We start from the raw sequence: 57,671 nt of genomic DNA on the forward strand, positions 1-57,671 counted from the left end.
CCGTAAGGACTGGTGGAGCGCTTAGAAGTGAGAATGCCGGTATGAGTAGCGAAAGATGAGTGAGAATCTCATCCACCGAATGCCTAAGGTTTCCTGAGGAAGGCTCGTCCGCTCAGGGTTAGTCGGGACCTAAGCCGAGGCTGAAAAGCGTAGGCGATGGACAACAGGTTGATATTCCTGTACCACCTTTAAATCGTTTGAGCAATGGGGGGACGCAGGAGGATAGGGTAAGCGTGCTGTTGGATTAGCACGTCCAAGCAGTTAGGCCGGTAATGAGGCAAATCCCATTACCATGTCAGCTGAGCTGTGACGGCGAGGGAAATATAGTACCGAAGTTCCTGATTCCACACTGCCAAGAAAAGCCTCTAGCGAGATTTATGGTGCCCGTACCGCAAACCGACACAGGTAGGCGAGGAGAGAATCCTAAGGTGAGCGAGAGAACTCTCGTTAAGGAACTCGGCAAAATGACCCCGTAACTTCGGGAGAAGGGGTGCTCTTTTGGGTGTTAAAGCCCGAGAGAGCCGCAGTGAATAGGCCCAGGCGACTGTTTAGCAAAAACACAGGTCTCTGCGAAGCCGCAAGGCGAAGTATAGGGGCTGACACCTGCCCGGTGCTGGAAGGTTAAGAGGAGGGGTTAGCACGTTAAGTGCGAAGCTCTGAATTGAAGCCCCAGTAAACGGCGGCCGTAACTATAACGGTCCTAAGGTAGCGAAATTCCTTGTCGGGTAAGTTCCGACCCGCACGAAAGGTGTAACGATCTGGGCACTGTCTCAACGAGAGACTCGGTGAAATTATAGTACCTGTGAAGATGCAGGTTACCCGCGACAGGACGGAAAGACCCCGTGGAGCTTTACTGCAGCCTGATATTGAATTTTGGTACAGCTTGTACAGGATAGGTAGGAGCCTTGGAAGCCGGAGCGCTAGCTTCGGTGGAGGCATTGGTGGGATACTACCCTGGCTGTATTGACATTCTAACCCGCACCCCTTATCGGGGTGGGAGACAGTGTCAGGTGGGCAGTTTGACTGGGGCGGTCGCCTCCTAAAAAGTAACGGAGGCGCCCAAAGGTTCCCTCAGAATGGTTGGAAATCATTCGTAGAGTGTAAAGGCACAAGGGAGCTTGACTGCGAGACCTACAAGTCGAGCAGGGACGAAAGTCGGGCTTAGTGATCCGGTGGTTCCGCATGGAAGGGCCATCGCTCAACGGATAAAAGCTACCCCGGGGATAACAGGCTTATCTCCCCCAAGAGTCCACATCGACGGGGAGGTTTGGCACCTCGATGTCGGCTCATCGCATCCTGGGGCTGTAGTCGGTCCCAAGGGTTGGGCTGTTCGCCCATTAAAGCGGTACGCGAGCTGGGTTCAGAACGTCGTGAGACAGTTCGGTCCCTATCCGTCGTGGGCGTAGGAAATTTGAGAGGAGCTGTCCTTAGTACGAGAGGACCGGGATGGACGCACCGCTGGTGTACCAGTTGTCTTGCCAAAGGCATCGCTGGGTAGCTATGTGCGGAAGGGATAAGTGCTGAAAGCATCTAAGCATGAAGCCCCCCTCAAGATGAGATTTCCCATAGCGTAAGCTAGTAAGATCCCTGAAAGATGATCAGGTTGATAGGTCAGAGGTGGAAGCGTGGCGACATGTGGAGCTGACTGATACTAATAGATCGAGGACTTAACTAAAAACTCTTAGCGTAAGCTAAGAAAGATTACTTGGCAAATTGGTTTACTTCTAAATGATTTAGTTTTGAGAGAATAATTCTCTAAATAAATAAGTCTGGTGACGATAGCGAGAAGGTCACACCCGTTCCCATACCGAACACGGAAGTTAAGCTTCTAAAGCGCCGATGGTAGTTGGGGGTTCTCCCCCTGTGAGAGTAGGACGTCGCCAGGCACTAATGAAACAAGCATCTACTTTGGTGGATGCTTGTTTTTTTATTGGTGTATTAATAATTGGATAGAATTCCTATCAAGAGAGATTAGGCTTGGCGTCTATCTTGCAGAATCCGTGCTTTTCCCATTTGATAAACAAAAAATTGGTATTTTGGATCCATTGTTTTTGTGTTGACAATGTCTCTCTCACATTCCATACATATAAAAGATTGAAAGAGATGAATTCCTTCTAATTTAGCTTTTTCACATATGAGACATATTTCTCCATTAATTGACTGGGTATGATGATATTTCCCCATTTTCCCCCACCTCCATAGAAACTATTTTTACCATTTTAGCAATCATTTATACATTGAGTCTCAAAGTCTATCAATCACTTATTTTTTTCGTCTTAACAAATTTAAAACCAGGCAATGATGAGATAGCAAAAAAAGTGATAAAATAAATAGAGAGAAAAAAGAAAAGAGGAATACTATTGCAAGAAAAAACACCTTTATATTCTAAACTCTTACAGTTTCAGTCGGAAAATAATATATCTTTTCACGTGCCAGGTCATAAGAATGGAGAATTGCTTTCTTATGATGACGATGTATGGAGAAGACAATTATGGAAATTTGATGTTACGGAGCTTAATGGTCTAGATGATTTACATGCTCCTATGGGCGTAATTGGTGATGCAGAAAAACTATTAACAGATCTTTATGGAGTGAAAAAAAGTTATTTTCTTGTAAATGGAAGTACTGTCGGAAATTTAGCTATGATACTCTCCGCTTTAAAAGAAGGAGATAAAGTCTTTGTTCAAAGGAATAGTCATAAATCAGTAATGAATGGAATAAAGCTGGCTAAAGCAAAACCGATTTTGCTAAGTCCTGATTATGAGGAAGAATGGAAAGTAGAAACAGTCCTTTCAGAAAGAACCGTAAAGCAAGCAATTGCTCAATTTCCTGAAGTGAAAACACTTATCCTAACGTCTCCTAATTATTATGGTATGATTGGAAATTTAGAAGCAATCATTCAATTAGCCCATGCTAACGGTATTTGTGTTTTAGTAGATGAAGCGCATGGTGCTCATTTTATAGGAAATAATAAATTTCCACCATCAGCTGTTCAACTAGGGGCTGATATAGTTGTTCAGTCCGCACATAAAACCCTCCCAGCCTTAACCATGGGAGCATACTTACACTATAATACTGATTTCATAGAGGAGCATGAAGTAAAATATTATCTGGAGATATTGCAGTCCAGCAGCCCCTCTTATTTAATTATGGCTTCCTTAGATAAGGCTAGACACTATTTAGCAACATATAGTAAGGAGGATTGGGATTACCTCCAAAATACAGTTACTCGGTTTCATAATGAGCTAACAACGATTTCGCAGCTAAAAGTGTTAACTTATCCTTATAAAGGGGACCCCTTAAAAATTACTATTCAATCAACAATAGATAAAAATGGTTTCATCCTTCAAAAACAATTGGAAAAAGAAGGGGTTTATACAGAATTAGCTGATTCTAATAATGTACTATTTGTTTTTCCAATGTTAAAAAAAGAGATGATCTTCCCTTTAAATGAGGTTATTACTAAAATTAAAAGGGCATTGTCTGAAAACACATCTGAAATTTCCTATGAATGGGAAGCACCAGCATCTATAAAAAAAGGTGAGGATATAGTAGAATTAAAACTTAGTGAAACAGAGCAAGCTTTACGAAATAAAAGGGAAGTATCATTAAATGATGCCAACCATGCTATTTGTGCAGAAACAATTATTCCGTATCCACCAGGAATTCCAATTCTAATGCCCGGTGAGGAAATAACGATGTACCATATCAATCAAATAAAGAACTTATTAAAGGATGGAGCGAGATTCCAAGGAAGTCCATCTATTTATGAAAATAAAGTTAAAATTTTCGAGAAATGACAGCTTTAGGAGGACAATACGGTGACAAAAGGGCTCTTTATTACATTAGAAGGACCAGAGGGAGCAGGGAAAACAACGATTATTGATATGTTGTTAAACTATTACCAGGAACAAGGGAAGCAGATTATTAAGACTAGGGAGCCAGGTGGTATTCCTATTTCAGAAAAAATTAGAAGTATCATATTAGATCCCGAGCATACTGAAATGGATGCTAGAACAGAAGCTTTACTTTATGCAGCTGCAAGAAGACAGCATTTAGTAGAGAAAGTGATACCAGCTCTTAAAAGTGGAGCGATTATTCTATGTGATCGTTTTATTGATAGCTCATTGGCATATCAAGGCTTTGCTAGAGGAATTGATATGGACGAAATTTGGAAGATTAATCAATTTGCTATTGGAGATGTAATGCCTGAGCTAACGATTTATTTTGATCTTGATCCACGAGTTGGTTTAGCGAGAATCAATAATACTGGTGATAGGGAGATCAATCGTCTTGATTTAGAAAAGATAGAATTTCATGAATTGGTTCAAGAAGGTTATTATAACGTCATAGAGAAATTTCCAGAGAGAATTGTTAAAGTGGATGCATCCAAGCCTTTAGAGCAGGTTTTTCAAGATACGATAGAGATTATTAATCATTTTCTGAAGGAATGATGGTTACCTTTATATAATAGCATTAATGCAACTAGATTGGTTCTAAAAAAATGAGAAGTTGACAAAGTCCCTTAGGAATTATTTATCCTTTCAGCTGTTTGTTTTTGTATTTATTGCTATAATAGGAACAAGTTATAAAATCATTCGGAAACTATAATAAGGGGCGGGATAAAAATGAAATTAATTCTAACAGTCATTCAAGATAAAGATAGTAATAAATTGCTTAATGCACTTGTTGAAAATAATTTTAGAGCGACAAAGCTTGCAAGTACGGGCGGATTTTTGAAATCTGGGAATACCACCTTTATGATAGGAACGGAAGATATACGAGTGGAAAAGGCATTGCAAATTATTAAAGATAATTGTCAATCAAGAGATCAGTTAGTAGCTCCTGTTTCTCCAATGGGAGGAAACGCAGATTCCTATGTTCCTTATCCAGTGGAGGTGGAAGTGGGAGGAGCAACTGTTTTTGTATTACCTGTTGAGCAATTTAAGCAATTTTAAATCATATATCGGTTAGCTTCATGTAACCGATGTACTTTCATGCCTAAAGGACCAAGGCAGCTATGCCTTTTCAGTAAGAAGTAGAACGTTCTTCGGGAGGAAGAATATGAAGATTAATAAAGACAATCGAATTAATCCGGAAGGGACTAGAATAGAAGCAAAAGGTAGCCTAGGTGGTTCGAAATTTCAAGGATATGTCCAACAACAAAATGAGAAATTAAAGGTTGAGCAGCTTCAAACATTAATGAAAAACATTGATGATATTGGTAATAGGTTGGGGCGATCTCAAAATCTAAAGGATTTGACTAAATATAAATCCCTTGTAAAACAGTTTGTAAAGGAAGCTGTTGAATTTGGGATGGAAGTGAAAAAAGATAGTTCTTGGGATCAGTTTGGTCAGGGTAGAGATTTAAGTGTTGTACATGTCATAGATGATAAATTAGTTGAACTAACAGAAGAAGTAATGACAAAAGAGAAAAATAGTTTAAATATTTTGGATAAAATTGGTGAAATTAAAGGTTTGTTGATTAATATATATACGTAATGGAGTGATTGTCTTGACAAGAACATGGGAACAGCTTGAACAGACACAACCCATTGTTTTAAAGATGCTGAAAAATAGCTTAAAAAAAGAACGACTAGCACATGCCTATCTTTTTGAGGGAATGAAGGGAACTGGTAAAAGGGAAATAAGTCTTGTTCTCACAAAGAGTATTTTATGTGAAAATAGTATAGAAGGATATGTTCCATGTGAAACATGTTCTAATTGCAAGAGGATAAATAATGGAAATCATCCAGACGTTCACTTACTTGAGCCAGATGGATTATCAATAAAAAAACATCAGATACAAAGTCTGCAAGAAGAATTTTCAAAAACTGGGGTGGAGTCAAAGCAAAAGGTTTACATTCTTGTTCATGCAGATAAAATGACCACAAATGCAGCTAATAGTTTGCTGAAATTTTTGGAAGAACCTAATGCGGAAACTACTGCAATTCTACTAACCGAACAAATTCAACAAATATTGCCGACTATTTTATCTCGATGCCAGACGCTTTCCTTTAAACCATTATCCCCAAACGAAATGGCAAAAGAACTAGTAAAAAATGGAATTAAAACGAATGAAGCCCCTTTGCTTGCGCAAATTACCAATAGTTTTGAAGAAGCATTGACTCTTAGTACGGATGAATGGTTTGTACAAGCGCAAAAAATAGTGGTAAAATTATATGAGGCTCTTAAAGGAGCTCCTTTAGAAGCATTAGTAGCTCTTCAAAGAGAATGGTTTTCACATTTTAAAGAAAAAGATCAGTTTGATAGAGGACTCGATTTATTATTGCTACTATATAAAGATTTATTATATATACAGCTTGGCAAGCACAATCAGATTGTATACGTTAGCGAGAAAGAACGTCTAGAGGCCAATGCCTTAAGAACTTCTAACAGACGCTTAACGGAACAAATGACAGCTATTTTTGAAGCAAAGCGAAAGCTGCAAGGGAATATGAATCCACAGTTATTGATGGAGCAGCTGGTGCTAAAGCTGCAGGAGGGATCTTCAGTTGTATGATGTTGTAGGAATCCGCTTTAAAAAAGCTGGAAAAATATATTATTTTGATCCAAATGAATTAATTATTCAAAAAGGAGACTTTGTCATCGTTGAAACTGTTCGGGGTGTAGAGTTCGGAAGAGTAGTAATAGGACCGAAAAAAGTAGATGAAAATGACGTTGTTTTACCTTTAAAAAAAGTATTAAGAATTGCGGATCAGAAAGATCAAATGATTGTAGAGGAAAACAAAATTGCAGCAAAAGAAGCATATGATGTTTGCAGTGAGAAAGTGACGCTACATGAATTAGAAATGAAATTGGTTGATGTAGAATATACATTTGACCGTAATAAAATTATTTTTTATTTTACCGCAGATGGTCGAGTAGATTTTAGGGAATTAGTAAAAGATTTGGCATCCATTTTTAGAACAAGAATTGAGCTTCGTCAGATTGGGGTCAGAGATGAGGCGAAAATGCTAGGTGGCATTGGACCTTGTGGAAGAATGCTTTGCTGTTCAACTTTCTTAGGTGATTTTGAACCAGTATCTATTAAGATGGCAAAAGATCAAAACCTTTCCTTAAATCCAACAAAAATTTCTGGATTATGTGGACGATTAATGTGTTGTTTAAAATATGAAAATGATGATTATGAAGCTGCAAAAGAACTTTTGCCAGACTTAGGTGATTGGATTAATACACCGGATGGAAAGGGAAAAGTTGTTGGTTTAAATATTTTAGAACGTGTACTCAAAGTGGAAATTTCTGAACAAGAACGAGTGCTTGAATATACATTAGATGAAATACTGCAAGAAGATGCTGTTTCAGTTCAATCCACAGATTAATGAGGTGGAAGAGTGGATAAAAAAGAAGTTTTTGAATCAGTAATAAATATGGAAAGTCAAATTGGTAACTTATATAAGCAATTAGGTGATCTTAAACAGCATGTAGCTGAACTTATTGAAGAAAATAATAGGTTGAAGCTAGAAAATGAGAACCTAAGAAGGCATTTAGAGGATATACCAAGAGAGAAAGATTCAAGACAGGATAATCATAAAAAAAGAAACGCAAAACAAAGTAAGATGATGGAGGAGAAAAACATTGATATAGGGGAAGGGTATGATAACCTTGCAAGGCTGTATCAAGAAGGTTTTCATATTTGTAATCTTCATTTTGGGAGTCCCCGAAAAGATGGTGATTGTCTATTTTGCTTGTCGTTTCTTAATAAAAAATAAGGATGTCTCAAAGAAAATAATCCCTGTGAAAATAAGCAATACAACCAATCGTATTGTACGGGATGACTCTTTCTTCTTGAGACATCTCTTTTTCTATGCAAGAAATAATTAAATGGAGGTTAAGGGTAGTGGTTCCATTAATTGGAGATGAAAGATTAGATTATTTATTGGATGAACGTTTAAGGATTATTCAAAGTCCATCCGTATTTTCATTCTCATTAGATGCAGTATTATTAGCTGATTTTGTAGCTATTCCCTTAAATAAGGGGAAAATAGTTGATTTATGTAGTGGAAATGGAGTTATTCCACTCTTTTTATCGCTTCGTACACAGGGAGAAATCATAGGAGTCGAGATACAGGAACGATTATATGATATGGCACATCGAAGTATACAGTATAATCAATTAGAAGAGAAAATTAAAATGATTCATGGTGATATTAAGGATGCCCCTGGCTTCCTTGGATTTGAGAAGTATGATGCAGTTACGTGTAATCCACCCTACTTTAAGAAGACTAATTCTATAGAAGAGATTAATATAAATGAACATCTTGCTATTGCGAGGCATGAGCTCCTCTGTACGTTAGAGGACTCCATTAGTGTAGCTAGCCAGTTAGTTAAACAAGGTGGAAAAGTAGCTTTTGTCCATAGACCAGGAAGATTATTAGATATCATTACTTTAATGAGAGCAAATCGATTGGAGCCAAAGCGTATCCGATTTGTTTATCCAAAAGTAGGGAAGGAAGCAAATATTCTGCTAGTCGAAGCAATCAAAGATGGAAAACCAGACTTAAAAGTTTTACCTCCGTTATTTGTTTATAAAGATGGCAACAATTATACAGAGGAAATGAGTAAAATTCTGTATGGAAAGTAAGAAGCATTATTTCTATGTATTAATTTGTAAAGATGGAAGCTATTATGCAGGCTATACAAATGATCTTCAAAAGCGTTTAAATACGCATAATGCCGGTAAAGGGGCAAAATATACTAGAGGGCGTTTGCCAGTAGCGATTATTTATCATGAGGAGTTCCAAACAAAACAGGAAGCTATGCAAAGAGAGTATGCCTTTAAACAATTAGGGAGAAAGAAAAAAGAGCAGTTTTTAATGAAGGAGGTTGGTGAAGTAAATGAAACAACAAAAAAGCTATAAAGACAAAAGAGGATCTCTGTATTTAGTCCCTACTCCTATCGGAAATTTAGAAGATATGAGCTTTCGCGCAATCAGGATTCTGAAAGAGGCAGATGTTATTGCTGCAGAAGATACACGTAATACAAAAAAGCTTTGTAACTATTTTGAAATCACTACACCCGTGGTTAGTTATCATGAGCATAATAAAGAGACGAGTGGCCAGAAGCTATTACAAGCTTTAAAAGAAGAAAAAGTTATTGCCTTAGTAAGTGATGCAGGAATGCCAACTATTGCGGATCCAGGATATGAACTAGTTATAGATGCTATTGATCAAGAGATTCCAGTTATTCCCCTTCCAGGAGCCAATGCGGCATTAACAGCGCTTATTGCTTCAGGTCTTCCGACACATCCTTTTTATTTTTATGGATTTCTTAATCGACAAAAAAAGGAGAAGAAAAAAGAATTGCTTTTCCTTAAGAATATTCCAGGTACAATTCTTTTATATGAATCTCCACACCGTTTAAAAGAAACATTAGCTTTGATAATGGATATACTTGGAAATAGAAAGATTACTTTATGCAGAGAATTGACCAAGCTATATGAAGAATTTATTCGTGGTACAGTAGAGGAAGCACTTGCATGGTCTCAATCAGAAGAAATTCGAGGAGAATTTTGCTTAGTTATTGAACAGGGTGAATTCCAAAAAGAAGAAGAAAATAATTGGTGGGACGAATTGACCGTTGTACAACAAGTGGATCATTATGTTCAAAAAGAAGGAATTACAGTAAAAGAAGCGATTAAAAAGACAGCATTGGATAGAGGAATGCAAAAAAGAGACGTCTATCAAGAATATCATATTGAATAAGAAAAGGGCTGCCGTCTTAAAGATGAACATTAAAATAGCATGGTGTTCACCTTTAAGGCGGTAGCCCTTTGTTTATAAAAAAGAATGAATAAGTTCTAGTTCTTCAAGAAGCTTCCAATCCAATAAAGTGATGGATAAAGACTAATTAAATAAGCACTTACACATTTCTTGTTTTATTCTTATTTTGAAACTTCAAAGTTACTTTTAATTTCTTGGATTAGTTGCTCTGCGCCTTCACGGCTAAGGATTAATTTACCGCCAGCTAAAGAAAGGTTGTCATCTGAAACTTCTCCTGTAACTTGGCAAGTCATGTTTGGCTTATATTTTTTTAAGATGATTTTTTCATCATCTACATAAATTTCTAGAGCATCTTTTTCAGCAATACCTAATGTACGTCTTAATTCGATTGGAATAACCACACGACCTAATTCATCAACTTTACGAACAATACCTGTAGATTTCATTTGTTTTCTCCTCCCAGAAAGTGAATATTTATATTTTTTTCGCTAATTTTCGACAAATTTCTTTGTATGTCATTATAATACCAGCCATTCCCATAAACGTCAATTATTTATTTTCAAATTATTGTATTTTAAAAAAACTTGTTACATTAGGCTTTTGTGAGAGGTGGTCAGATACTTAACTATGTGTTGGGATAAATTGGTAGAGTCTGTTCGTTCTATTATCGTTCTTTTTTCGACAAAAACCAACATTTTCACTTTTTCCCACCACTCTAAAAAATGTCTGTTGCATTAACTAGTAATTTTAGGTATATTTTGATGGGATAAAAGGAAAAAATGGCAATGATTATGCAGTTTATACGAATGTTCTTATACTTTTTTGTTTCGATAAAAAAGAAGAATGGTTACAATAGTAATATCGGTTATTTTTATTTTACTAAAGGTTCATATGTATACATATATATAGGAGGGAACTAAGTGAAGGATCAAGAAAAAGCTTTTTATATTACTACGCCAATCTATTATCCAAGTGGTAATTTACATATTGGACATGCTTACACAACAGTTGCTGGAGATGCGATGGCTCGTTATAAGAGAATGCGAGGTTATGAAGTTCGTTACTTAACCGGAACGGATGAACATGGACAAAAAATTCAGCGAAAAGCAGAAGAAGCAGGAATTACCCCTATTCAATATGTAGATGAAATAGTTGCAGGAATTAAAGAATTATGGGATAAGCTTGATATTTCCTATGATGATTTTATTCGTACAACAGAAAAAAGACATACAAATATTGTGGAAAAAATGTTTAAGAAGTTAGTGGATCAAGGAGATATTTATTTAGATGAGTATCAAGGCTGGTATTCTGTTTCTGATGAAACGTATTATACAGAACTTCAATTAGTTGATCCTATCCATGATGAAAATGGAAAAGTAATTGGAGGAAAAAGCCCTGACAGTGGTCATGCAGTTGAATTAGTAAAAGAAGAATCTTATTTCTTCAGAATGGGAAAATATGCTGATCGTTTATTAGCGTTTTATGAGGAAAACCCAGAGTTCATTCAACCAGAATCTCGCAAGAATGAGATGATTAATAACTTTATTAAACCAGGGTTAGAAGACTTGGCTGTTTCAAGAACTACATTTGATTGGGGAATTAAAGTTCCAGGAGATCCGAAGCATGTTGTTTATGTATGGATCGATGCACTTTCCAATTATATCACCGCACTAGGATATGGTTCTGATGATGAGACATTATATAAGAAGTTTTGGCCAGCGAATGTTCATTTGGTAGGGAAAGAAATTGTACGTTTCCATACGATTTATTGGCCAATTATGCTAATGGCATTAGATCTTCCATTGCCGAAGAAGGTTTTTGCACATGGTTGGATCCTAATGAAGGATGGCAAAATGTCCAAATCAAAAGGGAATGTGGTTAATCCTGTCACATTAATTAATCGTTATGGATTAGATGCCCTTCGCTATTATTTACTAAGAGAAGTTCCGTTTGGTTCTGATGGCGTATTTACTCCTGAAGCATTTGTAGAAAGAGTGAATTTTGACTTAGCCAATGATTTAGGAAATTTATTAAATCGTACAGTGGCGATGATCAATAAGTACTTTAATGGAGAAATACCTACTTATAAAAATTCGGAAGGAACGTTTGAAAATTCTCTTGTTGCAGCACATAGAGAAACAGTGGAGAAATATGTTGAGCATATGGAGAATATGGAGTTCTCTGTTGTATTAACAACATTATGGCAATTAATTAGCAGAAATAATAAATATATTGATGAGACACAACCATGGGTGTTGGCAAAAGAAGAAAAAACGGAAGAATTAGCAATTGTTATGAATCATTTAGCGGAATCATTAAGAAGAATCGCTATTTTACTAAAGCCATTCTTAACAAGAACGCCTGACAAGATTTTTAAACAACTAAACATACAGGATACTTCTTTACACACTTGGGATAGCCTGGAGCGTTTCGGGGTAATTCCTGCGGGTACTATAGTTGAGAAGGGAGATCCTATTTTCCCTAGATTAGATATTCAAGAAGAAGTGGAATTTATCAAGGGAGAAATGAAGGGACCTCAAAAGGAAGAAGAGAAGAAACCAGAAGCCCAAGAAATTCCAGAAGTAGATGAAATCACGATAGACGACTTTATGAAAGTGGACTTGCGTGTTGCACAGGTTCTTGAAGCAGAACCAGTGAAAAAAGCAGACAAGCTATTAAAGCTACAATTAGATTTAGGCTATGAGAAACGACAAGTAGTTTCCGGGATTGCTAAATATTATTCTCCGGAAGACCTAGTTGGCCGAAAAGTTATTTGTGTAACAAATTTAAAACCGGTTAAATTAAGAGGAGAACTTTCACAAGGAATGATTTTAGCTGGAAGTCATGACGGTGAACTGTCTCTTGCAACGATTGCAGAAGCTTTACCGCTGGGCTCAAAAGTAAAATAAAGTCAATGAAAAACATGGAGATGTTCCTAAAGAGGAATCGCCTATCTTATTAAAAGGCGAGGAAAACAATAGGCTAAACATCTCTGTGTTTTTTGTTCTATCAGCAAGGACTAAAGAGGGATTGCACTAACAATAAACAGTTGTGAGTATATCTAACAAAAGATGGAGGGATGATTTTCATGTTATTTGATACACATACACATATCAATGCAGATGAGTTTCAAGATGATTTAGAAGAAGTAATAGAACGGGCACTTGATGCCGGTATGGAAAAAATGGTAGTTGTTGGATTTGATAGACCTACCATCACAAGAGCGATGGAGCTTGTTGAGCAATATGAGTTTGTTTATGCAAGTATAGGATGGCATCCAGTAGATGCTATTGATATGGTAGAGGAAGACTTAGTTTGGATTGAAGAGTTAGCAAAGCATCCAAAAGTAATTGCAATAGGAGAAATGGGATTAGATTATCATTGGGATAAATCGCCAAAGGAAATTCAAAAAGAGGTATTTAGAAAACAAATTCAACTAGCAAAAAAAGTAAAACTTCCGATAATTATTCATAATCGTGAAGCTACCGCTGATATTGTAGAAATTTTAAAAGAAGAAGATGCTAAAGAAGTTGGGGGCATTATGCACTGTTATGGTGGAAGTGTAGAAACAGCACTAGATTGCATAAATATGAATTTCTATATCTCACTAGGAGGAACGGTTACTTTCAAAAATGCTCGGAAACCGAAGGAGGTTGCAGAAGCAATTTCACTAGATCATTTATTAATTGAAACAGACTGTCCATATTTAGCACCGACACCGTTTAGAGGAAAAAGAAATGAACCGAGTTATGTAAAATTAGTAGCAGAGGAGATTGCTGCAATCAAAGGAATTTCTTACGAAGAGGTTGCTAGGAAAACAACAGAAAATGCAAAAAAATTATTCGGCATAAACTGATAAAGGTTTTTGTCGAATAACGAATGGACTTGTCCGAAATTCACCTTATTTTTAATCGTTCTACATCGCTTTCTTTTCTCATAGACTAATTATGTCGAGATTTCTTTCTTTCCTTTCGCCTGTTTTTTTTGCATAATAAGATATACCTTCAAAGATTCTTAAGGGTTGACAGCAGACATGATACTCTATATAATCACTCCGAGAGAAAAGGAGGCGTTTTTCATCGTAATCCAAAACATGAAAAACCTGTTTTCGAAATCTTTGAGCAGGAAAAAGGTGTCCATCTTTTTAGCTAGTTTCATCGTTTTTGCAAGTAGCTTAGGATTTATAATTTATGAAACTACTAAAAATACTGTGGCGCTGACGCTAAATGGTAAAGAACAAATCATCGAGACGCACTCATCTACTATACAACAAATATTTGATGACTTGGACATTGCCGTTGGCTCAGAAGATTATGTGTTTCCCTCGTTAAACACAAAGGTTACAGATAACCTTGAAGTTGTCTGGAAGAAAGCTAAGCAGGTTGAATTACAAAAAGACGACGAGAAGAAAACGGTTTGGACAACAGTAGATACTGTTAAGGAGTTTTTAGAAGAACAAAAAATTTCTTTGAACGAGCACGATCAGATCAACCAGAAAGAAACTAACGCTATAGAACATAATATGGAAGTTGTCGTACATACAGCATTTCCAGTAACACTAGTAGACGCAGGAAAGAAAAAACAAGTATGGTCCACTTCGACTACGGTCGCTGACTTTTTAACACAACATGAGATATCACTTGCAAAATTAGACCGAGTTGAACCAAATCTAAAAGAAAAAGTGAAAGAAGAAACTGTTGTTAATATAAAAAGAATAGAAAAGGTCACCGATGTAGTGGAACAACCAATTAACTTTGCCGTTATCACCCAAAAGGACGATGATCTTCCGGCAGGAACTGAAAAAATACTGAAAGAGGGCGCAGAAGGATTAGTCTCTAAAAAGTATGAGGTTACCAAGGAAAATGGCAAAGAAATTTCCCGGAAATTACTCAGTGAAACAACAGTGAAAGAAAAGCAGGACAAGATTGTATCTGTTGGAACAAAAGACGAAGTAATACAACTAGCATCCCGAGGAGAAGAAAGCGGGAAAGAAGTGTACGTCAATTCAACAGCATATACTGCTAGCTGTAATGGATGTTCTGGCCGAACGGCTACTGGAATTGATCTGAAAGCTAATCCAAATGCAAAAGTAATTGCTGTCGACCCAAGTTTTATCCCTTTAGGAACAAAGGTTTATGTAGATGGCTATGGCTATGCTGTTGCAGGTGATACAGGCGGAAGCGTGAAAGGTCAGAAAATCGATGTTTTCTTTTCTACAAAAGCAGAAGCTTACCGCTGGGGTAACAGGCAAGTTAAGATAAAAATAATTAATTAGCAATCAATAAATATCGACACTTTATCATCCAAATTGGAAGGATAAAAAGATAGCTAATCTGGCAGAGGAATCAATTCCTCTGTCTTTTTCTTTGCTTCTGTTCACATTTTCTCACATGATAACTAGTCTGCACAAATCGCCGTTTGTTAAAACATAAATATTAGCTATAATGATAGTGATTATAAATTTTTCTCTCTCTGTATATATAGACGATTCATGTTACAATTATGTTTCATTTTTTTTCAAATTTTATAATTATTTTTTTGGAGGTTCCATGAAGATTAAAGAAATAATAGTAGTGGAAGGACGAGATGACACAACTGCTCTTAAACGAGCGGTTGACGCAGATACAATTGAAACAAACGGTTCAGCAATTAATCAAGAAACATTGGATAAAATAAAGCTAGCACAAAAAACTAGGGGTGTTATTGTTTTAACTGACCCAGACTATCCTGGTCAAAAGATTCGTCATACAATTGAAAAGCATATTCCTGATTGTAAACATGCTTTTATACCAAAGGAGCTTGCTATCCATAAGCATGGTAAAGGTGTTGGTGTGGAACATGCATCAATAGAAGCAATTAGAGAAGCATTAAAAGATGCTCATCTTATGCAGGAATCGATAACGGAAGAAATTACAAAAGAAGATTTAATAGATGCAGGATTAATTGGTGGTGCCGGTTCTAAAGAGCGTAGAGAGCAGTTAGGAAAGCTGCTTAAAATTGGGTATACAAATGGGAAACAGCTTTATAAGAGATTACTGATGTTTCATATTACAAAGGAAGAGTTCGCACAAGCCATTAAGGAAATGCGCCAGGAGGGTAAGGATGTATAAAGATATCGCAACACCAGCAAGAACAAGAGCAATTCTAGATAAGTATGGTTTTTCTTTTAAGAAAAGCTTAGGGCAAAATTTTTTAATTGATACAAACATTTTAAGAAATATTGTGGATCATGCCGAGCTCACAGAAGAATCTGGTGCAATAGAGGTTGGTCCTGGAATCGGAGCATTAACAGAACAGCTTGCGAAGCGAAGCAAGAAGGTTGTTGCATATGAAATCGATCAACGACTGCTGCCGATTTTAAAGGAAACGCTTGAGCCATATCCACATGCGAAGGTTATTCATCAGGATATCTTAAAAGCAAACGTAAAGGAAATGTTAGAAACAGAATTTAATGATATTCGGGATATTATGCTCGTTGCTAATTTGCCTTATTATGTGACAACGCCAATCATTATGAAGATTTTAGAAGAAAAACTTCCTTTAAGAGGAATTGTTGTCATGCTTCAAAAAGAGGTAGCAGAACGAATATCTGCTAAACCAGGAACGAAGGAATATGGATCTCTTTCCATTGCTATTCAGTACTATACGAAACCAGAAGTAGTCATGATTGTGCCGAAAACAGTCTTTGTTCCTCAACCAAATGTAGATTCAGCTGTAATTCGTTTAACCATTCGGGAAACACCGTCCGTTTCAGTGAAAAATGAAGACTTTTTCTTTCAAATAACAAGAGCAAGCTTTGCTCAAAGACGAAAAACGATTTTAAACAATCTCTCAAGCCAGCTAGAGGGCGGAAAAGAAAAGAAGGCTGAAATAATAGCGGCGCTTGAACAAGCGGGAATTGAGCCTTCTAGACGCGGAGAATCATTGTCTATCGAAGAGTTTGCAAAGTTAAGTGATGTTCTTTATGAAATGTTTAGCAAATAATGACTAGAAATAGGTGTACAGATTATTTTCTTTTCCCTAAAAGAATGACCGGGAAGAGAAACCTTCTGTGCATCTTTTTTGTTCTTCACGAAAATAGCCTTATTTTGTTTCCGTTCTTCTCTTTCGAATCGCTCACAACTTTCTAGACATATGCATAATTTATCAGAGATAGATATTGAATACTAAATAACCACTCAGAAACGTGTTTGGGTTAATTGGAGTGACGACAGTGGCTATAAACATCATGGATATCGTCGGTAGAGAGTCTTATCATTGTGATCTGTTATTTCGAATAATTGATATGAAAGAGGTAAATGGTCAAAAAATCGCTATTCTTTATGGGGAGGATTTTCGTCTCATTGCAGATGCTCCATATGAGGATTTAGCGTTAATCAATCAACCGATGCAACGGAAAATTTCACAAAAGGTCCAGTTGATGGAGGAGCAATCTCTCCAATTATTTCGACAAGATGTGAATCTCTTAAGAAGAAAACAGGAGTATCAAGTAACAGAGGCATATAGCAAACCCTCTAACTATTTTCAACTACCAGGCAAAGTGCTGCATATTGATGGAGATCCAAATTATTTGAAAAAATGTTTAACTTTATATGAAAAAATTGGAATCCCTGTAAATGGGGTGCATTGCAATGAAAAAGAGATGCCTAGTAAAATAAGCAGTCTTTTGGATTATTATCGTCCAGATATACTTGTTATAACAGGGCATGATGCCTATTCTAAGGCTTTAGGGGAGAAAAACGATATTAATGCATACCGACATTCAAAATACTTTGTACAGACCGTCAGAGAAGCGAGAAAGAAGCTTCCGAATTTGGATCAGTTAGTTATTTTTGCTGGTGCTTGTCAATCACACTTTGAATCCCTTATTTATGCAGGTGCTAATTTCGCAAGCTCTCCTTCGAGAGTAAATATTCATGCGCTTGATCCTGTCTATATTGTTGCGAAGATTAGTTTTACACCCTTTATGGAAAGAGTAAATGTTTGGGATGTTTTAAGGAATACCTTAACTGGCGAAAAAGGGCTAGGTGGAATAGAAACCAAAGGGGTTCTTCGAACAGGTATGCCATATCATACAAATCAATCAGAAGAGGTGTAAACAAAAGCCGCATACAGGGGATAATAATAGCAATAAGCAGCCATAGGAGGGTAATATGGCTGCTTATTGCTATACATCTTGTGTGCTTCTTTGTTGATTTCAATTAAAAATATAATTTAACACTTTTTTGCCAGTTGTTTAAAAAGTTGAATTTTTCTACATATTTATTCTTATGAGGTGCATACTAATCTTTGTTGAAAAATTGGAGAAAAATAAGAATAAAAAATATTGACAACTTCCAAAAAAGACTGTTATAATTTATGTTTTTATTTGACTCTGTTGTGTCAGTGTGATATACTTTACACAGTGAGGTGGACCGAATGGCAAAAACATTATCAGATATAAAAAAAGCTCTTGATTCAAATTTAGGAAAAAGGCTTATGCTGAAGGCAAATGGCGGTCGTCGTAAGACAATTGAGCGTTCTGGCGTGTTAGCAGAGACTTATCCATCTGTGTTTGTAGTGGAGTTAGATCAGGATGAAAATGCATTTGAACGTGTATCATACAGCTATGCAGATGTTTTAACAGAAACGGTTCAAATTACCTTCTTTGAGGATACATCAGGACAAATTGCTTTAAGCTAACTATATATTGCTTGAAAGCATTAAGCGGCAGTAAACAATTTGTTTGCTGCTTTTTTCATGCAATCAAAATAGAAAGCAAGAGATTTTTTTAATAAGGTCGGCAGCGAATGTATAAATAAGTATCGCTTTTGGCAACAAATAGATAACATGAAAAAATAATGATAGTTACATACTAAACCTACCGTGGGTGATGAAAGGAGAGATTCACTTTGGGTAGACGAAAAGGAATTATGTCTGAAGGGTTAAAAGAAGAATTGGCAAAAGAACTAGGTTTCTATGATGTGGTCCAACAAGAGGGCTGGGGCGGTATTCGTGCAAGGGACGCAGGGAATATGGTCAAAAGAGCAATAGAAATTGCAGAGCAAAGTCTTCTTACTCAAAATAAAGAGTAACTTCAACATCACTTAACGTCCATCTTATTTGTATTATAATCACAATGGATTTACTCACGGTAACAATAGGATCTATCATTAGCTAATATCTATATTCCAAATATAGATAGAAAGATAATGATAGATCCTTTTTGTTCTAAAATGAATAAGTTAATATCGCCTTTAAAATCGTGATAATAATCAGGTAAACATAATCTCTATTACATGTAATAGAATGATTTGTGGTAAAATCACTATATCCAAATAGAAGATTAGATGAGCATAATGCTTAGATAGGTACGGAATAAGGAAAAGATAAAGTTCGTCTAGCCTACTATTATTACCTCCTTTAAGGAAAAGCTGTTTTCTTTAGTAGGAGGAAAAAAGTAAATGATGAAATTTGTTAAGTGGGTGGAAATATTGAAGCTTTTGGTTAAAGCGCCAGCTAAAATCAATTTGTCATTGGATGTGCTTCATAAGAGACCAGATGGGTATCATGAAGTAGAAATGATTATGACAACAATTGATTTAGCAGATAGAATCGAGCTAGCACTGCTAGATAGCGATGTAATAAAAATAATTTCTCTTAATAGATTTGTTCCTGATGACCAACGCAATCTTGCTTATCAAGCAGCAAATATATTAAAAGAAAAGTTCCATGTAAAAAAAGGTGTAGAAATAAAAATAGAAAAAAACATCCCTGTTGCAGCTGGTTTAGCTGGAGGAAGCAGTGATGCAGCAGCTGTATTACGCGGTCTAAACAAGTTGTGGGATCTAGGGCTAACATTAGATGAGTTAGCCGTAATTGGGGCTGAAATAGGGTCTGATGTGTCTTTCTGTGTATACGGAGGAACAGCACTTGCAACTGGAAGAGGGGAAATCATTAAAGAATTGCCTGCACCTCCAGTTTGTTGGGTTATTTTAGCGAAACCATTTATTGGTGTATCAACTGCTGATATTTATAAAAGACTAGATGTAGAGGCAATTGAGCATCCAAATACGGAAAAAATGATCGAGTCAATTTCATCAAAGGATTATGATTTGATGTGTGAGAACGTAGGGAATGTATTAGAAAATGTCACTTTATCCTTATATCCTGAGGTTGCCCAAATAAAAGAGCAAATTTGTAAGTTTGGCGCAGATGCAGTACTTATGAGTGGAAGTGGTCCTACTGTTTTCGGATTAATTCAGCATGATTCAAGAATGAATCGTGTTTACAATGGATTAAGAGGATTTTGTGACCAAGTATTTGCAGTGAGAATGATTGGACAGCGACATACACTTGATTAAATCCGTATGATAATGTAAAATTGTCCTTAAATATTCGGATTTTGGAGGTTCTGTTATGAAGTTTCGTCGTAGTGAACGTTTAATAGACATGACGAATTACTTGCTGGAGCATCCTAGGCAGTTAGTGTCTCTTTCTTATTTTGCAGAAAAATACAGTTCAGCCAAGTCTTCGATAAGTGAAGATTTGGCTATTATTAAGGAAACATTTGAGCAAAGAGGAATAGGGACTTTACATACATTGCCAGGAGCAGCCGGGGGAGTAAAGTATCAAGTAAGAGTCAGTGAAGAGGAAGCAAAACCATTTGTAGATGAGCTTTGCGATTTAATTAAAAGTCCAGAAAGATTATTGCCAGGGGGATACCTATATATGAACGATATACTAGGTAACACGGCTATCGTTCAAAAAGTAGGCAGGCTTTTTGCATCAGCCTTTTCTGATACTGATATAGATGTAGTCATGACAGTAGCGACAAAGGGAATTCCTTTGGCGTATGCAGTAGGGAATTATTTAAATGTTCCTGTTGTTATGGTTAGAAGAGACAGTAAAGTAACAGAAGGTTCTACTGTAAGTATCAACTATGTTTCTGGATCTACTAAAAGGATTCAAACAATGCTATTGTCAAAAAGAAGCTTGGAAGACGGTTCAAAGGTTTTGATTGTGGATGACTTTATGAAAGCAGGGGGTACCATCAATGGTATGATTAGCTTATTAGAGGAATTCAATGCAAGCGTTGCAGGAATAGCAGTATTAGTTGAAGCAGAAGAAGCGGAAGAAAGATTAGTGGATGATTATTTATCACTAGTCAAATTATCGGGCGTTGATGTGAAAGAAAAGAAAATTTCTGTGAAAAATGGTAATTATTTTGACAAAAAATAGATCTTAGGGGGAAACGACTAATGAAAGTTGTTCAAACAAGTAACGCACCAGCAGCTATCGGGCCATATTCTCAAGGTATTATTGTTAATAATCTGTTTTTCAGTTCTGGTCAAATTCCTTTAACTGCTGAAGGTACCTTAATCGAAGGAGACGTTCAGGCACAGACACATCAAGTATTTAAAAATTTAGCTGCTGTTTTAAAAGAAGCGGGTGCATCGTTTGAAACGGTTGTTAAAGCGACTGTATTTATTAAAAATATGGAAGACTTCCAAGCCATCAATGAAGTATATGGGGAATATTTCTCTACTCATAAACCCGCTCGTTCTTGTGTAGAAGTAGCAAGATTACCGAAAGATGTATTGGTTGAAATGGAAGTAATCGCTCTTTGTAAATAAGCTGCTTCATGGAGAGAAATAGTCGAAGTTTAAGTGAAAAAGTGAGGATTTTATCACTTTTCGGCAATTTTTCTTTATTTTATCCGAAATATTCTAAAAAATTTCATCTTTTAAGAAGGAGTTATGAAAATTCTGTTGAATTTATTAACTAGATTTTATCTTCTAGTAAAGGTGGTGAACAGGATGGAAGTAACTGATGTAAGGCTACGCCGAGTTAATACGGATGGACGAATGAGAGCGATTGCCTCTATTACACTAGATAATGAATTTGTTGTTCACGATATTAGGGTAATTGATGGAAATAATGGATTATTTGTAGCGATGCCAAGTAAACGAACACCGGATGGTGAATTTAGAGATATCGCTCATCCAATTAACTCTGGTACAAGAGGAAAAATCCAGGAAGCAGTTTTGGCAGAATACCACCGCCTGGGTGAATTAGAAATTGAATTTGAAGAAGCTGGAGCTTCCTAAAAATAATCTGCAGCTAGAGCCTACTTCCTAAGAGTAAGGCTCTTTTTTTACGGATTAAAAAGAGGGAAATCTCTATTTGTTTGAAAAAATAGTTGTGATACTAAGAAGAGTAATAAGCACTGTACAGACCATAAAGTTATAAAATATGCATAAAAGGTCATAAAAAATGTATGACACTTCTATATACCCTTTTATTTTCCAATGAAAACCTCTTTTACTTTTAGTATCATAAAATAGTTAAGAATTAATCTATATCTAAGGCTATTTTTGGTGTGTTTAATCTTTTTGGTGTAGAGTAAAATGGAAGAATTCTTTTGCTCACAACTAGGAAGTCCAAAAGATGGAAAGTAATTGGGCTTTATTAAAAGTAAAATAGAAGTAAGAACCTCTCTTTAAAGCAGTTATTATTGTTTTTCTATTTAGAGAAATTTATTTTTTGCACGGAAGATACAAATAATTAGTATAAAAAAGAATCTTTTCTAAAAAAGCATACATAAAATGTGAATCCTTCCTTGAAATCAAGAGGTATTTAAGATATATTTTTTAGTGGATAAAAAGGTTATTGGAGGCCTGTGAATGACAACTCGTTACGCAGTGATTTTAGCCGCAGGACAAGGAACTAGAATGAAGTCGAAGCTTTATAAAGTACTTCATCCTGTTTGTGGAAAACCGATGGTGCAGCATGTTGTAGATCAAGTAGAAAAGCTACAAGTGGATTCAATCGTAACAGTAATTGGCCACGGTTCAGAAAAAGTAAAAGCGCAGCTTGGCAATAGTGTTAATTATGTGTATCAACAAGAACAGCTTGGAACTGCACATGCAGTAATACAAGCAAAAAATATTCTTGGAGACAAAGATGGAGTGACATTAGTTATTTGTGGGGATACACCACTTATGACGAGTGAGACTATAGAGGCACTCTTTTTACAACATGAGAAAATGGGAGCAAAAGCGACCATTTTAACGGCAGAAGCAAGTAAACCAGATGGTTACGGCAGAATTGTTCGTAATGAAATGGGAGTAGTAGAAAAAATAGTCGAACATAAGGATGCAACGGAAGCGGAAAGGAAAATAACAGAAATTAATACAGGTACCTATGTATTTGATAATGCTATGTTATTTCAGGCATTAAATAACGTTTCGAACGAAAATGTGCAAGGTGAATATTATTTGCCAGATGTTATCGAGATTTTAAAGCAGCAGGGAGAAATAGTTAGTGCATTCCAAACAATTGATTTCGATGAAACAATTGGGGTGAATGATCGTGTGGCTTTATCGGAAGCTGAGGCAATTATGAGAAAACGTATCAATGAACAGCATATGCGCAATGGAGTAACGCTTATTGATCCGTTAAATACGTATATTGAAGCAGATGTAACGATTAAAGAGGATACTGTTATATACCCAGGGAGTATGCTTAAAGGTGCGACTATAATAGGTTCAGATTGCATCATAGGACCCAATACTGAAATAAATAATTGTGTTGTTGGAAATAATACAGCTATCAAACAATCTGTTGCACATGATAGTAGCATTGGTTCTGATGTGAATATAGGACCATTTGCTCATATTCGCCCAGCATCTACAATTGATGATGAAGTGAAAATCGGAAATTTTGTTGAAGTTAAGAAAGCAACATTTGGAAAAGGAAGTAAAGCATCCCATTTGAGCTATATCGGAGATGCGAGTGTTGGCAGTGATGTAAATATTGGCTGTGGTACAATCACAGTTAATTATGACGGCAAAAATAAATTTATGACTACCATAGAAGATGGCGCATTTATTGGCTGCAATTCCAATTTAATTGCTCCTGTCACAATTGGTAAAGGTGCTTATGTTGCAGCAGGTTCCACCATTACAGATGATGTTCCTTCTGAGGCACTTTCCATTGCCCGTTCCCGTCAAGTCAATAAAGAGAAATACAAGCGTAAATAATCAGGTTAGAAAAGAGAAGAATAATTAGTTTTTATTCTATTCATTCTTTATATCATTAGTGGAAAAAGACCAGTGGAGGTTCAGCATGCCAGTTAAGAATTTAGATCCAAATTTGAAGGTATTCAGTTTAAACTCTAATCCAGCATTAGCGCAAGAAATTGCCGAGTCAATTGGGGTAGAATTAGGAAAATGTTCTGTGACGCGTTTTAGCGATGGAGAAATTCAAATTAATATTGAAGAGAGTATCCGTGGTTGCGATGTATATGTAATTCAGTCAACTAGTGCACCTGTTAACGAACATATTATGGAATTGTTAATTATGATTGATGCATTAAAGCGTGCATCAGCTAAAACGATTAACCTAGTTATTCCTTATTATGGTTATGCTAGACAAGATAGAAAGGCACGAGCACGTGAACCAATTACAGCAAAATTAGTAGCAAATTTACTAGAAACTGCTGGAGCAACTCGTGTTATTACATTAGACTTGCATGCACCACAAATTCAAGGCTTCTTTGATATTCCGATTGATCATTTAATGGGTGTACCAATCCTAGGCAACTATTTCAGTCAGCGTGAATTTGATGGAGAACTAGTTATTGTTTCGCCAGATCATGGTGGTGTTACGAGAGCAAGAAAGCTTGCAGAACGATTAAAAGCACCAATTGCTATTATTGATAAAAGACGACCAAAACCAAATGTTGCGGAAGTAATGAACATTGTTGGTAACATAGAAGGAAAAATTGCTATTCTTATCGATGATATTATTGATACAGCTGGAACCATTACACTTGGTGCAAATGCGCTTGCTGAAAATGGGGCTAAAGAGGTTTATGCATGCTGTACACACCCTGTGTTATCAGGACCTGCAATGGAAAGAATCAACAATTCTAAAATTAAAGAGCTAGTTGTAACAAACTCTATTGAACTTGGAGAAAAGAAACTTTCTGCGAATGTAATCCAATTATCTGTTGCTGATTTATTAGGTGAAGCTATTTTACGTGTACACCAAGATCAGTCTGTAAGTTTCTTGTTTGATTGATAGACTTAAAAGCTTAACTTTTCTGATTAGTCGCTTGTCTTTAGGCAGGCGACTATTAGTATTGTCGTTTGCTGTTTAATAGGGAAGCAAATTCTCTATGTTTAAATTTCTTCCATTTAGGGCATTTTTTATATAAGAGTGTTCATTTGATTAAATAATGGAAGGTGAAATAATGACGACAACATTACAAGCAAAAAAACGTATGACGGACAAGCATTCAAGCTTAACAAAATTAAGAAGTGAGGGAGAAATCCCAGGAATTGTTTATGGATCAAAAGTAGAAAATACAGCGATTTCCTTAAGTGAGGCAAATTTCTTAAAAACGATTCGTGAGGTTGGAAGAAACGGTGTTATTTCGCTGGATATCGACGGGGAAACCTATAATGTCGTTTTAAATGAATATGATTCCGATCCAATAAAGCGTGCAGTACTGCATGTGGACTTCTTGGCTGTTGATTTATCAAAAGCTATCAGTGCACCAGTGAGAATTTCCCTAGTGGGAGAAGCAGCTGGAGTGAAAGATGGCGGTGTTATGCAGCAGGCATTACATGAAGTAACAGTAACAGCAAAGCCTAATGATATACCGACTAGTATTGATATTGATGTAACAGAACTCCAAGTTGGAGATACGATTACTGTCGGAGATGTTAAGGGTTATGATAAAATAGAAATAAATCATGAACAAGAAGAAGTAGTAGCATCAATTCTTGCTCCAAGACAGGAAGAAGAGATTAGTACAGGAGAACAACAAGAAGAAGGAATGCCTGATAATGTAGAAGGCAGAGAAACAGAGCCGGATACAAAAGAAGAGTAATCCGATTTCTACAAATAAATTCTCCCTGTACGTTTAGAAAGTACATTTCTAAAGAAGGCTAGCAAGAAAAGGTTTGACCGGTAAGCATTTCTATTGGCCAAACCTTTTTCTTGTATAGCTTACATAGTGATAGAATAAATCAGGGGGATTGTCATGAAATTAATCGTGGGCCTTGGGAATCCAGGGAAGCAATATGATAGAACAAGACATAATATAGGTTTTGAAGTAATCGATTTTTTATCCAACCATTACAATATTCCATTAGATAAAGCAAAATTTAAAGGGAATTTTGGAATAGGGAATATTGGGGGCGAAAAAATAATTTTACTAAAGCCGCTTACATATATGAATCTTTCAGGAGAATCGATTCGTCCGATTATGGATTACTATGACCTAGAGCAAGAGGATTTAGTAGTCATTTATGATGATTTAGATTTACCGGTTGGGAAAATAAGACTTCGTCAAAAGGGAAGCTCTGGTGGGCATAATGGAATTAAGTCTACCATTCTTCATGTTGGGACAGAAAAATTTAATCGCATAAGAGTTGGGATTGATCGTCCTAAAAATGGCATGAAAGTTGTTGATTATGTCCTTGGGAAATTTACAAAAGAAGAAATGGACATATTAGAGGGAACCATAAAAAAATGTGCAGACGCATGTGCACAGTGGGCAGAGGAACCTTTTTTGCAAGTAATGAATAAATATAATATCCAGTAAGATATTGATCCATTCCTGTTTATTCGGTTATATTTACCTACGAATAGGTTAATACTAGCATTATTATAATGTGCTAGTAAGGAGGCCTTGGAATGGCTATACATTATCATTGCAGACATTGTGGTGTGCATATGGGTTCACTTGATACGAAAGCAGTAGAAGCAAACCGTTTAGGATTTGATCATTTAACGGATGAAGATCGTTCCGAAATGATTCAATATCATCAAACAGGAGATATTGAGGTAAAATCGATTTGTGAGGATTGTCAAGAATCATTGTCTAAAAATCCTGTTTACTATGAAAATGACTATTTGATTCATTAAAAGACTGTTTAAAAAGATTTCTGTTTTTTATTAGGAAAAAAGCTTTGGACTAATCCAAAGCATTTTTCCGTTGTCTGTATACATGTTTTCTTTTGTATAGCAGGAATATAGGCAAGATATCTCGTATATAACAACATAAAGGAGTATTTTCTCCACATTTTAACAAAGCCGCTTTTATGAGCATAGGCAAGTCCGTTTAATGGGTCTTTTTCAAAGTTTGTTTTCGTAAAGTTTGTTGCTATGACCCGTAGCCTGAATACACTTCGCTTTCCATGGGGAGAGCGCTAAGTCTCCTCGTCGCTACGCTCTTGTGGGGTCTCGGACTTTCTCGCAGCTCCCATAGGAGTCTAAGTGTATTCAGGCTGCTCAGTATCTCTAATTAATTTATTTATCATATTGAGAAAGTAACAAACTTTTAGAAAACAGCCTTTTCAAGAGAAACATATAGATGATGTCTTTTTATTAGAACTAAATAGATTGCAATTATAAATATTCATATAAGATAGGAACAGATTATAGGTAAGGGCTTATCTTAAAAAAAGGGCTAGATAGCTAGGGCTATGCCACTTTACTAAAATGCATAAACAAACTAGCTCTGCACCACTAATTATGGTGCCTTTGCTTTTAAATGGGAGGGAAAATTTTTTGTTAGGGCTAAAAGAGTTATTTAAACAGCAAGAAGATATACAAAATGTCATTTCAGGATTAGAGGCTGGATTGCATGAGCAATTAGTTTCAGGTCTTTCCAATTCAGCACGTACTTTATATATGACTTCTATTTACGAAAAAACGAAGAAGCCGTTATTAATAGTGACACATAATTTATTGCAAGCACAAAAGCTATATGATGATATTACGAATATTGTGGATGAAAAGGAAGTCTTCCTTTATCCAGCGAATGAGTTAATTGCCGCTGAGATTAGTATTGCAAGTCCAGAGCTTAAGGCACAGCGCATTGAGGTATTGAACTATTGGGCGAAGAAAAAATCAGGAATCATGATTGTTCCTGTAGCTGGGCTAAGAAAGCTGCTGCCTCCAAAAAAGCTATGGAAGGAAGCGCAATTAAAGCTTGAGATAGGGCAGGATCTAGATTTAGAGGCATTTTTATTAAAGCTTGTTCATATGGGATATATGCGATCAGAAATGGTTTCTTCACCCGGAGAATTTAGTGTGCGTGGAGGAATTTTAGATATCTATCCATTGACAGAAGAAGATCCTCTTCGTATTGAATTATTTGATACGGAAATTGATTCGATTAGGGCTTTCTCACTCGAGGATCAACGCTCAAAGGAAAAGAAGGAAGCGGTTAGCATTGGGCCGGCTACAGAAATTCTTTATGATGAAAAAGCAGTTGACGAACTACTAAGTAAGCTGGAAAGGGGCCTATCTCAAAGTTTAAAAAAGATAAAAGATGAAGCGACTAAAACATTACTTGCGCAAAACATAGGCAGAGAAATAGAACAGTTAAGAAATGGACAAAAGCCAGAACAATTATATAAATATTTATCCATTCTTTATGGGGAACATGTAAGTTTAATAGATTATTTACCGACAAATGGCTTTTTAATTATTGATGAAATTAGTAGAGTGCAAGAAATGAACGACACGCTAGAGAAGGAAGAGGCTGATTGGTATACGAGCTTATTAGGCGAGGGAGAAATCATTCATGGATTAACCTTATCTCAAAGTATAAGCCATCTTTTACATCAAGCAAAACAGCCAATTGTCTATCTATCTTTGTTCTTGCGGCATGTACCAAATACTAATCCGCAGAATATAATCAATGTTTCTTGTAAACAAATGCAAAATTTCCATGGTCAAATGAATGTTTTAAAAACAGAAATAGAAAGATGGAAAAAGAATCATTACACCGTTTTATTGCTTGGTAATAGTGAGGAACGTTTAGAAAAGCTAGAACAAGTTCTGCAAGATTATGATATGGAAGTAATGATTCAAAAGAATGCCAAGAAGATTGCTGAAGGGAAAATCCAACTAGTTGAAGGGCATCTTCAGTCAGGGTTTGAACTTCCTATTTTAAAGCTAGCTGTTATAACGGAAGAGGAATTATTTAAAACAAAAACAAAAAAAATCTCTAAAAGAAGACAAAAGCTATCAAACGCGGAGCGAATAAAAAGCTATTCCGAATTAAATGTTGGGGACTATGTTGTTCATGTTAACCATGGAATTGGTAAATATCTTGGAATTGAAACACTTCAAATAAATGGTGTTCACAAGGATTATTTACATTTACGATATCAAGGAAATGATAAGCTATACGTTCCTGTTGAACAAATAGATTTAGTGCAAAAATATGTAGGATCAGAGAGTAAAGAACCGAAAATATATAAATTAGGCGGAAATGATTGGAAGCGCGTAAAGAAAAAAGTAGAGTCTTCTGTTCAAGATATAGCCGATGATCTTATCAAGCTATATGCGGAAAGAGAAGCTTCTGTTGGCTATGGATTCTCTCCAGATGGAGAAATCCAGCGGGAATTTGAAGCAGCATTTGCTTATCAGGAAACGGAGGATCAGTTGCGTTCCATTCATGAGATTAAAAAGGATATGGAAAGAGAAAGACCGATGGATCGCCTTCTTTGCGGAGATGTTGGTTATGGGAAAACAGAGGTTGCTATTCGTGCAGCTTTTAAAGCAATAGCTGATGGAAAGCAAGTTGCTTTATTAGTGCCAACGACAATCTTAGCTCAACAGCATTATGAGACGTTGAGAGAGCGTTTTCAAGATTATCCGATTGAAATAGGTTTACTAAGTAGATTCCGGACTAGAAAACAGCAAAACGATACAATAAAAGGGCTAAAAGCTGGAACTATTGATATTGTTGTAGGAACACATCGAATTTTATCTAAAGATATTTCCTATCGGGACTTAGGGTTGTTAATTATTGATGAAGAACAGCGATTTGGGGTAACGCATAAGGAGAAAATTAAACAGTTAAAAACAAATGTTGATGTGTTGACATTAACAGCAACACCAATTCCAAGAACACTCCATATGTCTATGCTAGGTGTTCGAGATTTATCTGTTATCGAAACACCTCCTGAAAATAGATTTCCTATTCAAACCTATGTAATGGAGTATAACGGAGGACTTGTAAGAGAAGCGATTGAAAGAGAGCTTGCGAGAAATGGGCAAATTTATTTTCTATATAATCGTGTAGAAGATATTGAAAGAAAAGCAGAAGAGATATCCATGTTAGTCCCTGATGCAAGGGTAACGTATGCACACGGTAAAATGACGGAAAATGAATTAGAATCAGTAATGCTTGGATTTTTAGAAGGAGAATATGATGTTTTAGTCAGTACAACAATTATTGAAACAGGGGTAGATATTCCGAATGTAAATACATTGATTGTCCAAGATGCAGATCGGATGGGGCTATCGCAGCTCTATCAATTACGGGGAAGAGTAGGGCGTTCTAATCGAGTAGCCTATGCTTACTTTACGTATAAGAAGGATAAAGTCTTAACAGAGGTGGCGGAAAAAAGGCTACAGTCAATTAAAGAGTTTACAGAGTTAGGGTCTGGTTTTAAAATTGCCATGCGGGATTTAACGATTCGTGGGGCTGGAAACCTTCTAGGTGCCCAGCAGCATGGATTTATTGATTCTGTTGGATTTGATTTATACTCTCAAATGCTGAAAGAAGCGATTGAAGAGAGAAGAGGAACAATAGATGAAGAACAAAAACGAACAATCGAAATTGATTTAGATATCGATGCCTATATTCCTGAGTTCTATATAAGCGACGGACAGCAAAAGATTGAAATGTATAAAAGATTTAGAGGCATTGCAACCTTAGATGATATGGAAGAACTAAGAGAAGAATTAACAGACCGTTTTGGAGACTATCCAGAGGAAGTTTCTTATCTTTTCAAGATTACAGAAATGAAGATTTATGGGAAGCAAGCGGGAGTAGAATTAATTAAACAAACAAAGGATGAAGTGCTGATTCTATTATCAGAACAAGGTAGTGATCGCATGGATGGCCAAAAAATATTTGAGAAAAGCTCTAAATACGGCAAAATGATCGGTCTTGGCATGGAAGGAAGAAAACTAAAAATGATCTTCCACGTAAAAGGCGTAGAAAAGGACAAATGGCTAAAGGCATGTCATGGAATGGTAGAAGCATTGAGTACCTTTAAAAAAGAACCAGAGGAAGTTACTAAGTAATTGAAAGAGGCTGGGACATAAGTATTCCAGCTAGCGATAAACACGAACAGTTATACAAAAAATGTATAATTGTTCGTGTTTTTAGTTTTAAAAAGAAGGTTTCAGTAAAGTCTGTTGTTATTACCCGCAGCTCCCATAGGAGTCAAGCAGTTACCTCTCCAAACCAACTTTATTTTCACTTTCAAATATAATATCTCCTATATTAGAGATTGTTCGTCTTTACAGGTTGGCTATTTAGTTTTGTCCTAGCCTCTTTAGTACCAGAAGTTAAAGAAAATTGCGTAAAAGGCATGTTTAATAAGGCGGGACAAGGGTATAAAACAAATATAGATAAAGGACAAAAAAATTTCTTATTAATGACATCTAAGTTAAGTACCTGAATAGATAAATGGTTATACCCTGATTTGGGATGTAAAATTCCCGCTGATTAAGAATATGGTAAAAGTTTTTTATTAGGTGAAATATTCACCAAGGAAAATAAAGCTACCTAGAGAAAATTTTACATGATTAATGTATAGAACTTACCATATGAAAGATACTATGTTTAAATATGGTGAACATTTCATGTATAGTGAGAATGCACTCATCAATTTTAAAAAATCATCTGATGAAAGTGAGGCAACACGGAATGAAAGCAACTGGAATTGTGCGTCGAATCGATGATTTGGGTCGTGTCGTTATCCCAAAAGAAATCAGAAGAACATTACGAATTCGTGAAGGTGATCCATTAGAGATTTTTGTTGATCGAGATGGAGAAGTAATTTTAAAAAAATATTCACCGATTAGTGAGCTAAGTGATTTTGCTAAAGAGTATGCTGAAGCTCTTTATGATAGTTTAGGAAATGCTGTGTTAATTTGTGATAGAGATACTTACATTGCCGTTTCAGGTGGATCGAAGAAGGATTATTTAAATAAAAATATTAGTAATATAGTGGAAAAGGCAATGGAGGATAGAGGAACTATCCTTATGAATCAACAAGACCAAGTATCCTTAATAGATGGTACAACCGAAACTATTTCTGCTTATACAATTGGTCCTATCATTGCTAATGGAGATCCGATTGGAGCAGTTGTCATCTTCTCAAAAGAAGACTCCCTTGGTGATGTAGAGAAAAAGGCTGTAGAGACTGCGGCAGGATTTTTAGCTCGCCAAATGGAATCATAATCATGTTTGTATAACCTTTTTTTACTAATCCATATATTGTTTAAACCGTCGACAAACTCGGGAAAAGGAGTTGTCGACTTTTTTAGTATTATTTCCTACATAAAGTGCATAAACTCCATTTAGTTTGAATAGAAAATGAATATTGTTCTACTCAAACTAGAACAATATTGTTATAATAAGTATATAACAGTTTGAGGTGGATGATTATGTATATACGAATTAATCCTGATTTAGAAATGCCAATTTACGAACAACTTTCGATGCAAATTATGATAGGGGTAATAAGAAAAGATTTACAGGTTGGAGATATGCTGCCATCTGTTCGTTCATTGGCAGCTGATTTGGGTGTAAATATGCATACTGTAAATAAAAGCTATCACGAATTAGAAAAAAAGGGGATTATTCAAATTATTCCTAAATCTGGTGCAGTCATTCGAACCACTAATCGAAAACTATCTGAAGAAGAAAAAAACAGAACATCAGATAGCTTAAAACCCACTATAGTAGAAGCATTAGTGCTAGGGATGAATGAGGAAGACATATTAAGCTTAACGCAATCAATTATTCAAAACTTGAAGGAGGAATAGAAATGGAAGCACTTATATTTATCATCATGATGTTGTTAACAGTCTTGCTTGAGGCAGCTATCCCTTTTCTAATAAGAAAAACAGTGGTATTTGGTATTACCATTCCAAGTACACAAATAAAGCATCCTCAAATTTCTGCTTATAAAAAAAGATATTCTTTTTTGATTGTGGTGCCCTCTCTTCTTTTTATTATTGCTTATTGCATTTGGCAAGCAGCCATTAACCCCCAAGCCAATCAGGTTGCGATTATTGGAACATTTCTACTGTTTGGAATTTTATTTTGGAGCGTTAGCCTTTATTTCTATTTTCATGGGAAAATGCTTGGATTGAAAGGGGAATATAAATGGGAAGAGCAGTTAAAAGAAGTAAGTGTAACAGAGCTTGGGATTAGACAAAAGGATGAAATGTTGCCATGGTATGTGTTTCTTATTCCAATGATTATTACGGTGGGATTCCTTCTTTTTACTGCAACTCAGTATGATGTATTGCCAACAGAGATACCTGTGCACTGGGGAACTGATGGAAAAGCCGATCGATTTACGACGAAGACACCTATCTCTTCTGTATCATTGCTTCTTGTTTTGCTAACGATGCAGTTCATGTTTTTAGGTATTAATATAGCGACAAAGAGATCAGGCATCAAAATGATTGCTAATAATAAACAAGCATCAAAGCGCAGACAGCTAAAGTATCGCAAATATTCAAGCTGGCTTAATCTTCTTATATCCATTACAATAACTGTTCTTTTCATTCTTTTACAATTAACAACGTTATACAATAATATTTTCAGTGATTACATGCTAGTTATTATTCCTCTCTTCATTACAGTAGTCATATTAATATGTACCATTGTATTTACGTTTAAGGTGGAACGGTTAAATCGGGAATTAGATGGAAAAGAGCAAGAAACGCAGGAAATCTCTACTTTTGATGCTGATAGCCGTTGGAAGGGAGGCTTGTTTTATTTTAATAAAAATGATCCTTCTATTTTTGTTGAAAAGCGATTTGGAATTGGATGGACGTTAAACTTTGCAAACCCAATTGGATATTTATTAATATTTATTCCTTTGCTTCTTATTATCCTTTTAAGCTTCATATAGATGGATTTCTCTAGGAGAGCTGCTTTCCGGGTCCGTATGAATGGATGATGGAAAGCAGCTGGATGACAGGGGTTCTTAATTGTTAATAGGTGGAAAGTATGGATATGCATGTATGCAGGCATCTTCATCCCAACTATGCTATAATACAAGCGAAGTAATTACGGAAGGAGCTAGACATGTGAAGACTTCGCAATCAAATGTCTGGTTTAAAGGCGCCTTTATTCTAATGCTGGCTGCCTTAATAACTAAAGTACTAAGCGCTGTATATCGAATACCGTTTCAAAATATTGTCGGTGATACAGGATTTTATATTTATCAGCAGGTTTATCCTTTTTACGGGGTAATTATTGCTTTATCTACATATGGTTTTCCAATAGTCCTATCAAAATTGTATATGGAAATGAAAGTAGAGGGGAACCAATCGGGTATAAATAGACTTGTGAGTTCCTCTTTTTTCTTATTTTTTCCAATAGGAGTTGCTGCTTTTCTTATTCTATTTTTCAACGCTGGCAGACTGGCTTCTTGGATGGGAGATCCCTATTTAGCATCCTTGTTGAAGGTAATTTCTTTTGCATTTCTTTTTTCTCCGTTGACAGCTATTTTGAGAGGGATCTTTCAAGGGGAGGGAAATATGATTCCGACAGCAGTATCACAGGTAAGCGAACAACTGCTTAGAGTTGGGATTATCTTATTTGTTGCTGTCTTTTTTTCCTTTAAAGGATATTCCTTATATGCGATTGGTTCAGGGGCTATGTTTGGTTCTGTAATAGGGGGCTTACTGTCCTTGCTAGTACTAATCTATTTTTATCGAAAAAGTTCTTTTTCTTTTACTCTTTTTCGATTTTCCGCCCTTTTTCACAAGGGAAATCGTCTTCTATGCAAAAGAGTGGTATATGAGGGAATCACGATTTCGATTAGTAGTATGCTATTAATATTATTGCAGCTTGCAGATTCTTTGAACTTATATTCCTTATTAATCGAAAATGGAATGGCGGATGAAAATGCTAAAGTTATGAAGGGGATATATGATAGAGGGCAGCCACTCATACAAATTGGAAGTATTATATCCACATCGATGGCTTTAAGTATTGTCCCTCTTATTACAAAGGATCGGCAAAAGGCAAGTAATAAAGATCTAATGGGTAATATTCATTTCTCTCTTTTAGTCAGTTATTTTATTGGTCTCGGTGCTACAGTAGGTTTAATCGGGATTATTAATGAGACAAACAGTATGCTTTTTGAAAATGATGCTGGCTCTACTGTCCTTGCCATTTTGTTTTTTGTTATTTTCTTTAATGCCATTATTGTTACGGTAATGTCCATACTTCAAGGCTTAGGTCATTCTTACTATCCTGCAGTTTTGATTATATTTGGTTTTATAGGGAAATATGTTCTTAACATCAGCCTTGTTTCTTCTTATGGGATTGCAGGAGCAGCTTATGCATCGCTAATTATATTATTTATTCTTTTACTTTTAATGGTGGTAAAATTGAGAAGAATAGTCAAAGAGCCAATTATTGGTCTAAAGCAGATAATAATCATTAGTGGTGCGAGTTTCGTAATGTTACTTGTTCTTAAAGGATATATACCTCTTTCCTCGTTGCTGCTTGAATTTATAGAGAATAATCGCATAAAAAGTGCTATTCAAGCATTATCTGGTGTTATGATAGGCGGAATCGTTTATGTGTTTCTTGTTTTGCGAGGAAATGTTTTTAAAGAGAAGGAATTATCTCTATTGCCATTAGGAAGTAAACTAATATGGTTTTTACCGAAAAAAAAGGAGGGGAATTAAATGAAGCAAATAAAGATTATTGGATTAGGTGCAGGTGATATGGATCAGCTGCCGTTAGGGGTCTACCGAAGCCTAACGGATGAGAATAAAGCGGTATATGTACGGACGAAGGATCACCCTGTAATATCAACCCTTGAACAAGAAGGTGTCACGTTTTATTCATTTGATTCTATTTATGAGAAACATGATCAATTTGAAGCAGTATATAAAGAAATTGTTGCATTTCTGATTGAAAAAGCAAAAGAGACAGACGTTGTATATGCAGTTCCAGGCCATCCTCTTGTTGCGGAGAAAACGGTTCAATTATTAATAGAAAAAGATAGAGAAGGAGTGGTCTCTATCGAAATTGCCGGTGGGCAAAGCTTTTTAGACAGCATTTTTCAGGCGCTGCGAATTGATCCAATTGAAGGTTTTCAGTTACTGGATGGAACAGCCCTTGACCGCTCAAGCATTCAGCTTAGAAATCATTTGATTATTGGTCAAGTATACGATGCTTTTTCTGCATCGGAAGTGAAGCTGACACTAATGGATATACTGCCATATGACTATCCTATTAAAATTGTAACTGCAGCAGGAAGCAGTTTGGAAAATATAAAAGAAATCGAGCTGCATGATTTAGATAGAGAGATGGACTTAAATAATCTAACGAGTGTCTATGTGCCGCCTGTTCAGGAGGAAAAGATATTACATAAAGAGTTTTCTCAGCTAAGAAATATTATAGCAGTGCTTCGTGGACCGAATGGCTGTCCGTGGGATAAAAAACAAACACATGAAAGCTTGCGTAAGTATCTACTGGAAGAAAGCTATGAATTAATTGAGGCTATCAATGAAGGAGATATCGATCATATCATCGAAGAGCTTGGCGACGTGTTATTGCAAGTGATGCTCCACAGTCAAATAGGAGAAGATGAAGGTTATTTTTCTATTGATGATATAATCGAGGGAATTTCCGATAAGATGATTCGCAGGCATCCTCATGTATTTGGAGAAGAACAGGCGGAATCTGTCGATGACGTGATGAAGCATTGGCAAAATGCGAAGAAAAAGGAAGCAAAGGAAGCAAAGGATTCTGTGTTAGATGGAATAAATCATGCATTACCTCATTTAATGCAAGCTCATGAATTGCAGAAAAAAGCGGCAAAGGTTGGGTTTGATTGGCCGGATGCAGATGGAGCATGGGAAAAGGTAAAAGAGGAGATTCTAGAGTTTCATAAGGAAATAAAAGAGGCAACTAATAAAGAAAAAATAGAAAGTGAATTCGGTGATGTTTTGTTTTCGCTTGTAAATATCGCTAGATTTTATAAGGTTGATCCTGAGCTTGCTATCTTCCAGACAAACAAGAAATTTATTCAGCGTTTTTCATATATAGAAGAAAAGGTGAAGGAGTCTGGAAAGGAATGGAGCCAAATGAGCTTAGAGGAATTAGACGGATATTGGAATGAAGCAAAGGGAAAACAACGATAAGAAGGAGCGGTTAAGATGCGACTAGATAAATTCTTGAAAATTTCACGCTTAATTAAAAGAAGAACGTTAGCGAAGGAAGTTGCGGATCAGGGAAGAATTTTAGTAAATGGGCTGCAGGCAAAAGCGAGTACCAATGTGAAGGTCGGAGATGAGCTTCAGGTGCGTTTTGGGCAAAAGCTAGTAACAGCAAAAGTGGAAATGCTACAGGAATCCACGAAAAAAGAAGATGCAGCAAATATGTATAAAATAATTAAAGAAGAGACAATTTCTTAAGTTTAATAAGCTGTATTATTGGTAATAAACAAGATAGAGTTTTGTCGACTATCTTCCTTTTGAAGGCTTGTTCTAAAATAATTTTACTTCACATATATTTGTACAAGTAGAGATTGTACTAAGTGATTGTGAGGGATAAAGATGAGCCAATATTATGATTCAAACACGCCTAAAAGTAATGTTGTAGAACATGATGTCATTATGAGAGGGAGAAAGTTATTAGATATCACAGGAGTAAAGCAGGTGGAGAGTTTTGACAACGAAGAGTTCATTTTAGAAACAGTAATGGGCTTTTTATCCATCCGTGGTCAAAATCTTCAAATGAAAAATCTCGATGTGGAAAAAGGAATCGTCTCCATAAAAGGCAAGGTGTTTGATTTAGTTTATGTAGACGACCAAAGTGGAGATAAGGCTAAGGGATTCTTTAGCAAGATATTCCGATGACGTTATCTACACAATTTATGACCATGCTAGCGATGGTTAGCATGGGCCTATTCTTTGGAATAAGCTTAGATACCTATCAATACTTCTTGAAAAGGCCGATCAGGAAAAGAAGTATTGTTTTTATCCATGATATCCTTTTTTGGATTTTGCAAGCCCTTCTTATGTTTTATGTTCTTTTCCTAGTAAACAAAGGAGAGGTGCGCATTTATTTGGTCTTAGCTTTGCTGTTAGGGTTCGCGATGTACAAAAGTTTATTTCAAGCTCTTTATCTTCGATTACTAAAAGAGATTATTTCTTTTTGCGTTCATTCTTATCGCTTTTTTATTAAATTGTTTATGAATATTGTATATAAGCCAATTAAATCTATTGTGTTATTGCTCTTGTCGATAATAATTGCTTTTGGTAAGGGACTTATGGCACTTGCCAATGGTATAATTAGGGTATTAAGATTTATCATAAGGATACTATTTAAACCGATTGGATGGCTTTTATCCCTATTATGGCTAATTGTGCCGAAAAAGGTTAAATTATTAGTCGAGAGAATTTCTAGTAAATTGGCAGGATATTACTTTAAAATAAAGAAATATTTGAAAGAATGGATAGCTAATAGAAAAAAATAATGAAAGGAGGAGCCTCTATGAGTGCCATAAGAAAACCAGATATTACAACAGTTCCAACAGAATATAATATACAGCATCAAGCTGATAGTCTTAGTGGAGCTAGAAAGAAAAAGCTATTGATGCGCAGGCTGACAACATTCTTCGTATGTGCTGCTGTTATTGGCTTTATCATGATTTCCACACTCATATCACAAAGCTCCACTTTAAAAGAGAAAAGAGCAGAGAAAGAGAACTTAGATGGACAACTTGTAGCGCTAGAAAAGCAGGAAGCGGAATTAAATGATCAAATTGCTAAGTTAAATGATGAAGAGTATTTAGCTAAATTGGCTAGAAAAGATTTATTACTATCACAAAAAGGGGAAATTATTTTTAATATCCCAGAAAAAGAAGCAAAAAACGCAACTGGAAAATAATAAGGTCGGCTGTAATATTGACACTCTTTTTTTCCATTCTGTATAATATAAATAAGTACGATTTTTTATATCCTTAAGGAGGCAAAACTTTTTTATGTCAATCGAAGTAGGCAGCAAGTTACAAGGAAAGGTAACAGGAATTACTAATTTTGGTGCGTTTGTTGAACTCCCAGAAGGAGCAACAGGTCTTGTTCATATTAGTGAGGTCGCAGACAATTATGTTAAGGACATTAATGAACACCTAAAAGTAGGCGATGAAGTAGAAGTTAAAGTTATTAATGTCGAGAAAGATGGCAAAATTGGACTATCCATTAAGAAGGCGAAGGATAGACCAGAAAGGCCAGAAAGACCAGAGAGACCAGAGAGACAACAATACGAACGTGGAGAAAGAAGAGAATCAAGAGGCGGCTATTCCGGCGGGAATTCTCAAAGGTCACGTAATGCAAAATCAAATGAAAATCGTGCTCCTAAAGAGAATTTCGAATCGAAAATGGCTCGTTTCTTAAAAGACAGTGAAGATCGATTAGCTTCTCTGAAAAGAAATACTGAGTCGAAACGCGGGGGAAGAGGCGCTAGACGCGGGTAACTTGCTGCTGAATAACCAATAGATAGCAGGGTTTATCGTTTATATATTCCCATAGCTTAAGCAAGCCGATTCAGGCTTGCTTTTTTGTGTTTTAATAGAAAGGACGTTAATTCAGCAAGAGGCGAGGATCAACTTCCGTAAAGGTCCGATTGGTTCAACTAAGAAGGAAAACTCCCACTGATGGAAGATTCACTTTATTGATTTCATCTTTTGTGAGAGTGTTTAATAGAAAAAGACATAAAAAAAACCACGTAAATTTTTACGTGGTTTTTTTAGATAGCGGCGGAGGGGATCGAACCCCCGACCTCACGGGTATGAACCGTACGCTCTAGCCAGCTGAGCTACACCGCCATAATATTAACAAGACAATTAATATAATACAAATAAATAAATGCAATGTCAATAGGTTTTAATCATTTTTTTAGATATTGGCAAAGTTATATTCTTTCTATTGGCTGTACTTGAAAATCTTTATACACGATACGTATGAAGTGTATAGATAGGTAGAAGTCGTTACTATAGAAAGAAATCTAAAAATTTATATTGCATGAATTGACAAAAATAAGCAATAAATACAAAAAAGCAGGTAGCTGAAAAGATCATATTCCTTCAGGAGGACTTCTGACAAAAGGACACTCTTTATTATAGAATAGCCTCTTTTCCATAAAAATCTCCAAATAACTAGCAGAAGGGAATCTATCGAATTTTGTAGCTCCTTAAAAAAATGAAGGAAAGAAGTCGAGCGAAAAGCTGGAACTGCTTCGTTATTTTGACAAACTTTTAAATAGCTACCTTCTATAATGTGGAGCAACGATACTTGATAGGGAGTGGAGTGTATGGAAAAAGTAGAAAGGGATATAATCGATCCGATTGGTGAGGTTGATTTTGGGAAGTCGCGGGATAGCTTCAGCTCAATTCTTCATAAATTTAATACAAAATTGGAGAATTTCTTTTTAGTAAAAGGCTATTTGATTTTAATTATTGGTTTTTTACTTGGACGAGCCTTAATATTAGGGCAGCTTACTCCTTTTGCTCTTCCATTTTTTGCAGCGGTGTATTTATCAAGGAAAGATAAAGCCCCACTTGCCCTCATTGGATTAATTGCTGGTGCGGCTACATTAGGAATAACGGAGGCGGCTACTAATTTTGCCTTGTCTTTCTTATTCTTGATTAGCTATAAAATCATTTTGAACTGGAAAAGTAAGGAACAACAACTCGTACCGGTATTTGTTTTTGGCCTTGTCTTTCTTGGTAGCTTAGCTAAAACTTATCTATTAACAAACGGTTTTACATTGTATGGTGGAATGTTATCGTTTGTAGAAGGAAGCCTTGGTTATATTCTTACATTAATCTTTTTACAAAGTCTACCACTACTCACAGTAAACAAAAGGAGACAAGCACTTAAAACTGAGGAAATTGTTTGTTTGATCATCATGCTAGCTTCTATTATGACTGGAACAATAGGATGGGCGGTCTATGGCTTATCCATTGAACATATTATGTCTCGTTACTTAGTATTAGTCTTTTCCTTTATTGCAGGGGCAACGATTGGCTCCACAGTTGGTGTAGTAACAGGGTTAATTTTTAGTCTGGCAAGTATTTCAAGTTTCTATCATATGAGTTTGCTAGCATTTTCTGGTCTTCTAGGTGGATTACTGAAAGAAGGGAAGAAGATTGGCGTGGCATTGGGCTTATTTATTGCTACCCTTCTAATTGGAATGTATGGAGAAGGTGGAGGCGTATTATCTGTATCATTAATGGAAACAACAATAGCTGTTTTCCTATTCCTTCTCACACCAAGAAGTTTAACCTCTCGCATTGCAAAACACATACCCGGAACAACAGAATACTCCCAAGAACAACAGCAATATATGAGAAAGATGAGAGATGTAACTGCTCAAAGAGTTTCTCAGTTTTCCAATGTTTTTCAGGCTCTCTCCAACAGTTTTTCTTCTCCCAACATTAGTGAGATGATGGAGGAGGAAGATAACGAGTTAGACTATTTTTTAAGTAATGTTACTGAAAAGACGTGTCAGACATGCTTTCGAAAGGAACACTGCTGGGCACGTAACTTTAATACAACCTATGACTATATGAAAGATATTATGACTGAAATGGCTGATACAGGCGGAAATATTTCCTCTAATCTTTCGAGGGATTGGGATAAGCATTGTACGAGGTCGAAAAAGGTTACGGATGCTATTCATCAAGAACTCGCATTGTACCAGGCCAACCAAAAATTAAAAAAACAAGTGCAGGAAAGCAGAAAACTAGTTGCGGATCAATTGCTTGGCGTATCAGAAGTTATGGGTGACTTTGCCAAAGAAATTCAGAGAGAAAGGGAAAATCATTATAAGCAGGAAGAACTAATATTAGAAGCTATTCAGGAATTTGGCATTCATATTGAAAATGTTGAGATATATAGCCTAGAACAAGGAAATGTCGATATCGATATAACCATCCCCTACAACACGGGCTATGGAGAATGTGAAAAACTAATTGCACCGATGTTATCTGATATTCTTGGAGAAACAATTATTGTAAATAAAGAGGAGGTTTCTGAGTATTCCAATGATTATAGTCATGCGACGTTCCGGTCAGCAAAAGCTTATACGGTAGAGACTGGCGTTGCCCATGCAGCAAAGGATGGGGGATTTATATCAGGTGATAGCTATTCAACGATTGAACTAGGTTTAGGAAAATATGCAATGGCAATAAGCGATGGAATGGGAAATGGAAAGCGTGCCCATGTGGAAAGTGAAGAGACACTGCAATTATTGCAAAAAATTCTTCAATCAGGAATCGAAGAACAAGTGGCAATTAAATCGATTAATTCGATCCTTTCTTTGCGAACAACAGACGAAATTTTTTCAACGTTAGATTTAGCGATGATTGATTTGCAAAACGCAGCGGTGAAATTTTTAAAGATAGGCTCTACACCAAGTTTTATTAAAAGAGGATCGAAAGTAATGAAAATACAGGCAAGTAATTTGCCTATGGGCATTCTCCAGGAATTTGATGTAGATGTTGTTAGTGAGCAATTAAAGGCTGGAGATTTGTTAATTATGATGAGCGACGGTGTTTTTGAAGGACCAAAACATGTTGAAAACTTCGAAATATGGATGAAGCGAAAAATCAAGGAGCTGAAAACAGAGAAACCACAGGAGGTAGCAGACTTAATTATGGAGGAGGTTATACGATCTCGTTTAGGGTTAATTGAGGATGATATGACTGTTTTAGTTGCAAAAATTGATCATAATATTCCGAAGTGGGCATCAATTCCGGTAAAAGGTTTTAAGCAAGTAGCAAATTGAATCTGATAACTTATAAATCATTTCCCGAATTAATGGGAAATGAAACCTCCCTCGGTTTACCTTTCTAAAAAGGTATAAATTCTTCCTTTTTCGTCGAGAATGGGACTAACTCACGAAGATGGAGGGGAGATATTTATGAAAACAGGTACGTTAAAACAGGTTTTGCTTATTACAGATGGATGTTCAAACAAAGGAGAAGATCCAATTGCGATGGCAGCATTAGCTAATGAACAAGGAATTACGGTCAATGTCATTGGGGTAATGGAACAAGATACGATTGACGAGCAGGGGATGAAGGAAATCGAAGGCATCGCACTTTCTGGAGGTGGTGTCAGCCAAATAGTATATGCACAGCAATTAAGTCAGACTGTCCAAATGGTTACGAAAAAAGCAATGACTCAGACACTTCAAGGTGTAGTCAATAAAGAGCTTCAGCAAATACTAGGTTCCTCGAAAACAATGGAGGATCTTCCGCCAGAAAAGCGAGGAGAAGTAATGGAGGTTGTTGACGAACTAGGAGAGACAGTTGAACTTGAAGTATTAGTATTGTTGGATACAAGCGCTAGCATGAAGCATAAACTGCCAACTGTAAAAGAGGCTTTGCTTGATCTATCTCTAAGCTTGAATGCTCGTTCAGGCGAGAATCGTTACTCTGTATTTGTATTTCCCGGGAAAAAGAAAGATGTCGAAAAATTAATGGATTGGACTCCTCGTTTAGAATCTCTAACAAGTATATTTCCGAAATTATCTACAGGAGGAATTACGCCAACTGGTCCAGCTTTAAAAGAAGCAGTCTATTACTTTAAGCATAAGCGCTCATTAAGGAGCTTGATTTCAAGTGATGATGAATACTTCGAAGAGTCAATTTAAAATAAATGATGGTACGGTTGTAAAAGGAAAGTGGCATAATAAGCAATATACTATCTTGAAGGAGCTTGGCTATGGAGCAAATGGTACTGTTTTTTTGGCGGATTCCCGAATAGGAAAAGTTGCTATAAAATTAAGCAACAATAGTGTATCTATAACTTCCGAAGTAAATGTATTGAAGTCCTTTGCAAAGGTCCAAGGTTATAGCCTTGGACCTTCTTTAATAGATGTGGATGATTGGGTAACAAATAAGGGGAATATCTCTTTTTATGTAATGGAATACATTAATGGACCTGATTTACTCGCCTTTATTCACAATAAGGAAGAATCATGGATTGATGTACTAATGATCCAATTATTAAAAGATTTACAAGTCCTCCATGAAAATAACTGGGTTTTTGGAGATTTGAAACCAGAGAATCTAATTATTACAGGACCACCTACGAAAATTAGATGTATTGACGTAGGCGGAACAACGATTATTGGAAGGGCAATTAAAGAATTTACAGAGTTTTTTGATAGAGGTTACTGGGGATTGGGAACCAGAAAGGCAGAGCCAAGCTATGATTTGTTTGCGGTTGCTATGATTATGCTAAATATATATTATCCAAAGCGCTTTAATAAAACGGAAGGCGGAATAAAACAGCTGCAAACGATGATTCGACAAAAAAAAGGACTCCTGCGCTATGAAGGGATTCTTGTAAAAGCGTTTACTGGAAAATACCAAAGTGCGAAGGAAATGCGATTTGATTTATTAAAATTAACAAATGGTGGTAACACAAGTAGAAGCAAAGTATCAGTTGGATCTCAAACAAATATTTCGCGACAAGGAAAAGGACAAAATCCCCAATCTTCCAATACAAGAAGCAAAATGGTTAAAAAGAAGAAAAAAGCCGGGTGGATTGAATCTTTGCTTATCATCATTCTTATCTCCATTTGTTATATTTTGTATATTTATGGTCAATTAACTTGAAAAGAGGAATTTTAACAATTTTAGAGAATAGTCTTTGGTATCACTTTCGAAAAAGTGATATCCTTGACTATAGTAAACTACAACCTCGGATGAAAAAGTAATAACCTGAGTGTTGCTAGAATAGTGATAGTGATAAGGAAGTAATCAGAAATGTTTGAGGATCAAGTTTCGATTTATCTGCAAAGAAAAAATGTGACCCTAGAAGGAAAAAAAATCTTAGTTGGAGTTTCGGGAGGACCGGATTCTTTAGCGCTTCTTCATTTTTTATGGACAAAGGAAGAAGAATGGAAAATCACTGTTTATGCCGGGCATGTGGATCATATGTTTCGAGGGGAGGAGTCGCTTAAAGAGGCTGAATTTGTAAAATTATTCTGTGAAGAGAGAAATATACCTTTTTCTTGGGAAAGAATAAATTTGCCTGAGTTTATAAAAAAAACAGGGATGAATTCACAAAAAGCTTCAAGAGAATGTAGATATTCTTTCTATGAAAAAGTAATGAGGAAAAATAGCGTAGATTATTTAGCGCTAGGTCATCATGGTGATGATCAAATAGAAACGATTCTGATGCGATTAACGAGAGGGAGTTCAGGTAAAGCTAGAGCTGGGATACCTTTTATTCGTATATTTGGAACAGGAGAAATTATTCGCCCCTTTTTATGTTTAGAAAGAGAGGATATTGAGGAATATTGTAAAATACATAATCTAAATCCGAGAAGAGATCCAAGCAATGAAAAAGAAACATATAGCCGTAATAGATACAGAAAGCATGTTGTCCCTTTTTTGAAAAAAGAAAATATACATGTAGCAAGGCATTTTCAGAGATTTAGTGAAGAATTGGCAGATGATGAAGCCTATTTAATGAAACAGGCAGAAGAAAAGCTTTCTTTTATAGTAACTAAAAAAAGGAAAGAGGAAGTAGTAGTCGATATTAATCGATTTCTTTCAATAGCTATTCCTTTACAAAGAAGGTGTATTCAACTAATATTAAATTATCTCTATGACGAGATGCCTATTTCATTATCCGCATTACATACTGAGCAAATGATGATATTACTAAAGAGTCCTCATTCTTCTGGGAATATTGATCTCCCGAATGGTTTGAAAGTGAAAAAGTCGTATCATTCTCTTCATTTTCAGTTTAATTTTTCTCCAACAAAATCCTTTTATTATGAATTATCAAAAATGGGAGAGTTATTATTACCAAATGGGTACAATATTAAGGTAGAATATATAAACGGTGACCATCATACAGAAAGCGATTGTATTCTTTTGGATTCATCCTCTATTTCCTTTCCTCTTATTATCCGTACTAGAAGAGATGGAGATAGAATTCATTTGAAAGGGATGGATGGAAAGAAAAAGGTGAGCCGTATTTTTATCGATGAGAAGATTCCAATCCAGAAAAGAGAGAGTTGGCCAATCATTACGGATAGTAACGGCAATATTCTTTGGATACCAGGACTGAAAAAATCGATATATTCTCATAGTAATACGAATAGTGGTAGTAATCTATTAATAACATATAAAAAGCAATGATCTTCTAGGGGGCACACAAGAAATGAAACACGATATTGAAAAAATATTGATATCTGAAGAAGAAATACAAGGGAAAATCAAAGATTTAGCTTTTCAACTTACAGAGGACTATCAAGATAAATTTCCTTTGGCAATAGGCGTATTAAAAGGTGCTATGCCCTTTATGGCTGATCTTTTAAAACGAGTGGATACATACCTTGAAATGGACTTTATGGATGTGTCAAGTTATGGTAACTCTACTGTTTCTTCTGGGGAAGTAAAAATCTTAAAGGATTTGGATACTTCTGTCGAAGGAAGAGACATACTAATTATTGAAGATATTATTGATAGTGGGCTAACATTAAGTTACCTTGTAGAGTTGTTCCGTTATCGAAAAGCAAAATCAATCAAAGTTGTGACTCTTCTTGATAAACCTACTGGTAGAAAAACAGATCTTGAAGCAGATTATGTAGGATTTATAGTACCAGACGCTTTCGTAGTTGGCTATGGATTAGACTACGCGGAAAAGTATCGTAATCTACCTTACATTGGTGTTTTAAAGCCAGAAGTTTATTCAAGTGAAAGTGAATAAGTATAAAAGGAAAGGAATTGCAGTCTAAAAAGGGTAATTCCTTGAATTTACTTAATTTTCTATGTTACTATACTCTATAGTTTGTTTACCGTGGGAGGAGGTAAGGGATGAACCGTATTTTTCGTAATACCATTTTTTATTTATTAATATTTTTAGTAATTATCGGTGTGGTTAGTTTTTTCAATGGAAATAATCAGCCTACCAAGCATTTGACATATACTGAATTGATAAATCATCTTGAGGATGGTGATGTTGCAGAAATAACGCAACAGCCTGAACGAGGTGTCCTTGAAGTACGCGGGAAATTAAAAGGCTATAAAGAAAACGAAACATTTGTTTCTTATGTAACAAACAATGAAACAAATGCAGAAGTGATTCTAAAAGCTGCTAAAGAAGGATCCAATATCGATGTGCAGCCTGCACAAGAAACAAGTGGTTGGATTACATTCTTTACTTCAATTATTCCGTTTGTGATTATTTTTATCTTATTTTTCTTCTTGCTCAATCAAGCCCAAGGTGGCGGTGGCGGCCGTGTAATGAACTTTGGTAAAAGTAAGGCAAAGCTTTACAATGAAGAAAAGAAAAAGGTTCGCTTTAATGATGTAGCGGGTGCTGATGAAGAAAAGCAAGAGCTAGTTGAAGTGGTGGAATTCTTAAAGGATCCACGTAAGTTTGCTGAACTAGGTGCTAGAATTCCAAAAGGTGTTCTTCTTAATGGACCTCCAGGAACAGGTAAAACATTACTTGCAAGAGCAGTTGCTGGCGAAGCGGGTGTACCTTTCTTCTCTATCAGTGGTTCTGACTTTGTTGAAATGTTTGTTGGGGTCGGTGCTTCCCGTGTTCGTGATTTATTCGAAAATGCGAAGAAAAATGCTCCTTGTATTATCTTTATTGATGAGATAGATGCGGTTGGTCGTCAACGTGGTGCTGGTTTAGGTGGAGGACACGATGAACGTGAACAAACATTAAACCAACTATTAGTTGAAATGGATGGGTTCGGCGCAAACGAAGGTATTATTATTATTGCTGCTACAAACCGTCCGGATATTTTAGACCCTGCATTATTACGTCCAGGTCGTTTTGACCGTCAGATTACAGTGGATAGACCAGATGTTAATGGTCGTGAGGCGGTTTTACGTGTACATGCTCGTAACAAGCCATTAGATGAAGCTGTAGATTTAAAAAGCATCGCTCAGCGTACACCAGGATTTTCTGGTGCTGATTTAGAAAACCTTCTAAATGAAGCAGCGCTTGTTGCGGCGAGATCTGATAAGAAGAAAATTGATATGGAAGACATGGATGAAGCGACAGATCGTGTTATTGCTGGACCTTCCAAGAAAAGCCGTGTTGTTTCTAAAAAAGAAAGAAATATTGTTTCTTACCATGAAGCAGGTCATACAATTATCGGTGTTGTCTTAGATGAAGCGGATATGGTTCATAAAGTAACAATCGTACCTCGAGGCCAAGCCGGTGGATATGCGGTTATGCTTCCTAAGGAAGATCGTTTCTTAATGACGAAGCAAGAGCTTCTTGATAAGATTACCGGTTTACTTGGTGGTCGTGTAGCAGAGGATATTGTTTTTGGTGAAGTAAGTACCGGAGCACATAATGATTTCCAACGAGCTACAGGTATTGCTCGTAAAATGGTAACAGAGTATGGGATGAGTGATAAGCTTGGACCATTACAATTCGGTCAAGCACAAAGTCAAGTGTTCCTAGGCAGAGATTTGAATAATGAGCAAAACTATTCTGATGCAATTGCATACGACATAGATTTAGAAATCCAAAGAATTATTAAAGAGTGTTATGAAAGAGCGAAACAAATTCTTACAGAAAACCGTGAGAAGTTGAACCTAATTGCTGAAACACTTCTTGAAATAGAAACATTGGATGCTGAACAAATCAATAGCCTATACAAAGATGGTGTCTTGCCTGATCGTACGAAAAAAGCTGATATGACTTTAGGTTCAGAAGATATAAAGGTAAATATTAACAAAAAAGATGATCGTGACGAGTAATTAATTATAGAAAAGGATACGCTTTTAAAGCGTGTCCTTTTTTCGTCTGTTTCGTAATATATTAATATGCTTTTAGAAACAACCGTTGCTTTACACTTTGTCTCTTTCTCGTTGTATGTTATGATATGTCCAGTATTGGAAAAGACCGTTTATTTATGGCTTTAGGAAAGTGGTTTCTTACTTTGTATTGTGCTTTTGTAGGAAAAACAATTTCTCAAGCTATGGAAATAAGCTGATATAGTAAGTAGAGCTATATGAAATGGGATTTGCCGAATGAAATTAATAAAAAAGTGGTGACCATAATGATTTTTGTCTTTGATATTGGAAATACAAATATAGTACTAGGTGTATATGATAAAGAAGAATTAAAGCATCATTGGAGAATTGAAACGAATCGTTATAAAACGGAAGATGAATATGGTATGATCATTAACGCTCTATTCGACCATGTGGGTTTAACCTTTTCCGATATTACTGGGATCGTTATTTCATCTGTTGTTCCTCCTATCATGTTTTCTTTGGAAAGAATGTGCCAAAAGTATTTCCATTTGAAACCGTTAGTGGTTGGTCCAGGAACGAAAACAGGCTTAAACATAAAGTATGATAATCCGAAGGAAGTAGGAGCTGATCGCATTGTCAATGCAGTCGCGGCTATACATGAATATGGAAGTCCGTTGATTGTGGTAGATTTCGGTACAGCTACAACCTTCTGTTATATAAATGAACACAAGCAATATATGGGTGGAGCGATAGCGCCTGGGATTAATATTGCAACAGAAGCTTTGTATTCTAAAGCGGCTAAGCTGCCGCGTATTGAAATTGCGCGCCCTGAAGGGGTTATTGGAAAAAATACTGTTTCTGCCATGCAATCAGGGATTCTTTTCGGTTATGTAGGACAGGTTGAGGGAATCGTTAAACGAATGAAGGAAGAAAGCGTTGTTCAGCCAAAGGTCATTGCTACAGGAGGATTAGCCAATCTTATAGCAAAAGAATCTAATATTATTGATGAAATCGATCCGTTTCTTACATTAAAGGGATTACAGCTTATTTATAAAAAAAATAAGGATACACTAAAATAAACAGAGATGTTCATAGTGAGCTATTTTAAACGGAATATTGAATCCGTTGATTAACTGATTGAAGATAAAGGAGTAAATTATGAGTGATTATTTAGTAAAAGCATTAGCGTTTGATGGTGAAGTTCGTGCGTATGCAGTAAGAAGTACAGAAACAGTGGGAGAAGGACAAAGAAGACACCATACTTGGCCAACTGCTTCCGCTGCTTTAGGTAGATCTTTAACGGCAACAGCGATGTTAGGAGCGATGCTTAAAGGAGATCAAAAATTAACGGTAAAAATCGATGGCGGTGGACCAATTGGTCTTATTCTAGTAGATGGTAATGCAAAAGGGGAAGTACGCGGATATGTTAGCAACCCTCAAGTTCATTTTGACTTAAATGAGCATGGGAAATTAGATGTAAGAAGAGCTGTTGGAACAGAAGGAACATTGTCAGTTGTAAAAGATATCGGAATGCGTGACTACTTTACAGGGCAGGTTCCAATCGTTTCTGGAGAGCTTGGAGAAGATTTTACTTATTATCTATTTAATTCTGAACAGGTACCTTCTTCTGTTGGAGTAGGAGTATTAGTGAATCCGGATAATAGTATCTTAGCTGCTGGAGGTTTTATTATTCAATTAATGCCTGGTGCGCAAGATGAAACGATTACGAAGATCGAAAAACGATTGAGTGAAATTCCGCCAATTTCTAAATTAATTGAAAAGGGCTTAACGCCAGAGGAACTTCTAGAAGAGATTTGTGGGCAAGATAATGTAAAAGTAATTGAAAAAATGCCAATTTCGTTTACATGCACATGCTCGAAAGAAAGATTTTCTCATGCGATAATCAGTTTAGGTCAAGCGGAAATCGAAGATATTATTGAAACAGATGGTCAAGCAGAAGCAGAATGTCATTTCTGTAATGAAAAATATATGTTTGCAAAAGAAGAACTAGAAAAATTACTAGAAGAAGCAAAATAAGAAAATAGATTAGGCGGTCTCAAAGAATGGTTAGCTATAAATCATTCCTGGAGGCTGTTTTTTTATGGTTTATAAAGGAGGTATGGAGACGGAGTAAATTTAGAAGTACGAAAGTAAGATCAATACACCTAATTCTGATGGAGATAGCGAGAATGATGAATGCTCCTGTAGGTAAGATGCCTTTCTTGGATGTAGGTATTGTTGTTATATAAAGTAGGATTTTTACAAAATCATCCTTATATTTTAATGATTAATTTTTCGGAAAATACAAACATATTGATTGACAAATGAAGGGGTTATTTGATAAATTAATATTATAAAACCAATTAAAATACTCGGAATAATAAGGAGAGATAGAAAATGTCAAAAATCGCAAATTCTGTAGTCGATCTTATCGGCGGAACACCTATAGTTAAATTAAACCGTTTAGTAGAAGATGAGTCCAGTGCAGACGTTTATTTAAAATTAGAATACATGAACCCGGGTAGCAGTGTAAAAGACCGTATTGCACTTGCAATGATTGAGGCAGCTGAAAAAAGTGGTGACTTAAAGGCTGACAGCACAATTATTGAGCCTACTAGTGGAAATACAGGAATTGGTCTTGCTATGGTTGCTGCAGCAAAAGGTTATCGTGCGATTTTGGTTATGCCAGAAACAATGAGTATCGAACGTCGTAGATTATTGAAAGCTTACGGTGCTGAATTAGTATTAACACCAGGACCCGAAGGAATGGGTGGAGCTATTCGTAAAGCAGAAGAATTAGCAAAAGAAAATGGCTATTTTATCCCACAACAATTTAAAAATATTTCTAATCCGGAAGTACATAGATTGACAACAGGACCAGAAATTATAGATGCTTTTGGCGACGAAGGTTTGGATGCATTTATTGCTGGTATTGGTACAGGCGGAACAATCACTGGTGCTGGGGAAGTACTAAAGGAAAAATATAAAGATATCAAAATTTATGCAGTAGAGCCTGCTGATTCTCCTGTTTTATCAGGCGGTAAGCCAGGTCCTCATAAAATTCAAGGAATCGGTGCTGGATTTGTTCCTGATATTTTAAATAGTGAAGTGTATGAAGGGATTATTCAAGTTTCAACAGAACAAGCTTTTGAGTATGCTCGTCGTGCAGGGAAAGAAGAAGGCGTGTTAGGTGGTATTTCTTCTGGTGCCGCTATTTATGCAGCTTTACAAGTAGCGAAAGAGTTAGGAAAAGGGAAAAAAGTATTAGCAATTATCCCAAGTAACGGAGAACGCTACCTAAGCACACCTCTTTATCAGTTTGATGAAGAATAAGCATAAAAGTTAAAAAAGCAAAAAGCCTCCTTTTAAAAGGGGGCTTTTTTGCTTTTTTACATAAAAAGAAGTATTACTTAATTAGGTAAGTAGATAGGTGATTTTTTTGTATTTCCCTTTATGCATCCTGTATGATGAGAACAGATAAATTTTGAAGGAGAGAAGCCTGATTGAAGAATTACAAGATATATAGTAAGACTATTTCTTTAACATATGAGCAGTTTTTTAAGCATTTTTTATCCCTTGTGGGGGATAAGTCGCATTATGTTTTATTAGAAAGCGGACGCGGTGGCAGATATAGCATTGGTGCTTTTTCGCCAGTTGTAAAAATGATCGGTAGAGATAATCGTTTAGAAGTGATAGATGAACAAAGAACTACATTCATTGAAGGAAATCCACTTCATTCGATAAAAAAAGTAATGAATCAATATGCTGTTGAGTCTAATTCGGAGCTACCTGATTTTCAAGGGGGTGCGCTAGGGTTTGTTAGTTACGATTATATCCGGTATATCGAAAAAATTCCTAATCAGACAATGGATGATATGGATATTCCTGATGTATTCTTTTTATTATTTGAAGAATGGTTTACTTATGATCACAAAGAAAATAAGCTATGGATTTCCGGTTTATATGTAGAAGGTCAGCTAGCTGTCATGCAGGATAAAATAGAAACCTATGCACTAGGATGGACAGTAGAGAATAAAGCGGAACATCTGCAAGGGGATATCGGGAAATCTGAGGGACTGAAGGTATCGATTGGAGATAATGAATTCCAACAATCAGTTCGCAAGATTCAGCAATATATTTCTGCGGGAGATGTATTCCAAGTTAACTTATCAGTTCGCCAAGCCAAGCCTTTGCATGTATCTGCGCTCGAGGTCTACAAACAACTGAGAGTTTTGAATCCTTCCCCATACATGGGCTATTTCCATACGCCTGATTTCCAGTTAGTTAGTGGTTCGCCAGAGCTTCTAGTCAAAAAGAAGGGGCAGGAAGTGAGTACACGACCGATAGCTGGAACGAGATCACGTGGGAAAAACGAAGCTGAGGATATGGCTCTTGCTCATGAATTGATGGAGAGCGAAAAGGAAAGAGCAGAGCATGTGATGCTAGTCGATCTAGAAAGAAATGATTTAGGCAGAGTGTGTGCATATGGGAGCGTTCAAGTAGATGAATTTATGGTAATCGAAAAGTATTCCCATGTGATGCATATCGTATCTAATGTGAAAGGGCAGCTAGCAGAAGATAAGGATGAGTATGATCTCATTGATAGCATGTTTCCAGGGGGAACGATAACAGGTGCACCGAAGGTACGGACGATGGAAATTATTGAAGAACTAGAGCCAGTTCGACGTGGACCGTATACTGGTTCTTTAGGATGGATTGGTTATAATCATGATGTAGAGCTAAATATTATGATTCGGACGATGCTGGTAAAGGAAAATCAGGCCTATGTTCAAGCTGGTGCAGGAATTGTGATTGATTCCATCCCTGCAAATGAATACAAGGAATCAATGAAAAAGGCCAGAGCACTGTGGAATGCGAAAGAATTAGCAGAAGAGAAATTAGGTGACATCGAATGATATACATGATTGATAACTATGATTCTTTCACTTATAATCTTGTGCAATACTTAGGTTCATTAGGACAAGAATTACAAGTGAAAAGAAATGATGAAACCTCTTTAGAAGAAATAAAAAAAGAAAACCCAGCATACTTGATGATTTCTCCAGGACCGTGTACACCTAATGAAGCAGGGATTAGTTTAGAGGCAATTCAATCCTTTGCTGGTGACATGCCAATCTTTGGTGTATGTTTGGGTCATCAAGCAATTGGGCAGGTTTTTGGAGGTGAAGTTGTACAAGCAGCTAATTTAATGCATGGAAAAACTTCGTTAATTTATCACGATAATAAAACTATTTTTCAAGGCTTGCCAAACCCTTTTTCCGCTACGCGCTATCATTCTTTGATTGTTAAAAAGGAAACATTGCCTTCTTGTTTAGAAATCTCTGCTTGGACAAAGGATGGGGAGATTATGGGTATTAGACATAATACACTTCCAGTTGAAGGGGTGCAGTTTCACCCAGAATCGATTATGACAGAGGTTGGCATGGAGTTATTGCAAAATTTCATTCAATATTATAAAGAAGGAAGTAAGCGATAAGATGTTTATGTACGTAAATGGGCAGGTTATTTGCGAGGAAGAAGCGGTTATCTCTGTTTTTGACCATGGGTTTATGTATGGACTAGGCTTATTTGAAACATTTCGTGTGTATGATGGACATCCTTTTCTATTGGATGATCATCTTTGCAGATTAAATGAAGCTTTACAAGAGATGAACATCCAAAAGTCTTTTGAAAGAGAAGAAGTAGTCACCATTATCCAAAGTCTATTGAAAAAAAACGATATTAAAAATGCTTATATTCGCTGGAATGTTTCAGCTGGAAATGGAATGATAGGACTCCAAACAGAGCCATATATAGAACCAAATACAATCGTGTATATAAAGCCCCTTCCTAAAGCAAATGGGATGGTGGAAAAAACGGGACAGATAGTGACGATTCCAAGAAATACACCAGAAGGGGCTTTTCGCTTAAAATCTCATCATTTTTTTAATAATACCCTGGCTAAACGAGAGATTGGCGCGGATATGACAATAGAAGGGGTTTTTTTAACAAAAGAAGGCTATGTTGCTGAAGGAATTACTTCTAATCTTTTTTGGGTCATCAATGAAATGCTTTATACTCCTAGCTTGCAAGCTGGTATATTAAATGGCATTACGAGACAGTTTGTCTTAAGCCTTGCAAAGAGCAAGGGTTTGGAAGTAAAGGAAGGTATGTTTCGGTTGGATGTGCTTGCACAGGCAGAAGAGGTATTTGCAACGAATTCTATTCAGGAGATAATCCCAATAAAAAAAATAGATGTATATGACTATAAAGGAGTGGGAGGCAAGGTTGTTGCTGAGCTTCATAAGGAATATAGAATGCATTCCACACAATTATGGTCGGCAGAAGAGCTAGGAGGAAAAAAGGAATGATAAACAAAATAGAGTGTGGTCCATACACATTGGATTTTGAACAAAAAACGTTGGTGATGGGTATTTTAAATGTAAATCCTGATTCCTTTTCTGATGGAGGGAAATATAACAAAATTGAAACAGCGTTAAATCGTGCGATCCAAATGGCGGAGGATGGAGCGGATATTATCGATATCGGCGGGGAATCTACAAGACCTGGTTATACTGAAATTTCAATAGAAGAAGAATTAGAACGAGTAATTCCAATTATTGAGCGACTAACGAGAGAGGTAGATATTCCTTTATCGATCGATACATATAAAGGAGAAGTGGCGAGACAGTCTTTGCAAGCAGGCGCGCATATAATCAATGATATATGGGGAGCAAAGAGAGATCTAAATATGTCCGCTATTTCAGCTGAATTTCAAGCTCCGATTATTTTAATGCATAATAGGGATAATCTTAACTACTTGTCTTTTTTAGAAGATGTAGTAGCTGACTTGCAGGAAAGTATTGATATCGCAAAAGCAGCAGGAGTCCCTCATGATAAAATCATTCTTGATCCAGGCATTGGCTTTGCGAAGGATTTAAACAGAAACTTAGAAATGATGCGCGGGTTAGATAAGCTTGTAGATATGGGGTATCCTGTGCTGCTTGCAACTTCAAGAAAATCATTGATTGGTAATGTGTTAAATTTACCTGTACCGGAACGAATGGAAGGAACTGGGGCTACTATTTGCTATGGTATTCAAAAAGGATGCCATATTATTCGTGTTCATGATGTGAAAGAAATGACACGAATGGCTCGTATGATGGATGCTTTAATGGGAAAGGGAGAATACAGTGGATAAGATAATATTAAATCAAATGGAATTCTATGGATATCATGGAGTTTTTAAAGAAGAGAATAAGCTAGGTCAGCGTTTTATCGTGGATTTACAAGCAGAAGTGGATTTAGCAAAGGCTGGAGAAACAGATGACTTACAATATTCGGTTAATTATGGTCAGCTTTTCTTTGATGTGAAGGAGATTGTTGAAGGAAAGCCGTATCAATTAATTGAAGCAGTTGCAGAAAATATTGCAAAGAAGCTTTTGGTATCTTATTCCCTTATTGAAAGCATAACCATTCGTATTATTAAACCAGACCCTCCGATTCCAGGACATTATAAATCGGTTGCGGTGGAAATTACGAGGAGCAGAAAAGGATGAATAATGTTTATTTATCATTAGGTTCAAATATAGGCAATCGATTTGAATACTTATATGAGGCTGTGCAAATGCTTCGTGATCATAGTCAAATTAATGTGGTAAATATTTCATCTGTGTATGAGACCGACCCAGTGGGATATAAGGAACAAGCACTATTTTTGAATATTGTGGTACAGATTGAAACATCATTAAATCCTTATTCTGTATTAGAGGAATGCCAAAGTATCGAAAATGAACTTGGGAGAAAAAGGATAATTCGGTGGGGGCCCAGAACAATAGACCTTGACATTTTATTGTATAATCACGAAAATATAGTATCAGATAAGCTAATAATTCCACATCCAAGAATAGAAGAGCGAGCATTTGTTTTGGTTCCGCTAATAGAAATTGCTCCAGACATAAAGTTACCAAATAAATCAATGCTTTTAAAAAAAAGATTGAAGCTTTTGCCAGATAGAGAAGGAGTAAGGGTATGGAAACAACAGAAAAATGGGGAAGACGTATTCGAGCTTTTCGAAAACTAAAAGGATATACACAGGAAAGTCTAGCGAAAGAGCTACTCGTTTCTGTTTCTATTTTAGGGGAGATTGAGCGAGGTAATCGTATGCCTTCAGAAGAGATGATTGATTCTATTGTAGGTGTGCTAAAGATAACAAGGGAAGAATTAGATCCACATCAAAGTAAATAAGCGCTGCTCATCAAGGAGGTAAAAGATTGTTTAGAATAGGAAATGTTGAAATAAGCAACCGTGTTGTACTTGCACCAATGGCAGGAATTTCGAATTCTGCCTTTCGTTTAACAGTGAAAGAATTTGGGGCAGGTCTTGTTTGCGCGGAGATGATAAGTGATAAAGGGATTGTTTTAAAGAATAAGAAAACAATGGACATGCTTTATATAGACGAGCGCGAAAACCCATTAAGCTTACAGATTTTTGGTGGAGAAAAAGAAACGTTAGTGGAAGCGGCACAATTTGTTGATAAGAATACCAATGCGGATATTATCGATATTAATATGGGCTGTCCTGTGCCAAAGATTACAAAATGTGATGCGGGTGCTAGATGGTTGTTGGATCCAGATAAAATCTATGATATGGTTTCTGCTGTTGTAGAAAATGTAGATAAACCAGTAACGGTCAAAATGCGTATGGGATGGGATGAAGACCATATTTATGCGGTAAGAAATGCTCAGGCGGTTGAAAGTGCAGGTGGAGCAGCAGTTGCATTGCATGGTCGTACTCGTGTCCAATTATATGAAGGAACAGCAAATTGGGATATTATCCGTGAAGTAAAACAATCGATTAATATTCCTTTAATGGGAAACGGCGATGTGAAAACACCGCTGGATGCGAAAAGAATGCTAGATGAGACGGGCTGCGATGGTGTAATGGTTGGGAGAGCAGCACTAGGTAATCCGTGGATGATTTATAGTACTGTTAAGTATTTAGAAACTGGAGAATTGGTGGGTGATCCATCTGTTCGCGAGAAGATAGACGTGTGTATTCTTCACCTTGATCGTTTAATCAGCCTAAAGGGTGAGTATG

Annotated in this window: 57 protein-coding genes, 1 tRNA gene and 2 rRNA genes (2 of these 60 cut by a window edge); 57 read left to right on the forward strand and 3 right to left on the reverse strand. The window is 36.3% G+C overall.

The genetic code is table 11. The annotated features are described in order from the left end of the window. Together AB3U99_RS00205 and rrf are read left to right on the forward strand one after the other, a co-directional pair. Window positions 1–1,675: ribosomal RNA gene (locus AB3U99_RS00205) — 23S ribosomal RNA — on the forward strand (it extends 1,264 nt beyond the left edge of the window). Between the two features lie 93 nt (window positions 1,676–1,768). Then, window positions 1,769–1,886: ribosomal RNA gene (gene rrf, locus AB3U99_RS00210) — 5S ribosomal RNA — on the forward strand. Window positions 1,887–1,971: 85 nt separating this feature from the next. Here rrf and AB3U99_RS00215 read toward each other — a convergent pair. Further along, window positions 1,972–2,184 (reverse strand): sigma factor G inhibitor Gin, encoded by a 213-nt coding sequence (locus AB3U99_RS00215; RefSeq protein WP_400244707.1) that lies wholly within the window; start codon window positions 2,182–2,184, stop codon window positions 1,972–1,974. Window positions 2,185–2,360: 176 nt separating this feature from the next. On the opposite strand from AB3U99_RS00215, the gene AB3U99_RS00220 reads away from it, so the two are divergent. The 10 genes from AB3U99_RS00220 to rsmI all read left to right on the forward strand — a co-directional run bounded on the left by AB3U99_RS00220 (window position 2,361) and on the right by rsmI (window position 9,726). Beyond that, window positions 2,361–3,800 carry an aminotransferase class I/II-fold pyridoxal phosphate-dependent enzyme gene (locus AB3U99_RS00220; RefSeq protein ID WP_400244709.1) on the forward strand — a complete coding sequence of 480 codons (1,440 nt, stop codon included), beginning with the start codon at window positions 2,361–2,363 and terminating at the stop codon, window positions 3,798–3,800. A 21-nt stretch (window positions 3,801–3,821) separates the two neighbouring features. Beyond that, a complete protein-coding gene (gene tmk, locus AB3U99_RS00225) occupies window positions 3,822–4,454 on the forward strand; it encodes a dTMP kinase (RefSeq protein ID WP_400244711.1) in 633 nt (210 codons plus the stop codon). Between the two features lie 174 nt (window positions 4,455–4,628). Then, window positions 4,629–4,958 (forward strand): cyclic-di-AMP receptor, encoded by a 330-nt coding sequence (locus AB3U99_RS00230; RefSeq protein WP_031537105.1) that lies wholly within the window; start codon window positions 4,629–4,631, stop codon window positions 4,956–4,958. A 106-nt stretch (window positions 4,959–5,064) separates the two neighbouring features. After that, window positions 5,065–5,502, forward strand: a complete 438-nt coding sequence (locus tag AB3U99_RS00235) for a YaaR family protein (protein WP_400244713.1) — start codon at window positions 5,065–5,067, stop codon at window positions 5,500–5,502. Window positions 5,503–5,515: 13 nt separating this feature from the next. Beyond that, window positions 5,516–6,523: a DNA polymerase III subunit delta' gene (gene holB, locus AB3U99_RS00240; RefSeq protein ID WP_400244715.1), complete on the forward strand. Its 1,008-nt coding sequence runs from the start codon at window positions 5,516–5,518 to the stop codon at window positions 6,521–6,523. Beyond that, window positions 6,516–7,343, forward strand: coding sequence for a stage 0 sporulation family protein (locus tag AB3U99_RS00245; protein ID WP_400244717.1), 828 nt, complete (start codon window positions 6,516–6,518; stop codon window positions 7,341–7,343). Before holB ends, AB3U99_RS00245 begins: the two co-directional genes overlap by 8 nt. A 12-nt stretch (window positions 7,344–7,355) precedes the next feature. Continuing rightward, the gene (gene yabA / locus AB3U99_RS00250) at window positions 7,356–7,733 is read left to right on the forward strand and encodes a DNA replication initiation control protein YabA (protein ID WP_400244718.1); all 378 of its coding nucleotides are present in this window, start codon (window positions 7,356–7,358) and stop codon (window positions 7,731–7,733) included. Window positions 7,734–7,861: 128 nt separating this feature from the next. Next, window positions 7,862–8,605: a tRNA1(Val) (adenine(37)-N6)-methyltransferase gene (locus AB3U99_RS00255; RefSeq protein ID WP_400244720.1), complete on the forward strand. Its 744-nt coding sequence runs from the start codon at window positions 7,862–7,864 to the stop codon at window positions 8,603–8,605. Beyond that, entirely contained in the window at window positions 8,595–8,882 is a 288-nt protein-coding gene (locus AB3U99_RS00260) for a GIY-YIG nuclease family protein (protein ID WP_400244722.1), read from the forward strand. The genes AB3U99_RS00255 and AB3U99_RS00260 overlap by 11 nt, the downstream gene beginning before the upstream one ends. Next, on the forward strand, window positions 8,860–9,726 hold the full coding sequence (gene rsmI / locus AB3U99_RS00265) for a 16S rRNA (cytidine(1402)-2'-O)-methyltransferase (RefSeq protein WP_400244724.1): 867 nt from the start codon (window positions 8,860–8,862) through the stop codon (window positions 9,724–9,726). The genes AB3U99_RS00260 and rsmI overlap by 23 nt, the downstream gene beginning before the upstream one ends. A gap of 179 nt (window positions 9,727–9,905) precedes the next feature. Here the strand turns inward: rsmI and AB3U99_RS00270 are convergent, their stop codons facing one another. Further along, the gene (locus tag AB3U99_RS00270) at window positions 9,906–10,190 is read right to left on the reverse strand and encodes an AbrB/MazE/SpoVT family DNA-binding domain-containing protein (protein ID WP_031537114.1); all 285 of its coding nucleotides are present in this window, start codon (window positions 10,188–10,190) and stop codon (window positions 9,906–9,908) included. A 474-nt stretch (window positions 10,191–10,664) separates the two neighbouring features. Between AB3U99_RS00270 and metG the strand changes: the two genes are divergently transcribed. The 28 genes from metG to AB3U99_RS00410 all read left to right on the forward strand — a co-directional run bounded on the left by metG (window position 10,665) and on the right by AB3U99_RS00410 (window position 39,293). Further along, window positions 10,665–12,653, forward strand: coding sequence for a methionine--tRNA ligase (gene metG / locus AB3U99_RS00275; protein ID WP_400244726.1), 1,989 nt, complete (start codon window positions 10,665–10,667; stop codon window positions 12,651–12,653). 179 nt (window positions 12,654–12,832) lie between these two features. Further along, window positions 12,833–13,600, forward strand: a complete 768-nt coding sequence (locus tag AB3U99_RS00280) for a TatD family hydrolase (protein WP_400244727.1) — start codon at window positions 12,833–12,835, stop codon at window positions 13,598–13,600. 237 nt (window positions 13,601–13,837) lie between these two features. Then, complete coding sequence (locus AB3U99_RS00285; protein WP_400247917.1) at window positions 13,838–15,019, forward strand: ubiquitin-like domain-containing protein; 1,182 nt, start codon at window positions 13,838–13,840, stop codon at window positions 15,017–15,019. 274 nt (window positions 15,020–15,293) lie between these two features. Further along, a complete protein-coding gene (rnmV, locus tag AB3U99_RS00290; RefSeq protein WP_400244729.1) occupies window positions 15,294–15,854 on the forward strand; it encodes a ribonuclease M5 in 561 nt (186 codons plus the stop codon). Beyond that, complete coding sequence (gene rsmA, locus AB3U99_RS00295; RefSeq protein WP_400244730.1) at window positions 15,847–16,728, forward strand: 16S rRNA (adenine(1518)-N(6)/adenine(1519)-N(6))-dimethyltransferase RsmA; 882 nt, start codon at window positions 15,847–15,849, stop codon at window positions 16,726–16,728. Before rnmV ends, rsmA begins: the two co-directional genes overlap by 8 nt. Window positions 16,729–16,957: 229 nt before the next feature. Continuing rightward, window positions 16,958–17,842 carry a sporulation peptidase YabG gene (gene yabG / locus AB3U99_RS00300; protein ID WP_400244732.1) on the forward strand — a complete coding sequence of 295 codons (885 nt, stop codon included), beginning with the start codon at window positions 16,958–16,960 and terminating at the stop codon, window positions 17,840–17,842. Window positions 17,843–18,162: 320 nt separating this feature from the next. Then, on the forward strand, window positions 18,163–18,426 hold the full coding sequence (gene veg / locus AB3U99_RS00305; protein ID WP_016204729.1) for a biofilm formation stimulator Veg: 264 nt from the start codon (window positions 18,163–18,165) through the stop codon (window positions 18,424–18,426). Window positions 18,427–18,635: 209 nt separating this feature from the next. Further along, window positions 18,636–18,818 carry a small, acid-soluble spore protein, alpha/beta type gene (locus AB3U99_RS00310; protein ID WP_400244734.1) on the forward strand — a complete coding sequence of 61 codons (183 nt, stop codon included), beginning with the start codon at window positions 18,636–18,638 and terminating at the stop codon, window positions 18,816–18,818. A 399-nt stretch (window positions 18,819–19,217) separates the two neighbouring features. Beyond that, window positions 19,218–20,087, forward strand: coding sequence for a 4-(cytidine 5'-diphospho)-2-C-methyl-D-erythritol kinase (gene ispE / locus AB3U99_RS00315; RefSeq protein WP_400247919.1), 870 nt, complete (start codon window positions 19,218–19,220; stop codon window positions 20,085–20,087). A 55-nt stretch (window positions 20,088–20,142) separates the two neighbouring features. Next, on the forward strand, window positions 20,143–20,964 hold the full coding sequence (purR, locus tag AB3U99_RS00320; protein ID WP_400244735.1) for a pur operon repressor: 822 nt from the start codon (window positions 20,143–20,145) through the stop codon (window positions 20,962–20,964). A gap of 20 nt (window positions 20,965–20,984) precedes the next feature. Then, entirely contained in the window at window positions 20,985–21,359 is a 375-nt protein-coding gene (locus AB3U99_RS00325; protein WP_400244736.1) for a RidA family protein, read from the forward strand. Between the two features lie 183 nt (window positions 21,360–21,542). After that, window positions 21,543–21,833 (forward strand): septation regulator SpoVG, encoded by a 291-nt coding sequence (gene spoVG / locus AB3U99_RS00330; RefSeq protein ID WP_026574035.1) that lies wholly within the window; start codon window positions 21,543–21,545, stop codon window positions 21,831–21,833. Window positions 21,834–22,409: 576 nt separating this feature from the next. Then, on the forward strand, window positions 22,410–23,768 hold the full coding sequence (glmU, locus tag AB3U99_RS00335; RefSeq protein ID WP_400244739.1) for a bifunctional UDP-N-acetylglucosamine diphosphorylase/glucosamine-1-phosphate N-acetyltransferase GlmU: 1,359 nt from the start codon (window positions 22,410–22,412) through the stop codon (window positions 23,766–23,768). 85 nt (window positions 23,769–23,853) lie between these two features. Then, the gene (locus AB3U99_RS00340) at window positions 23,854–24,810 is read left to right on the forward strand and encodes a ribose-phosphate diphosphokinase (RefSeq protein ID WP_400244741.1); all 957 of its coding nucleotides are present in this window, start codon (window positions 23,854–23,856) and stop codon (window positions 24,808–24,810) included. Between the two features lie 172 nt (window positions 24,811–24,982). After that, window positions 24,983–25,624, forward strand: coding sequence for a 50S ribosomal protein L25/general stress protein Ctc (locus AB3U99_RS00345; RefSeq protein WP_400244743.1), 642 nt, complete (start codon window positions 24,983–24,985; stop codon window positions 25,622–25,624). Between the two features lie 153 nt (window positions 25,625–25,777). Next, window positions 25,778–26,341, forward strand: a complete 564-nt coding sequence (pth, locus tag AB3U99_RS00350; protein ID WP_400244746.1) for an aminoacyl-tRNA hydrolase — start codon at window positions 25,778–25,780, stop codon at window positions 26,339–26,341. 92 nt (window positions 26,342–26,433) lie between these two features. After that, window positions 26,434–26,664, forward strand: a complete 231-nt coding sequence (locus AB3U99_RS00355; RefSeq protein ID WP_400244748.1) for an anti-sigma-F factor Fin family protein — start codon at window positions 26,434–26,436, stop codon at window positions 26,662–26,664. Between the two features lie 645 nt (window positions 26,665–27,309). Then, complete coding sequence (gene mfd, locus AB3U99_RS00360) at window positions 27,310–30,849, forward strand: transcription-repair coupling factor (protein WP_400244750.1); 3,540 nt, start codon at window positions 27,310–27,312, stop codon at window positions 30,847–30,849. A gap of 628 nt (window positions 30,850–31,477) precedes the next feature. Beyond that, window positions 31,478–32,014: a stage V sporulation protein T gene (gene spoVT / locus AB3U99_RS00365; RefSeq protein ID WP_400244752.1), complete on the forward strand. Its 537-nt coding sequence runs from the start codon at window positions 31,478–31,480 to the stop codon at window positions 32,012–32,014. A 206-nt stretch (window positions 32,015–32,220) separates the two neighbouring features. Continuing rightward, window positions 32,221–32,601: a GntR family transcriptional regulator gene (locus AB3U99_RS00370; protein ID WP_400244754.1), complete on the forward strand. Its 381-nt coding sequence runs from the start codon at window positions 32,221–32,223 to the stop codon at window positions 32,599–32,601. A gap of 2 nt (window positions 32,602–32,603) precedes the next feature. Then, complete coding sequence (locus AB3U99_RS00375; protein ID WP_400244756.1) at window positions 32,604–33,701, forward strand: DUF1648 domain-containing protein; 1,098 nt, start codon at window positions 32,604–32,606, stop codon at window positions 33,699–33,701. Window positions 33,702–33,780: 79 nt separating this feature from the next. Further along, window positions 33,781–35,493, forward strand: coding sequence for an oligosaccharide flippase family protein (locus AB3U99_RS00380; RefSeq protein WP_400244758.1), 1,713 nt, complete (start codon window positions 33,781–33,783; stop codon window positions 35,491–35,493). Then, complete coding sequence (gene mazG, locus AB3U99_RS00385; RefSeq protein ID WP_400244760.1) at window positions 35,494–36,957, forward strand: nucleoside triphosphate pyrophosphohydrolase; 1,464 nt, start codon at window positions 35,494–35,496, stop codon at window positions 36,955–36,957. A gap of 15 nt (window positions 36,958–36,972) precedes the next feature. Next, entirely contained in the window at window positions 36,973–37,230 is a 258-nt protein-coding gene (locus AB3U99_RS00390; RefSeq protein WP_312097789.1) for an RNA-binding S4 domain-containing protein, read from the forward strand. Between the two features lie 141 nt (window positions 37,231–37,371). After that, window positions 37,372–37,674 carry a sporulation protein YabP gene (gene yabP, locus AB3U99_RS00395; RefSeq protein WP_400244762.1) on the forward strand — a complete coding sequence of 101 codons (303 nt, stop codon included), beginning with the start codon at window positions 37,372–37,374 and terminating at the stop codon, window positions 37,672–37,674. Further along, window positions 37,671–38,294 carry a spore cortex biosynthesis protein YabQ gene (gene yabQ / locus AB3U99_RS00400; RefSeq protein WP_400244764.1) on the forward strand — a complete coding sequence of 208 codons (624 nt, stop codon included), beginning with the start codon at window positions 37,671–37,673 and terminating at the stop codon, window positions 38,292–38,294. Before yabP ends, yabQ begins: the two co-directional genes overlap by 4 nt. 17 nt (window positions 38,295–38,311) lie before the next feature. Next, window positions 38,312–38,707: a septum formation initiator family protein gene (locus tag AB3U99_RS00405; protein ID WP_400244765.1), complete on the forward strand. Its 396-nt coding sequence runs from the start codon at window positions 38,312–38,314 to the stop codon at window positions 38,705–38,707. Window positions 38,708–38,801: 94 nt separating this feature from the next. Then, a complete protein-coding gene (locus tag AB3U99_RS00410; RefSeq protein WP_400244767.1) occupies window positions 38,802–39,293 on the forward strand; it encodes a S1 domain-containing RNA-binding protein in 492 nt (163 codons plus the stop codon). A gap of 277 nt (window positions 39,294–39,570) precedes the next feature. On the opposite strand, the gene AB3U99_RS00415 is transcribed toward AB3U99_RS00410, so the two are convergent. Beyond that, window positions 39,571–39,644, reverse strand: a tRNA-Met gene (locus tag AB3U99_RS00415). A gap of 485 nt (window positions 39,645–40,129) precedes the next feature. On the opposite strand from AB3U99_RS00415, the gene spoIIE reads away from it, so the two are divergent. From spoIIE to dusB, 17 genes are all read left to right on the forward strand, one after another. Beyond that, on the forward strand, window positions 40,130–42,607 hold the full coding sequence (gene spoIIE, locus AB3U99_RS00420) for a stage II sporulation protein E (RefSeq protein WP_400244769.1): 2,478 nt from the start codon (window positions 40,130–40,132) through the stop codon (window positions 42,605–42,607). A 135-nt stretch (window positions 42,608–42,742) separates the two neighbouring features. Next, a complete protein-coding gene (locus AB3U99_RS00425; RefSeq protein WP_031537143.1) occupies window positions 42,743–43,477 on the forward strand; it encodes a vWA domain-containing protein in 735 nt (244 codons plus the stop codon). Continuing rightward, a complete protein-coding gene (locus AB3U99_RS00430; RefSeq protein ID WP_400244771.1) occupies window positions 43,446–44,447 on the forward strand; it encodes a protein kinase domain-containing protein in 1,002 nt (333 codons plus the stop codon). The genes AB3U99_RS00425 and AB3U99_RS00430 overlap by 32 nt, the downstream gene beginning before the upstream one ends. 150 nt (window positions 44,448–44,597) lie before the next feature. Next, a complete protein-coding gene (gene tilS, locus AB3U99_RS00435) occupies window positions 44,598–45,983 on the forward strand; it encodes a tRNA lysidine(34) synthetase TilS (RefSeq protein ID WP_400244772.1) in 1,386 nt (461 codons plus the stop codon). 22 nt (window positions 45,984–46,005) lie between these two features. Continuing rightward, window positions 46,006–46,554 (forward strand): hypoxanthine phosphoribosyltransferase, encoded by a 549-nt coding sequence (gene hpt / locus AB3U99_RS00440; RefSeq protein ID WP_400244774.1) that lies wholly within the window; start codon window positions 46,006–46,008, stop codon window positions 46,552–46,554. A gap of 107 nt (window positions 46,555–46,661) precedes the next feature. Beyond that, complete coding sequence (ftsH, locus tag AB3U99_RS00445) at window positions 46,662–48,572, forward strand: ATP-dependent zinc metalloprotease FtsH (protein ID WP_400244776.1); 1,911 nt, start codon at window positions 46,662–46,664, stop codon at window positions 48,570–48,572. 302 nt (window positions 48,573–48,874) lie between these two features. Next, window positions 48,875–49,651, forward strand: coding sequence for a type III pantothenate kinase (locus AB3U99_RS00450; protein WP_400247920.1), 777 nt, complete (start codon window positions 48,875–48,877; stop codon window positions 49,649–49,651). A 79-nt stretch (window positions 49,652–49,730) separates the two neighbouring features. Beyond that, complete coding sequence (gene hslO, locus AB3U99_RS00455) at window positions 49,731–50,609, forward strand: Hsp33 family molecular chaperone HslO (protein WP_400244778.1); 879 nt, start codon at window positions 49,731–49,733, stop codon at window positions 50,607–50,609. Window positions 50,610–50,969: 360 nt separating this feature from the next. Further along, window positions 50,970–51,905 carry a cysteine synthase A gene (cysK, locus tag AB3U99_RS00460; RefSeq protein ID WP_400244780.1) on the forward strand — a complete coding sequence of 312 codons (936 nt, stop codon included), beginning with the start codon at window positions 50,970–50,972 and terminating at the stop codon, window positions 51,903–51,905. Between the two features lie 170 nt (window positions 51,906–52,075). Then, window positions 52,076–53,488: an anthranilate synthase component I family protein gene (locus tag AB3U99_RS00465; protein ID WP_400244782.1), complete on the forward strand. Its 1,413-nt coding sequence runs from the start codon at window positions 52,076–52,078 to the stop codon at window positions 53,486–53,488. Further along, the gene (gene pabA, locus AB3U99_RS00470; RefSeq protein WP_400244784.1) at window positions 53,485–54,069 is read left to right on the forward strand and encodes an aminodeoxychorismate/anthranilate synthase component II; all 585 of its coding nucleotides are present in this window, start codon (window positions 53,485–53,487) and stop codon (window positions 54,067–54,069) included. The genes AB3U99_RS00465 and pabA overlap by 4 nt, the downstream gene beginning before the upstream one ends. Window position 54,070: 1 nt before the next feature. Continuing rightward, entirely contained in the window at window positions 54,071–54,943 is an 873-nt protein-coding gene (gene pabC / locus AB3U99_RS00475) for an aminodeoxychorismate lyase (protein ID WP_400244786.1), read from the forward strand. Beyond that, window positions 54,940–55,773, forward strand: a complete 834-nt coding sequence (folP, locus tag AB3U99_RS00480; protein ID WP_400244787.1) for a dihydropteroate synthase — start codon at window positions 54,940–54,942, stop codon at window positions 55,771–55,773. Before pabC ends, folP begins: the two co-directional genes overlap by 4 nt. Then, a complete protein-coding gene (gene folB, locus AB3U99_RS00485; protein WP_400244789.1) occupies window positions 55,766–56,131 on the forward strand; it encodes a dihydroneopterin aldolase in 366 nt (121 codons plus the stop codon). Before folP ends, folB begins: the two co-directional genes overlap by 8 nt. After that, window positions 56,128–56,655: a 2-amino-4-hydroxy-6-hydroxymethyldihydropteridine diphosphokinase gene (gene folK, locus AB3U99_RS00490; RefSeq protein ID WP_400244791.1), complete on the forward strand. Its 528-nt coding sequence runs from the start codon at window positions 56,128–56,130 to the stop codon at window positions 56,653–56,655. Before folB ends, folK begins: the two co-directional genes overlap by 4 nt. Then, complete coding sequence (locus tag AB3U99_RS00495; RefSeq protein WP_031537159.1) at window positions 56,604–56,819, forward strand: helix-turn-helix domain-containing protein; 216 nt, start codon at window positions 56,604–56,606, stop codon at window positions 56,817–56,819. The genes folK and AB3U99_RS00495 overlap by 52 nt, the downstream gene beginning before the upstream one ends. Before the next feature lie 26 nt (window positions 56,820–56,845). Continuing rightward, on the forward strand, window positions 56,846–57,671 hold the 5' portion of the coding sequence (gene dusB, locus AB3U99_RS00500; protein WP_400244793.1) for a tRNA dihydrouridine synthase DusB. Its footprint extends 176 nt past the window's final position; only the first 826 of its 1,002 coding nucleotides appear in the window; its start codon is at window positions 56,846–56,848; its stop codon lies beyond the right edge, outside the window.

It is taken from the genome of Niallia tiangongensis (genome assembly GCF_044704065.1).
Classification (GTDB): domain Bacteria; phylum Bacillota; class Bacilli; order Bacillales; family Cytobacillaceae; genus Niallia; species Niallia tiangongensis.

Excerpts from the sequence above, each read along its gene's own strand:
- AB3U99_RS00235 (WP_400244713.1), top strand. The coding sequence starts at position 5,065 with ATGAAGATTAATAAAGACAATCGAATTAATCCGGAAGGGACTAGAATA.
- yabP (WP_400244762.1), top strand. The coding sequence starts at position 37,372 with ATGAGCCAATATTATGATTCAAACACGCCTAAAAGTAATGTTGTAGAA.
- spoIIE (WP_400244769.1), top strand. The coding sequence starts at position 40,130 with ATGGAAAAAGTAGAAAGGGATATAATCGATCCGATTGGTGAGGTTGAT.
- AB3U99_RS00260 (WP_400244722.1), top strand. The coding sequence starts at position 8,595 with ATGGAAAGTAAGAAGCATTATTTCTATGTATTAATTTGTAAAGATGGA.
- AB3U99_RS00230 (WP_031537105.1), top strand. The coding sequence starts at position 4,629 with ATGAAATTAATTCTAACAGTCATTCAAGATAAAGATAGTAATAAATTG.
- AB3U99_RS00390 (WP_312097789.1), top strand. The coding sequence starts at position 36,973 with ATGCGACTAGATAAATTCTTGAAAATTTCACGCTTAATTAAAAGAAGA.
- folK (WP_400244791.1), top strand. The coding sequence starts at position 56,128 with ATGAATAATGTTTATTTATCATTAGGTTCAAATATAGGCAATCGATTT.
- pth (WP_400244746.1), top strand. The coding sequence starts at position 25,778 with ATGAAATTAATCGTGGGCCTTGGGAATCCAGGGAAGCAATATGATAGA.
- AB3U99_RS00495 (WP_031537159.1), top strand. The coding sequence starts at position 56,604 with ATGGAAACAACAGAAAAATGGGGAAGACGTATTCGAGCTTTTCGAAAA.
- AB3U99_RS00425 (WP_031537143.1), top strand. The coding sequence starts at position 42,743 with ATGAAAACAGGTACGTTAAAACAGGTTTTGCTTATTACAGATGGATGT.
- purR (WP_400244735.1), top strand. The coding sequence starts at position 20,143 with ATGAAGTTTCGTCGTAGTGAACGTTTAATAGACATGACGAATTACTTG.
- hpt (WP_400244774.1), top strand. The coding sequence starts at position 46,006 with ATGAAACACGATATTGAAAAAATATTGATATCTGAAGAAGAAATACAA.
- folP (WP_400244787.1), top strand. The coding sequence starts at position 54,940 with ATGATAAACAAAATAGAGTGTGGTCCATACACATTGGATTTTGAACAA.
- spoVG (WP_026574035.1), top strand. The coding sequence starts at position 21,543 with ATGGAAGTAACTGATGTAAGGCTACGCCGAGTTAATACGGATGGACGA.
- AB3U99_RS00285 (WP_400247917.1), top strand. The coding sequence starts at position 13,838 with ATGAAAAACCTGTTTTCGAAATCTTTGAGCAGGAAAAAGGTGTCCATC.
- hslO (WP_400244778.1), top strand. The coding sequence starts at position 49,731 with ATGAGTGATTATTTAGTAAAAGCATTAGCGTTTGATGGTGAAGTTCGT.
- AB3U99_RS00375 (WP_400244756.1), top strand. The coding sequence starts at position 32,604 with ATGGAAGCACTTATATTTATCATCATGATGTTGTTAACAGTCTTGCTT.
- AB3U99_RS00345 (WP_400244743.1), top strand. The coding sequence starts at position 24,983 with ATGACGACAACATTACAAGCAAAAAAACGTATGACGGACAAGCATTCA.
- AB3U99_RS00410 (WP_400244767.1), top strand. The coding sequence starts at position 38,802 with ATGTCAATCGAAGTAGGCAGCAAGTTACAAGGAAAGGTAACAGGAATT.
- tilS (WP_400244772.1), top strand. The coding sequence starts at position 44,598 with ATGTTTGAGGATCAAGTTTCGATTTATCTGCAAAGAAAAAATGTGACC.
- glmU (WP_400244739.1), top strand. The coding sequence starts at position 22,410 with ATGACAACTCGTTACGCAGTGATTTTAGCCGCAGGACAAGGAACTAGA.
- AB3U99_RS00280 (WP_400244727.1), top strand. The coding sequence starts at position 12,833 with ATGTTATTTGATACACATACACATATCAATGCAGATGAGTTTCAAGAT.
- AB3U99_RS00450 (WP_400247920.1), top strand. The coding sequence starts at position 48,875 with ATGATTTTTGTCTTTGATATTGGAAATACAAATATAGTACTAGGTGTA.
- mazG (WP_400244760.1), top strand. The coding sequence starts at position 35,494 with ATGAAGCAAATAAAGATTATTGGATTAGGTGCAGGTGATATGGATCAG.
- AB3U99_RS00355 (WP_400244748.1), top strand. The coding sequence starts at position 26,434 with ATGGCTATACATTATCATTGCAGACATTGTGGTGTGCATATGGGTTCA.
- rsmI (WP_400244724.1), top strand. The coding sequence starts at position 8,860 with ATGAAACAACAAAAAAGCTATAAAGACAAAAGAGGATCTCTGTATTTA.
- rsmA (WP_400244730.1), top strand. The coding sequence starts at position 15,847 with ATGTATAAAGATATCGCAACACCAGCAAGAACAAGAGCAATTCTAGAT.
- AB3U99_RS00215 (WP_400244707.1), bottom strand. The coding sequence starts at position 2,184 with ATGGGGAAATATCATCATACCCAGTCAATTAATGGAGAAATATGTCTC.
- ftsH (WP_400244776.1), top strand. The coding sequence starts at position 46,662 with ATGAACCGTATTTTTCGTAATACCATTTTTTATTTATTAATATTTTTA.
- veg (WP_016204729.1), top strand. The coding sequence starts at position 18,163 with ATGGCAAAAACATTATCAGATATAAAAAAAGCTCTTGATTCAAATTTA.
- pabA (WP_400244784.1), top strand. The coding sequence starts at position 53,485 with ATGATATACATGATTGATAACTATGATTCTTTCACTTATAATCTTGTG.
- cysK (WP_400244780.1), top strand. The coding sequence starts at position 50,970 with ATGTCAAAAATCGCAAATTCTGTAGTCGATCTTATCGGCGGAACACCT.
- spoVT (WP_400244752.1), top strand. The coding sequence starts at position 31,478 with ATGAAAGCAACTGGAATTGTGCGTCGAATCGATGATTTGGGTCGTGTC.
- yabQ (WP_400244764.1), top strand. The coding sequence starts at position 37,671 with ATGACGTTATCTACACAATTTATGACCATGCTAGCGATGGTTAGCATG.
- AB3U99_RS00405 (WP_400244765.1), top strand. The coding sequence starts at position 38,312 with ATGAGTGCCATAAGAAAACCAGATATTACAACAGTTCCAACAGAATAT.
- AB3U99_RS00325 (WP_400244736.1), top strand. The coding sequence starts at position 20,985 with ATGAAAGTTGTTCAAACAAGTAACGCACCAGCAGCTATCGGGCCATAT.
- AB3U99_RS00340 (WP_400244741.1), top strand. The coding sequence starts at position 23,854 with ATGCCAGTTAAGAATTTAGATCCAAATTTGAAGGTATTCAGTTTAAAC.
- AB3U99_RS00270 (WP_031537114.1), bottom strand. The coding sequence starts at position 10,190 with ATGAAATCTACAGGTATTGTTCGTAAAGTTGATGAATTAGGTCGTGTG.
- AB3U99_RS00370 (WP_400244754.1), top strand. The coding sequence starts at position 32,221 with ATGTATATACGAATTAATCCTGATTTAGAAATGCCAATTTACGAACAA.
- pabC (WP_400244786.1), top strand. The coding sequence starts at position 54,071 with ATGTTTATGTACGTAAATGGGCAGGTTATTTGCGAGGAAGAAGCGGTT.
- rnmV (WP_400244729.1), top strand. The coding sequence starts at position 15,294 with ATGAAGATTAAAGAAATAATAGTAGTGGAAGGACGAGATGACACAACT.